The sequence below is a fragment of the Rhizobium sp. L1K21 genome, from assembly GCF_024055895.1.
Lineage (GTDB): Bacteria > Pseudomonadota > Alphaproteobacteria > Rhizobiales > Rhizobiaceae > Ensifer_A.
This window is the reverse complement of record NZ_JAMXLE010000001.1, coordinates 1-57671: the sequence shown is the minus strand read 5'-3', so window position 1 is coordinate 57671 and position 57671 is coordinate 1. Positions and strand designations below refer to the sequence as shown.

At 55.9% G+C, this 57671-nt stretch carries 53 protein-coding genes, 1 tRNA gene and 1 pseudogene (1 of these 55 running past the window's edge); 27 read left to right on the top strand and 28 right to left on the bottom strand.

Going from position 1 to position 57671, the window contains the following annotated elements; translation table 11 throughout:
- The 13 genes from NHF56_RS00270 to NHF56_RS00210 form a co-directional block, all read left to right on the top strand.
- Window positions 1-347 carry the 3' portion of an alpha-D-ribose 1-methylphosphonate 5-phosphate C-P-lyase PhnJ gene (locus NHF56_RS00270; RefSeq protein WP_252800506.1) on the top strand. It extends 544 nt beyond the left edge of the window, so 347 of the gene's 891 nt are visible here — the last part of the coding sequence; its start codon lies off the left edge, out of view; it ends in the stop codon at window positions 345-347.
- A complete protein-coding gene (gene phnK / locus NHF56_RS00265; RefSeq protein WP_252800505.1) occupies window positions 344-1120 on the top strand; it encodes a phosphonate C-P lyase system protein PhnK in 777 nt (258 codons plus the stop codon). Before NHF56_RS00270 ends, phnK begins: the two co-directional genes overlap by 4 nt.
- A gap of 9 nt (window positions 1121-1129) precedes the next feature.
- Window positions 1130-1837: a phosphonate C-P lyase system protein PhnL gene (phnL, locus tag NHF56_RS00260; RefSeq protein ID WP_252800504.1), complete on the top strand. Its 708-nt coding sequence runs from the start codon at window positions 1130-1132 to the stop codon at window positions 1835-1837.
- Window positions 1834-2448, top strand: coding sequence for a DapH/DapD/GlmU-related protein (locus NHF56_RS00255; protein WP_252800503.1), 615 nt, complete (start codon window positions 1834-1836; stop codon window positions 2446-2448). Before phnL ends, NHF56_RS00255 begins: the two co-directional genes overlap by 4 nt.
- Window positions 2449-2576: 128 nt before the next feature.
- On the top strand, window positions 2577-3410 hold the full coding sequence (gene phnC, locus NHF56_RS00250) for a phosphonate ABC transporter ATP-binding protein (RefSeq protein WP_252800502.1): 834 nt from the start codon (window positions 2577-2579) through the stop codon (window positions 3408-3410).
- A gap of 84 nt (window positions 3411-3494) precedes the next feature.
- Entirely contained in the window at window positions 3495-4400 is a 906-nt protein-coding gene (gene phnD / locus NHF56_RS00245; protein ID WP_252800501.1) for a phosphonate ABC transporter substrate-binding protein, read from the top strand.
- A 70-nt stretch (window positions 4401-4470) separates the two neighbouring features.
- Entirely contained in the window at window positions 4471-5433 is a 963-nt protein-coding gene (phnE, locus tag NHF56_RS00240) for a phosphonate ABC transporter, permease protein PhnE (protein ID WP_252800499.1), read from the top strand.
- Between the two features lie 10 nt (window positions 5434-5443).
- A complete protein-coding gene (gene phnE, locus NHF56_RS00235) occupies window positions 5444-6952 on the top strand; it encodes a phosphonate ABC transporter, permease protein PhnE (protein ID WP_252800497.1) in 1509 nt (502 codons plus the stop codon).
- A 99-nt stretch (window positions 6953-7051) separates the two neighbouring features.
- On the top strand, window positions 7052-7720 hold the full coding sequence (locus NHF56_RS00230) for a DUF1045 domain-containing protein (protein ID WP_252800495.1): 669 nt from the start codon (window positions 7052-7054) through the stop codon (window positions 7718-7720).
- A 17-nt stretch (window positions 7721-7737) separates the two neighbouring features.
- Window positions 7738-8874, top strand: coding sequence for an alpha-D-ribose 1-methylphosphonate 5-triphosphate diphosphatase (locus NHF56_RS00225; protein WP_252800493.1), 1137 nt, complete (start codon window positions 7738-7740; stop codon window positions 8872-8874).
- 2 nt (window positions 8875-8876) lie between these two features.
- On the top strand, window positions 8877-9440 hold the full coding sequence (gene phnN / locus NHF56_RS00220; RefSeq protein ID WP_252804769.1) for a phosphonate metabolism protein/1,5-bisphosphokinase (PRPP-forming) PhnN: 564 nt from the start codon (window positions 8877-8879) through the stop codon (window positions 9438-9440).
- A 121-nt stretch (window positions 9441-9561) separates the two neighbouring features.
- Window positions 9562-10143 carry a cytochrome b gene (locus NHF56_RS00215; RefSeq protein ID WP_252800491.1) on the top strand — a complete coding sequence of 194 codons (582 nt, stop codon included), beginning with the start codon at window positions 9562-9564 and terminating at the stop codon, window positions 10141-10143.
- An 8-nt stretch (window positions 10144-10151) separates the two neighbouring features.
- Complete coding sequence (locus NHF56_RS00210; protein WP_252800489.1) at window positions 10152-10958, top strand: RibD family protein; 807 nt, start codon at window positions 10152-10154, stop codon at window positions 10956-10958.
- Here NHF56_RS00210 and NHF56_RS00205 read toward each other — a convergent pair.
- Genes NHF56_RS00205 through NHF56_RS00190 form a run of 4 tightly spaced genes read right to left on the bottom strand, consistent with a single transcriptional unit; the run spans window position 10914 to window position 14158 of the window.
- The gene (locus NHF56_RS00205; protein WP_252800487.1) at window positions 10914-11708 is read right to left on the bottom strand and encodes a class I SAM-dependent methyltransferase; all 795 of its coding nucleotides are present in this window, start codon (window positions 11706-11708) and stop codon (window positions 10914-10916) included. The two genes, NHF56_RS00210 and NHF56_RS00205, sit on opposite strands and share 45 nt — an antisense overlap.
- A complete protein-coding gene (locus NHF56_RS00200; protein ID WP_252800485.1) occupies window positions 11705-12748 on the bottom strand; it encodes a glycosyltransferase in 1044 nt (347 codons plus the stop codon). Before NHF56_RS00200 ends, NHF56_RS00205 begins: the two co-directional genes overlap by 4 nt.
- Window positions 12745-13143: a 6-carboxytetrahydropterin synthase gene (locus tag NHF56_RS00195; protein WP_252800483.1), complete on the bottom strand. Its 399-nt coding sequence runs from the start codon at window positions 13141-13143 to the stop codon at window positions 12745-12747. The genes NHF56_RS00200 and NHF56_RS00195 overlap by 4 nt, the downstream gene beginning before the upstream one ends.
- Window positions 13144-13156: 13 nt before the next feature.
- Window positions 13157-14158, bottom strand: coding sequence for a zinc-binding alcohol dehydrogenase (locus tag NHF56_RS00190; RefSeq protein ID WP_252800481.1), 1002 nt, complete (start codon window positions 14156-14158; stop codon window positions 13157-13159).
- A 207-nt stretch (window positions 14159-14365) separates the two neighbouring features.
- On the opposite strand from NHF56_RS00190, the gene NHF56_RS00185 reads away from it, so the two are divergent.
- On the top strand, window positions 14366-15352 hold the full coding sequence (locus tag NHF56_RS00185) for an alpha/beta fold hydrolase (protein ID WP_252800479.1): 987 nt from the start codon (window positions 14366-14368) through the stop codon (window positions 15350-15352).
- A 6-nt stretch (window positions 15353-15358) separates the two neighbouring features.
- Here the strand turns inward: NHF56_RS00185 and NHF56_RS00180 are convergent, their stop codons facing one another.
- From NHF56_RS00180 to NHF56_RS00075, 22 genes are all read right to left on the bottom strand, one after another.
- The gene (locus tag NHF56_RS00180) at window positions 15359-16678 is read right to left on the bottom strand and encodes an ATP-binding protein (protein ID WP_252800477.1); all 1320 of its coding nucleotides are present in this window, start codon (window positions 16676-16678) and stop codon (window positions 15359-15361) included.
- 25 nt (window positions 16679-16703) lie between these two features.
- Window positions 16704-18161 (bottom strand): sigma-54 dependent transcriptional regulator, encoded by a 1458-nt coding sequence (locus NHF56_RS00175; RefSeq protein ID WP_252800475.1) that lies wholly within the window; start codon window positions 18159-18161, stop codon window positions 16704-16706.
- Window positions 18162-18163: 2 nt separating this feature from the next.
- The gene (locus NHF56_RS00170) at window positions 18164-19900 is read right to left on the bottom strand and encodes an enoyl-CoA hydratase-related protein (protein ID WP_306431133.1); all 1737 of its coding nucleotides are present in this window, start codon (window positions 19898-19900) and stop codon (window positions 18164-18166) included.
- Window positions 19864-20919 (bottom strand): hydrogenase expression/formation protein HypE, encoded by a 1056-nt coding sequence (gene hypE, locus NHF56_RS00165; protein ID WP_252800473.1) that lies wholly within the window; start codon window positions 20917-20919, stop codon window positions 19864-19866. Before hypE ends, NHF56_RS00170 begins: the two co-directional genes overlap by 37 nt.
- Window positions 20916-22079 (bottom strand): hydrogenase formation protein HypD, encoded by a 1164-nt coding sequence (gene hypD / locus NHF56_RS00160; protein ID WP_252800472.1) that lies wholly within the window; start codon window positions 22077-22079, stop codon window positions 20916-20918. The genes hypE and hypD overlap by 4 nt, the downstream gene beginning before the upstream one ends.
- Window positions 22076-22309, bottom strand: coding sequence for a HypC/HybG/HupF family hydrogenase formation chaperone (locus tag NHF56_RS00155; protein WP_252800470.1), 234 nt, complete (start codon window positions 22307-22309; stop codon window positions 22076-22078). Before NHF56_RS00155 ends, hypD begins: the two co-directional genes overlap by 4 nt.
- Entirely contained in the window at window positions 22300-24558 is a 2259-nt protein-coding gene (hypF, locus tag NHF56_RS00150; RefSeq protein ID WP_252800468.1) for a carbamoyltransferase HypF, read from the bottom strand. The genes NHF56_RS00155 and hypF overlap by 10 nt, the downstream gene beginning before the upstream one ends.
- 3 nt (window positions 24559-24561) lie before the next feature.
- The gene (gene hypB / locus NHF56_RS00145) at window positions 24562-25440 is read right to left on the bottom strand and encodes a hydrogenase nickel incorporation protein HypB (RefSeq protein ID WP_252800466.1); all 879 of its coding nucleotides are present in this window, start codon (window positions 25438-25440) and stop codon (window positions 24562-24564) included.
- The gene (gene hypA, locus NHF56_RS00140) at window positions 25440-25781 is read right to left on the bottom strand and encodes a hydrogenase maturation nickel metallochaperone HypA (protein ID WP_252800463.1); all 342 of its coding nucleotides are present in this window, start codon (window positions 25779-25781) and stop codon (window positions 25440-25442) included. The genes hypB and hypA overlap by 1 nt, the downstream gene beginning before the upstream one ends.
- Complete coding sequence (locus tag NHF56_RS00135; protein WP_252800460.1) at window positions 25774-26886, bottom strand: nickel-dependent hydrogenase large subunit; 1113 nt, start codon at window positions 26884-26886, stop codon at window positions 25774-25776. Before NHF56_RS00135 ends, hypA begins: the two co-directional genes overlap by 8 nt.
- Window positions 26883-27422 (bottom strand): [NiFe]-hydrogenase assembly chaperone HybE, encoded by a 540-nt coding sequence (hybE, locus tag NHF56_RS00130; RefSeq protein ID WP_252800458.1) that lies wholly within the window; start codon window positions 27420-27422, stop codon window positions 26883-26885. The genes NHF56_RS00135 and hybE overlap by 4 nt, the downstream gene beginning before the upstream one ends.
- Window positions 27412-27645: a rubredoxin gene (locus tag NHF56_RS00125; protein WP_252800456.1), complete on the bottom strand. Its 234-nt coding sequence runs from the start codon at window positions 27643-27645 to the stop codon at window positions 27412-27414. Before NHF56_RS00125 ends, hybE begins: the two co-directional genes overlap by 11 nt.
- Window positions 27642-28490 (bottom strand): hydrogenase expression/formation protein, encoded by an 849-nt coding sequence (locus NHF56_RS00120; RefSeq protein WP_252800454.1) that lies wholly within the window; start codon window positions 28488-28490, stop codon window positions 27642-27644. The genes NHF56_RS00125 and NHF56_RS00120 overlap by 4 nt, the downstream gene beginning before the upstream one ends.
- On the bottom strand, window positions 28487-28936 hold the full coding sequence (locus NHF56_RS00115) for a hydrogenase accessory protein (RefSeq protein WP_252800452.1): 450 nt from the start codon (window positions 28934-28936) through the stop codon (window positions 28487-28489). The genes NHF56_RS00120 and NHF56_RS00115 overlap by 4 nt, the downstream gene beginning before the upstream one ends.
- A gap of 171 nt (window positions 28937-29107) precedes the next feature.
- Window positions 29108-29404, bottom strand: coding sequence for a HypC/HybG/HupF family hydrogenase formation chaperone (locus tag NHF56_RS00110; RefSeq protein ID WP_252800450.1), 297 nt, complete (start codon window positions 29402-29404; stop codon window positions 29108-29110).
- Window positions 29405-29476: 72 nt separating this feature from the next.
- Window positions 29477-30058: a HupE/UreJ family protein gene (locus tag NHF56_RS00105; RefSeq protein WP_252800448.1), complete on the bottom strand. Its 582-nt coding sequence runs from the start codon at window positions 30056-30058 to the stop codon at window positions 29477-29479.
- A gap of 10 nt (window positions 30059-30068) precedes the next feature.
- Window positions 30069-30656 carry a HyaD/HybD family hydrogenase maturation endopeptidase gene (locus tag NHF56_RS00100; protein ID WP_252800446.1) on the bottom strand — a complete coding sequence of 196 codons (588 nt, stop codon included), beginning with the start codon at window positions 30654-30656 and terminating at the stop codon, window positions 30069-30071.
- A gap of 1 nt (window position 30657) precedes the next feature.
- Complete coding sequence (gene cybH, locus NHF56_RS00095) at window positions 30658-31377, bottom strand: Ni/Fe-hydrogenase, b-type cytochrome subunit (RefSeq protein WP_252800439.1); 720 nt, start codon at window positions 31375-31377, stop codon at window positions 30658-30660.
- Between the two features lie 14 nt (window positions 31378-31391).
- Window positions 31392-33182: a nickel-dependent hydrogenase large subunit gene (locus NHF56_RS00090; RefSeq protein WP_252800437.1), complete on the bottom strand. Its 1791-nt coding sequence runs from the start codon at window positions 33180-33182 to the stop codon at window positions 31392-31394.
- A gap of 21 nt (window positions 33183-33203) precedes the next feature.
- Window positions 33204-34286: a hydrogenase small subunit gene (locus tag NHF56_RS00085; RefSeq protein ID WP_252800435.1), complete on the bottom strand. Its 1083-nt coding sequence runs from the start codon at window positions 34284-34286 to the stop codon at window positions 33204-33206.
- Window positions 34287-34582: 296 nt separating this feature from the next.
- Window positions 34583-36022, bottom strand: coding sequence for a nickel-dependent hydrogenase large subunit (locus NHF56_RS00080; protein ID WP_252800433.1), 1440 nt, complete (start codon window positions 36020-36022; stop codon window positions 34583-34585).
- Complete coding sequence (locus NHF56_RS00075; protein ID WP_373456277.1) at window positions 36019-37014, bottom strand: HupU protein; 996 nt, start codon at window positions 37012-37014, stop codon at window positions 36019-36021. Before NHF56_RS00075 ends, NHF56_RS00080 begins: the two co-directional genes overlap by 4 nt.
- Before the next feature lie 868 nt (window positions 37015-37882).
- On the opposite strand from NHF56_RS00075, the gene NHF56_RS00070 reads away from it, so the two are divergent.
- From NHF56_RS00070 to NHF56_RS20970, 13 genes and pseudogenes are all read left to right on the top strand, one after another.
- Window positions 37883-39457 carry a recombinase family protein gene (locus NHF56_RS00070; RefSeq protein WP_252804767.1) on the top strand — a complete coding sequence of 525 codons (1575 nt, stop codon included), beginning with the start codon at window positions 37883-37885 and terminating at the stop codon, window positions 39455-39457.
- Window positions 39457-40350, top strand: a complete 894-nt coding sequence (locus NHF56_RS00065) for a plasmid partitioning protein RepB C-terminal domain-containing protein (RefSeq protein ID WP_252800430.1) — start codon at window positions 39457-39459, stop codon at window positions 40348-40350. Before NHF56_RS00070 ends, NHF56_RS00065 begins: the two co-directional genes overlap by 1 nt.
- A complete protein-coding gene (locus NHF56_RS00060; RefSeq protein WP_252800428.1) occupies window positions 40347-41237 on the top strand; it encodes a plasmid partitioning protein RepB C-terminal domain-containing protein in 891 nt (296 codons plus the stop codon). Before NHF56_RS00065 ends, NHF56_RS00060 begins: the two co-directional genes overlap by 4 nt.
- Before the next feature lie 538 nt (window positions 41238-41775).
- A complete protein-coding gene (locus NHF56_RS00055; protein ID WP_252800425.1) occupies window positions 41776-42345 on the top strand; it encodes a hypothetical protein in 570 nt (189 codons plus the stop codon).
- Between the two features lie 67 nt (window positions 42346-42412).
- Window positions 42413-43273, top strand: coding sequence for a bifunctional 2-polyprenyl-6-hydroxyphenol methylase/3-demethylubiquinol 3-O-methyltransferase UbiG (locus NHF56_RS00050; RefSeq protein ID WP_252800424.1), 861 nt, complete (start codon window positions 42413-42415; stop codon window positions 43271-43273).
- A 233-nt stretch (window positions 43274-43506) separates the two neighbouring features.
- The gene (locus NHF56_RS00045) at window positions 43507-46590 is read left to right on the top strand and encodes a helicase-related protein (RefSeq protein ID WP_252800422.1); all 3084 of its coding nucleotides are present in this window, start codon (window positions 43507-43509) and stop codon (window positions 46588-46590) included.
- A gap of 14 nt (window positions 46591-46604) precedes the next feature.
- A complete protein-coding gene (locus NHF56_RS00040) occupies window positions 46605-50111 on the top strand; it encodes a type ISP restriction/modification enzyme (protein ID WP_252800419.1) in 3507 nt (1168 codons plus the stop codon).
- Window positions 50108-50311: a hypothetical protein gene (locus tag NHF56_RS00035; protein WP_252800418.1), complete on the top strand. Its 204-nt coding sequence runs from the start codon at window positions 50108-50110 to the stop codon at window positions 50309-50311. Before NHF56_RS00040 ends, NHF56_RS00035 begins: the two co-directional genes overlap by 4 nt.
- 289 nt (window positions 50312-50600) lie before the next feature.
- Window positions 50601-51488 (top strand): hypothetical protein, encoded by an 888-nt coding sequence (locus NHF56_RS00030; protein WP_252800416.1) that lies wholly within the window; start codon window positions 50601-50603, stop codon window positions 51486-51488.
- A 347-nt stretch (window positions 51489-51835) separates the two neighbouring features.
- A complete protein-coding gene (locus NHF56_RS00025; RefSeq protein WP_252800414.1) occupies window positions 51836-53110 on the top strand; it encodes a hypothetical protein in 1275 nt (424 codons plus the stop codon).
- Window positions 53111-54092: 982 nt separating this feature from the next.
- Window positions 54093-55001, top strand: a complete 909-nt coding sequence (locus tag NHF56_RS00020) for a hypothetical protein (RefSeq protein ID WP_252800412.1) — start codon at window positions 54093-54095, stop codon at window positions 54999-55001.
- Window positions 55002-55159: 158 nt separating this feature from the next.
- On the top strand, window positions 55160-56110 hold the full coding sequence (locus NHF56_RS00015) for an AAA family ATPase (RefSeq protein WP_252800411.1): 951 nt from the start codon (window positions 55160-55162) through the stop codon (window positions 56108-56110).
- An 82-nt stretch (window positions 56111-56192) separates the two neighbouring features.
- Window positions 56193-56423 (top strand): annotated as a pseudogene (locus NHF56_RS20970) (recombinase family protein); the annotation flags it as partial.
- Between the two features lie 129 nt (window positions 56424-56552).
- Here the strand turns inward: NHF56_RS20970 and NHF56_RS00010 are convergent.
- Window positions 56553-56759 carry a hypothetical protein gene (locus NHF56_RS00010; RefSeq protein WP_252800410.1) on the bottom strand — a complete coding sequence of 69 codons (207 nt, stop codon included), beginning with the start codon at window positions 56757-56759 and terminating at the stop codon, window positions 56553-56555.
- 376 nt (window positions 56760-57135) lie between these two features.
- Window positions 57136-57212, bottom strand: a tRNA-Met gene (locus NHF56_RS00005).
- Window positions 57213-57671: the final 459 nt, after the last annotated feature.

Sequence of the window (57671 nt, the reverse complement as noted above, 5' to 3'; positions counted from 1 at the left end):
AGCGCTATGTGATGGACCCCTCGCCCATCCCCAAATTCGACAATCCGAAAATGCATCGATCGCAGGCATTGCAGCTCTTCGGCGCCGGCCGCGAGAAGCGTATCTACGCCATACCGCCGCATACCGAAGTGGTCAGCCTGGATTTCGAAGACTACCCGTTCGAGATCCAGAAATTCGAAAAACCCTGTGCGCTTTGCGGTGCCGAGAATGTCTACCTCGATGAAGTGGTGCTGGATGACAAGGGCGGTCGCATGTTCGTCTGCTCCGATACCGATCACTGCGAAGATCGCCGCAATGCAGGCCATGTCGGCGAATTGGGTGTGGCCCAGACGGAGGCAGCAGAATGAACAGTCAACCGCTTTTGAAGGTCAGCGACCTCTCCAAATTCTATGGTGGCCGCATTGGCTGCACCAAGGTCAGTTTCGACCTATGGCCGGGTGAAGTCTTGGCCATTGTCGGCGAATCCGGCTCCGGCAAGACGACGCTTCTCAATTGCGTTTCAACGCGCCTCACGGCCGATGTCGGCTCGGTGGAATACCGTATGCGGGATGGTCAGTTTCGCAATCTTGCCACCATGGCAGAGGCCGAGCGCCGGTTTCTGATGCGCACCGATTGGGGCTTTGTACACCAGAATCCGGCTGACGGCCTGCGCATGACCGTCTCGGCCGGTGCCAATGTCGGCGAACGGCTGATGGCCATTGGTGACCGACACTACGGCCAGATCCGCGAAACGGCAGGTGATTGGCTCTCTCGTGTGGAAATCGGTCTCGATCGTATTGATGATCAGCCGCGCGCCTTTTCAGGCGGCATGCGCCAACGCCTGCAGATTGCCCGCAATTTGGTCACCGCACCGCGGCTGGTTTTCATGGACGAGCCGACTGGCGGCCTGGATGTATCCGTTCAGGCCCGCCTGCTCGATCTCATTCGCGGCCTTGTGCAGGATTTGGGGCTTGCTGCCATCGTCGTCACCCATGACCTGGCAGTCGCGCGTCTCCTGTCCCACCGCATGATGGTGATGAAGGACGGACAGGTCATCGAACACGGCCTGACAGACCGCGTGCTTGATGATCCGCGCGAACCCTACACCCAGCTCCTCGTGTCCTCCATCCTGCAAGTGTGAGAAAAGAACATGCCGACTCCTCTCGTCGTTTCTGAAGTCGCCAAGACATTCACCATGCATTTGCGCGGCGGCACGCGTCTGCCGGTGATCGCCAATGTCAATTTCGCCGCAACCGCGGGCCAATGCTCCGTGCTCGGCGGACCTTCCGGTGCGGGCAAGAGCTCGATTTTGAAAATGGTCTTCGGCAACTATTCCGTCGATACCGGTCAAATTCTGGTGAAGCACCGCGACCAGGTGATTGATCTTGCTCGGGCCGAGCCCCGGCAAATTCTCGAGGTTCGCCGCGAAACCATCGGTTATGTCAGCCAGTTCCTGCGCGTCGTGCCGCGCATCTCCGCGCTCGACATTGTTGCCGAACCGCTGGCTCAGGAGGGCGTGGAGATGGAAGACGCGCGCGCGCGCGCCGCAGACCTTCTTTCCCGGCTCAACCTTCCAGAAGAGCTTTGGGCCTTGCCTCCAGCCACATTTTCCGGTGGCGAACAACAGCGTGTGAACATTGCGCGCGGTTTCATCACTTCCCATTCAATCCTGCTTCTGGATGAGCCGACGGCGTCGCTGGATGCACAAAACCGCGATGTCGTTATCGAGATGATCGAGGAAAAGAAGCGCGCCGGGACCGCACTTCTCGGCATTTTCCATGACGAGGATGTCCGCACCCGCATTGCCGATCATGTGATTGACGTGTCCAAATTCTCGGCCCGGGAGCTCGCCGCATGAGCACGAAACTTTCAGAACAACCGCTGATCAGCGAAAGCGCACGTGTGGTCGATTGCACCCTTGGCCGCTACACGGAAATCGGCGAGTTCTGCCGGGTCAGCGAAACCGAGCTTGGCGACTATTCCTATATCGAGCGCGGCAGCATGGTCTGGTGCGCAACCATCGGCAAGTTTGCCAACATTGCCGCCGACGTGCGCATCAATGCAACCAAGCATCCCATGTGGCGCGCCACCCTGCATCATTTCACCTACCGCGCCGGTGACTATTGGGACGACGCCGAAAACGAGGCCGACTTCTTCAACTGGCGGCGCGACCACCGGGTCTCGATCGGCCACGACGTGTGGATCGGCCACGGCGCCATCCTGCTTCCGGGTGTCAGCGTCGGCAATGGCGCAGTCATCGGGGCCGGAGCCGTGGTCTCAAAAGACGTCGCACCCTATGCCATTGTCGGGGGTGTTCCAGCTGTCACAATCCGCGAACGATTTCCCGCTGAAATAGCCGGTCGGCTGGAGCAACTTTCGTGGTGGAACTGGAGCCACCAAGCATTGCGCAACGCCCTTGAAGACTTTCGCGCAATGCCTGTGGAATCGTTCCTTTCCAAGTATGGCTGAACCGTTTTTCCACAGCACAAAGAAGTCCTCTGTGGATTTAACAAAACTGCAACAAATCTGACATTCGACCTTCAAAAAACGCCTGTAGCGCTTTGGTAGTCTTTATTTTGTTTCTGGAGTCCCTAGCCATGTTTGAACTGCGCGACGTCACACGCAAATTTGGTTCAAAGACCGCAGTGGAATCGGTGAGCTTCTCCATTCCCACAGGCCAGATGGTTGGCGTGATTGGCCGTTCCGGCGCGGGCAAGTCGACTCTCCTGCGCATGATCAACCGTCTCACGGATCTCTCTTCGGGGTCCGTTTTTTTTGACGGTAACGAAGTGTCGAAATTGAAAGGTGAAGCGCTGCGCCGCTGGCATCGCGACTGCGCCATGATTTTCCAGCAGTTCAATCTGGTGCCGCGTCTGGATGTGCTGACCAACGTCATGCTTGGCCGTCTCAATCACCGTTCCACCGCGCTCAGCATCCTCAACATCTTTTCACGCGAAGAGCGCATCATGGCGATTGCCGCCCTTGAACGTCTCGGCATTGAGCAAACCGCGCTTCAGCCCGCTGGCACTCTGTCCGGCGGCCAGCAGCAGCGCGTTGCGATTGCCCGTGCACTGATGCAGCAGCCGAAGGTTCTGCTGGCCGACGAGCCGATTGCCTCGCTTGACCCGCTGAATGCCAAGATCGTGATGGATGCGCTGCGCGATATCAACGAGCGCGAGGGCATCACCGTCATTACCAACCTGCATACGCTGGATACTGCGCGAACCTATTGCGAACGCATCATCGGCATGGCCAACGGACGGGTCGTTTTCGACGGCACCCCGGCGGAGCTGACCAGCGAAGCTGTCAATCGCATTTACGGCGCTGACGGCGCGATTGAGGAAAGCATGACCTCAACCAGCATCGATATTCCCAGCAAGGCGGCCAGAGCGGTTTCGGCGCCCGCTCCAATCATCCTTGCAGGGCCTTGATCACTGAGATCGCCCGCCCGCGTTAAAGGCAACTCTACCTAACAAATCTGTCTGGCAATGCCGGATATCAGAGGAGAAAGTCACATGTTGAAGAAAGCCCTTTTTGCCGCAACGGCTCTGCTTGCCATGGCAGTGTCCGCCGGCGCCGAAGACCTCAAGGAATTCCGCATCGGTATCCTGGGTGGCGAAAACGAAGCCGACCGCCTGCGCAACTTCCAGTGCATGGTCGACAAGCTGCCATCTGTTCTCGGTGTTGAAAAAGTTTCGCTTTTCCCGGCTGCCGATTATGACGGCGTGATCCAGGGCCTGCTCGGCGGCACGCTCGACTATGCCGAGCTCGGTGCATCCGGCTATGCCAAGATCTACCTTGAAAACCCGGAAGCTGTTGAACCGATCCTCACGACAGTGCAGACCGACGGCTCCATGGGCTATCACTCTGTCATGGTTGCCCGCAAGGATAGCGGCATGACCAAGCTTGAAGACATGAAGGGCAAGAAACTCGGCTTTGCCGACCCTGACTCCACCTCCGGCTTCCTCGTCCCGAATGTCACGCTTCCTGAAGCAATCGGCGAGCCTGTTGACCAGTTCTTCGGTTCCACCGGCTTCGGCGGCGGCCATGAAAACCTGGTTCTCGAAGTTCTCAAGGGCACCTTCGACGCTGGCACAACCTGGGCCTCCGGCGTTGGCGAGTTCAAGGACGGCTACACCTCCGGTAACCTGCGCAAGATGGTCGACAAGGGCATCCTGAACATGGACGAACTCGTTCAGCTTTGGGAATCTCCGCTGATCCCGAACGGCCCGATCGTTGTTCGCACCTCCATGGACACCGACATGAAGGCCAAGTTCAAGGACTTCATGACCAAGCTTCCTGAGAGCGACCCGGAATGCTTCTCTGCCATCCAGGGCGGCGACTACACCGGCTTTGCTGAAGTCAATGTCGACTTCTACAAGCCGATCATCGCTGCACGTAAAGCCCTCATCGGCGGCTAATTCTCTCTCCTAAAAGATCCGCCGGGCAGCCATGTCCGGCGGTTTGCCTTGATTAAGGGACTGTTTGGGCATGAAAAACGATCAACCGGAAACACGTCTGCAGGAAGGCGGTCGTGCAATCGACCAACAATGGCGCGAACTCGCTGCCAAGCGCAGAACCTATACTGCTCTGACCATCATCGTTTTTGCCGCGGTCCTGTTCAGTTCACTGTGGTTTGCCAACGACACCAACGCCGGCAAATTCTTTGACAGACTACCCCATTTCTTCGACTTTTTCGGCGATCTGATCCCGAAAGACGGCATGGAAATCTGGCGGGCGCTGTTCGATTTGCCCTCGCCCTATGACGACGGCAGCTTCCGGTATAACTACCCGGAAGGCCGCCACTATCTCTTCGGCGATTTCTATCTGCCCGAATACTTCTTCAAGATGATTGAAACGCTGAACATTGCGCTTTTCTCGACCATCATCGGTGCCATCTTGGGATTTGTCCTGTGCTTTTTCGCAGCGCGCAATCTGATGCCGAACCCTTGGGTTCGCGCTGTCGCGCGCCGTATCATGGAAATCTTGCGCGCTTTCCCGGAAGTTGTTCTGGCAGGCTTCTTCCTCGCCATCCTTTCGCTTGGCCCGATCCCTGCCATTATCGCCGTCTCCATTCACACGATCGGCGCTCTGGGCAAGCTTTTCTACGAGGTGGTCGAAAACGCCGACATGAAACCGGATGAAGGCCTGCGTGCTGCTGGCGGCAATTGGATTGAGCGCGTTCGCTTCGGCATGCTGCCGCAGGTCATGCCGAATTTCATCAGCTATTGCCTGCTTCGCCTGGAAATCAATGTACGCGCCTCAACCATCATCGGCGCAGTTGGGGGCGGCGGAATTGGTGAACTCTTGCGGCTATCGATAAGCCGCGGCCACGAGGCCAAGACAATTGCGATTATCCTTCTGCTCTTTTGCACGATTGTCGCCGTTGACCAGTTTTCCGCCTGGCTGCGCCGCCGTCTGACCGGTGAGCAGTTCTTCCTGGCCGCAGCGTGAGGTATCTGAGATGACCGCAACCATGAACACAATGGATGTACGCGACATCGAAGCGCGCTATCCCGAACTCCTGACCCGCTCGTTCTGGCAGCGCTACAGAACCGCTTTCGCGGCAGCAGCCGTCATTGCCTATTTCATCTTCTGCTGGTGGTTCTTTGCGATCGGCCATGTCATAAGCTCGGCCAATTCGGACATTGCCGGCAACTATCTCGCCGATTGGATCAGCTGGGAAGCCAGACCCGATATCGACATCCACGCCGATGGCACGATGAAAATCGTCTTCGGCAAATACTCACCTTTGGGTGCAGACCCGCATCCAGACTGGATTGAAGCCAAAACCGAAACGGTCACGCGCACGATCGAGGCAAGCCCGAGCGAAGCGCCGGCACAGCCAAAACAGAGCACCTCATCCTTCTCCTTCGTGCAGCCGGAATTTCGTGGTGATGGCGAAACCTCCAAAACCGCCGGCACGGAACCGACAACGGTGACGGAAGAGGTGGTGACCGAGGCGCACATCATGATGAACTCCTCGTCATGGATCGACCTTTCAAAGGACAAGGTCGAGCTGACCCGCGGCGGTGAAACGCTGACACTGACGACTGGCGGCAAAACGATGACCTATGACGGCGCACTGCCTGAATGGGCTTATCAGCGTGCACCGGGAGAAAAGATTATCGCCTATTTCGGATTTGCAGGCCGCGTCGAGGTCGAACCCGACCGCGTCAAGGTCCGCAAGCGCTTCCTGGGATGGGAGAATTTTTTCTTCGACACGAACTCGCCTTTCTTCGGAAAATCGGCTGGCGATGTCATCTCACTGATGTTTTCCGACAACCGCGTTGACCCCAACCAAAGCAATCTGTCACGAGCCATCGACGATATCCTCTATAATCCGTCCTGGCAGCATCTGGATGTCTGGACAAAGCTTCTCCAGACCATCGTGATGGCTTTCGTGGGCACGCTTTTTGCCATGGTCATCGCCTTTCCACTGTCTTTTCTGGCCGCCCGCAACATCACACGAAACAAGCCGCTCAACCAGCTTGTCAAACGTTTCTTCGACTTTCAGCGTTCCGTGGACATGCTGATCTGGGCGCTGTTTTTCACCCGCGCCTTCGGGCCCGGGCCGCTGGCCGGTATTGCCGCCATCTTCTTCACCGACACCGGAACACTCGGCAAACTTTATTCCGAGGCATTGGAAAATATCGACGACAAACCGCGCGAAGGCATCCGCTCGGTCGGTGCATCGCCGGTCGCGATCCAGCGTTTTGGCGTGGTTCCACAGGTTCTGCCCGTTTTCGTCAGTCAGGCGCTCTATTTCTGGGAATCCAACACGCGCTCGGCAACGATTATCGGCGCCGTCGGTGCCGGCGGCATCGGTCTGAAACTCTGGGAAGCGATGCGCACGAACCAGGATTGGGAAAATGTCGCCTATATGGTTTTGCTCATACTCATTGTAGTCTACGTTTTCGACAATATTTCCAATCGTCTGCGCTCCATGCTGATCGGCAACGGGCGGAAGTGAGACGGCGCGTCATCATACCTGTGTCACAGAAGCGGCCTAACCACGCATCTCTCTCGACCACGGTTTAGATTCGATTCTGCAATAACTAGGAACAACCCCGTGCGGTACGCCATCTATTTCACACCTCCTAAGGAAGACCCGTTGGTCAAGGCCGCTGCGGCATGGCTCGGACGCTGCGCTTTTGGCGGCACGGTTGAGGATCTTGGCGTTGAAAATGCGCTGGTCCGCGAGCCGGCACGCTATGGTTTTCACGGCACGTTGAAAGCCCCCTTCAGCCTGGCTGAAGGCGCGACCGAGGAAGCGCTGATAGACGCGTTCGATACGCTCGCAGCATCAACGCGCCCGTTTGACATTGCTCAGATCAAGCTTGCCCTCATCGGACCATTCTTTGCTCTCGTTCCCGCTGAGGGCGAAGAGCACCAGATTTCTGTACTGGCTGAAGACGCTGTTCGCAAATTCGAGCCCTTCCGCGCACCACTCGGCCATGCCGATATTGAACGGCGCAATCCGGCATCGCTGAGCGAACGCCAGCGGCGTTATCTCATGGATTGGGGTTACCCCTATGTCTTTGAGGATTTCCGCTTTCACATGACGCTCACCGGCAAGGTGCCTGAGGAAAAACGCGACGAAATGCGCGACCGCCTCGAAAAACAATTCGGTGCCTTTGTAGGCAACCCTCTGAGAATTTCACACCTGGCTCTGTTCTGCGAGCCCACGCGCGGAGCATCCTTTGATGTTTTGCGACTGCGCGAATTGCCAGACAGATAATTGCGAAAGGCCAAGCAATGAACAATGAAACCGCTATCCGCAATGCACGCATTGTCCTCGAAAACGAAATTATCGACGGTGCCATCCTCATCCGCGACGGAAAGATCGCCGATATTTCCAGCGGCTCGGACGCCGGCATCGATTTTGAAGGCGACTATCTCATTCCCGGTCTGATCGAGCTTCATACAGACCACCTGGAAGCCCACTATTCCCCACGTCCCGGGGTGCGCTGGAACATGATGGGTGCCATCCAGGCCCATGATGCGCAGGTCAGCGCTTCGGGCATTACCACGGTTTTCGACTGCCTGCGTATGGGCTCTGATGAAGACGACGGCTTTGATGATGGCGAGATGCGCAAAATGGCGGACGCTCTCAAACAGGCGGCGGACGAAAAGCGCCTGCGCTCTGAACACTTCATCCACCTGCGCTGCGAGGTTTCCGCCGAGAATGTAATGCAGCATTTCGAGGCCTTCGAGGATGTCGATTTCGTGCGCCTTGCATCGCTGATGGACCATGCACCCGGTCAACGGCAGTTCCAGACAATGGAACAGTACACGCTCTATTACAAAACCAAGCGCGGCCTCTCCGACGAAGCGTTTGCCCACTTCGTGAAGCGCCGTCAGGAATCCTCCGCGAAATACTCGAACAAGAACCGGATTGCGATATCGCAGGCCTGCCATGAGCGCGGCATTTCAATCGCTTCGCACGATGATGCAACCATCGACCACGTCGAAGAGGCGAAATCATTTGGTGTGAGGTTGGCGGAGTTTCCAACCAGCATGGACGCTGCCAGGGCCTCGCATGATGCCGGCATGAGCGTCCTCATGGGCGCACCCAACATCGTGCGCGGCAAATCCCACTCGGGCAATATCGCAGCCGGTGACTTGGCTCAACACGGTGTTTTGGACGTCCTTTCATCCGACTATGTGCCCTTGAGCCTTGTCCACGCCCCCTTTGTCATTGCCGACACCTACGAAGAGATAAGCCTGCCGCAGGCACTTGCGATGGTGACCGCAACGCCCGCCAAGACAGTCGCGCTCGACGACCGCGGGCGCATTGCCCCCGGATTGCGCGCCGACCTCGTGCGCGTGCGACGCGATGAAGGCGTCCCGGTCGTGCGCGGTGTATGGCGCGAAGGTGAACGCGTGGCGTGACCATGAGCAAAGGTGCCATCATCGCCATTGTCGGCCCAAGCGGAGCAGGCAAGGATACGTTGATCGACTTCGCACGCGAAAAGCTCGCGGGCGACAGCCGTTTCGTCTTCGTGCGCCGTGCCATCACACGCGCCGCAGACGCCGGTGGAGAGCGCCATCAGGAGCTCAGCGTTGCCGACTTTAAGCAGCTGGCTGATAACAGCGGCTTTGCGCTCTGGTGGGAAGCCCACGGTCTTTACTATGGGATACCGAAGACCACGCTGAATGATATTGCAGCCGGCCGTATTCTCCTGATCAACGGATCACGCGCCGCACTGCCCGCCTTCCGGAACGTGTATGGTGAAGCACTGAAAACCGTCCTGGTGACAGCACCCCAACCTGTCTTGACTGAGCGGCTGGCCGCCCGTGGACGCGAGAGCGCCAGCGATATACTTGCCCGTCTGCAACGGCAGCCATCAGCCGATGACGACGCCACGGCAGACTTGACGATCGTGAATGACCGTCAGCCAAGCGATGCCGGCCGGGTGCTCGTGGACTATATGACCCAATTGCTGGAAACAGCCTGAGACGACCGATCCGCTCCATTTCACATGTATGTGAATGCAAGCCGCGATAAAATTCCCTGAATTCCTTTTCATAAACGTCTACTCTCAGATGCGTCTGCACGTTATGGAGAGGATGGGGCTTTTGTCGGAATTGGTTGAACAGATTGAAGTCGTGCCGCAAGGTGTAACTTCGCCTTCTTATGCACAAATCACCGTGGAGCGTTACCCCGGCACATCCCGTATCCTGCATTGGATCATTGCCGTTCTTGTGCTGGCGACATGGCCGCTGGGTTTCACGATACACCTCGTGAAGAACGACGTTTCAATGACCTTTTACATGCTGCATGAGGGCATAGGCTTTCTCGTCTTCTGGTTCATGCTCATCCGTGTGGGCAACAAGCTTATTGCGCGCGCGCCCTCGCCCAAAGACCCACCCATGGAACGAATGGCAGCCAAAAGCGTTCATGGACTGTTTTATATCTTTCTGATCGTTATGCCGGTCAGCGGATTTCTGGCCACCAACGCACACGGGTTTCCTCTGCAATGGTTTGGTCTGTTTGAAGTCTGGAGCCCGATTGACAAGACGCCGGAGATCGCATGGACGCTGAGCGGTGTTCACTACTGGAGTTCGTGGGTCGTGCTTGCCCTTTTCCTCCTGCACATGGGAGCGGTTGTCATGCACCACGTCATCAAGCGGGACACAACGCTCTACAGAATACTCTGAGGGGCTAAATGCAGGAAATGGACATCAGCGACGACCTCTGGCGGGAGCTTCTGGCTCTTCGCGATGGCGCGCATGAGGCTTCCCGCACACGAGGCCCCGCCTATTCCCTCTATTCGCCCGTTGCAAACGCCCGCGGACCTTTTGTTCTGGCCCAGGTTGGCCAATCGCTTGATGGACGTGTTGCGACCCCGGCAGGCGATGCCCGCGACATTTCTGGCCCCGACGGGCTTGCCCACCTGCATCGCTGCCGCGCACTCGTAGATGCCGTGATCGTCGGTGTCACAACGGTGAAAATGGATGATCCAAGCCTTTCGGTGCGGATTGTCGAAGGACCAAGCCCGGTTCGCGTGGTGATCGATTGCCATGCGCAGCTCGATGGCTCCGAAGGTCTTTTCCGGGATGAAGGCGCGCCGGTCATCGTGCTTCGCAGTGCGGATCTTGAGGATCGTCCGCTGCCGAATGCAGAAGTGATAAAACTGCGATGCGGCCCCGAAGGCATCGCTCCGGCCGATATTCTCGAGGCGCTGTCCAGGCGCGCGCTTCACAGGATACTCGTGGAGGGCGGTGCCCGAACCATTGCGCGCTTTATCGAAGCTGGCGCTCTCGACCGCCTTCACGTCGCTGTTACCCCGCTTATCATCGGCTCAGGGCCAACCGGCATTGCCTTGCCACCGATTGAAAAACTGTCGGCTGCCCACCGACCCGTGACAACGGTCTACGCTCTCGGAAGCGATATCCTGTTTGACTGCGATCTGCGGGCAAACCGCTCATCAGGCGGGCAGAGCCAGCAAATCGAGATGCCCGACCTTGCATAGGCTCTCAGGCGCAGGGATCGCCTCCAGCCTATAAGAAAGCCATCCTTGAATTTCTTCCGGCTCTAGCTTCGAGGCGTCCAAGAGCGGCTGTCGAAAACCGTTCAAGAAAGCAGTCTGCAAGGCGGCCATTGAGCTGTCCATGCGCCAGGGGCTCGGCCTGATGTCCACCCGGTATCCACGCGCCCGGAGCAAGCGTTCCAGACAGGCGGTCGCATCCGGACCCAGCGCCATTCCAAGCCCCTTATCGGTCCGTTGATGACGGTTGAAAGCAGAAACAACGTCGACATCAAGGAGATGGGCCTGCGACCATTCAATCGCCCCGTCATAGTTCAAAGCCGCATAGAGCCCGCACCCAGCGTCAGCAATGCGCGCGACCAGAGCCGCGCAGAAAGCCTCCGAGCAGAGATCAAAAAGCGCCGAGGCGGTTACAACCGAAACATCGTCCAGCGGCAACGTCGCGATATCGTTCAGGTCGTATTCGCCAACATTGACATGCATGACAGCTGCACTGCGCTTCATGGCTTCTTCAAGCAAGATCGGATCGTGATCAAGCAGCAGCCACTTTGTATCGGCAGGCAGAGCGGGTTGAAGACTTCGCAATGTTGATCCGGTTCCACATCCAAGATCGACAAGGTACGGCGCCGGCTGACTTTCCAGATACCCGGCCAGCGCGGCAATGAGGCCCTGGTCTCGCGCAGCAACATCCACCGGCTCGCGCAGGCCCAGCCAATCCATGTCAAACCCGCTCAAAGCTGAGCCTCCAGGGCATCACTGACAAGGTGCGCTGTGACGCTCCAATCCGGAAGCATCGCACCGGCACGCCTTGCCGCAGCTGCTCTACTCTTTAACAGCGCCCGATCCGAAAGCAGCGCACGCAGCGCATCGGCAAAGGCCTCCGCATCATCGACCGGCACCAGAAAGCCGGCGTCTTCCGGCACCACATCGGGAATGGCCCCGGCATGACAGGCAACGATAGGCACCCCTTGCGAGAGTGCTTCGGCAAACACCATGCCATAGCCCTCATAGCGGCTGGCGAGCGCAAAAATATCGGCCTTTGCAAGAAGCGCGCGCGTGTCATTCTGCTCGCCAGCAAGCATGACGCGCTCGCGCAGACCGAGCCGCGCGATCTGTTCACTAAGATCGTTGGCTGTCTGCGGATGGAGTGTCTTGCTCCCGACAATGGTCACCGACCAGGCCAGATCCGAGACCCGGTGGAGTGCTTCAATCAGAATATCGTGACCCTTGCGGGGTATGAGCGTGCCGATGGAGAGAATTTGCGGTGGGTCACCGGAACATGTCGAGATCGCCGCAGGCTCCGTTCCTGGAACCGCAACCGTAATATGCTCGGCTTGCACGCCGTAATGTGCTGCGAGCTCGCGCGCTGTGCCGGGCGATGTTACGATCAGATGCTTGGCATGTGAAAGCGCTCTCGTTTCGCTTTCTTTGAACCGGCTCTGTTCTTGAGCTGAAAGCCCCGTCTCCAGCGCCAGCGGATGGTGAACAAGCCCGACGATCTTCAAACGCTCGCCCTCTTTCGACGCCCAAGCGTCCAGAACACCAAATGCCAGTCCGTCGATCAGCAACAGCGTCCCGTCTTCAAGCGCCGACAATACCTCTTCCGCCCGCCGCTTCTCTTTCTCACCGGGCGAGGGAAAACCATCACCAAGAGCGCGCAACTCAACGCCCCATCCCAGGGCCTTGAGTCCGTGGATCAACCTGCGATCATAACCATAACCGCCGGTCTTCAGGTTGAGATCGCCCGGATAGGCAAAGACCAGTTTCCGCTTCACAGGTCTGCCTCATACCACCCACGTGCTGCATGCGATTCATGCAGCGTCACCCTGATCTTGCAAATGCGATGGCTCCCCGCTCCAAGCTTGCCGTCAGCTACGGCCTGCGCAAGCCGGTCAAATATGTGCTTGGCGATGACCTCTGTGGTCGAGATCTTGCCTTTGAAGGCTGCCACTTCATCCAGATTGCTATAGTTCAACGGCTTCAGCACATCAGCGAGAACGGTGGTTGCAGCACCAATATCCACCGCAAGCCCATCCTCATCGACATCACGTGTGAAAAAGGCCGCATCGACCACAAAGGTCGCGCCATGCATGCCCTGTGCCGGTCCAAAGACCGGGCGAGGCAGACTGTGTGCGATCATGATGTGATCGCGAACTTCAATTGCAAACATCAAACTACTCTCTTCAATAACGGATACGATGACACAGCGTCTGCGGATCGCCGATGATACCGGGATAGGCCTCGGCTATCTCTTCGAATGGCGTTTCCCCTGAAATCAGGGCGTCAAGATGATCATCACCTAAGAGTTGCAGTGCCTTTGTCAGCCGACGTGCAAAATCCCACCTCGGCCTTTGCGCGGCCGAGACGGCGCCGACCTGCGAACTGACAATGGAAAGCCGGCGCGCATGGAACGCGCCGCCGAGGTTGAGCTGAACCGGATTTTCGCCATACCAGCTTGCCTCGACAATACGGGCCTCGAAGCCGGCAAGCGAAATCGCCTGATCCAGCGCTTCCGCCGACGCGGATGCGTTGATCAACACGTCGAACTCTCCAACGAGGTCCGCACCTGAAGAAAAAGGTACACCAAGCGCCTCCGCCAGCGACTGCCGACCGGAATTGCGATCAACCAACGTCACCTCTGCACCGGGAATTCGCGAAGCGATGAAGGCGACAAGCGAACCAACAACACCGGCACCAAAAACAGCAACGCGATCTCCCGGCATCACGCCGGCATCCCAGCAGATGTTGAGAGCCGTTTCCATATTGGCAGCCAGAACAGCCCGCTCCGGCGGCAACGCGTCCGGCAAAAGGTGCACCATATCGGCGTGGGTGACAAAAGTGCTTTGATGCGGATGCAGGCAAAAAACCAACCGGCCCTTCAGCGCCGCCGGGCCGTCGTCAACGACCCCGACAGCCGAATAACCGTATTTCACCGGAAACGGAAACCGGCCGCCCATATGGGGCCCGCGCATACGCTCAAATTCGCTTTCAGGCACTTTGCCATCAAAGACAAGCTTTTCCGTTCCCCGGCTGATCCCGCTGAAAAGCGTGCGGACAAGAACCTCGTTCTCGCCCATTGCAGGCAGTGCTTCTGCACGCAGTTCACACGCGCCAGCGCCAGAAAACCAAAGCGAAAGAGGCTCACGATCTCCGGTGGCCTTGTATGACGGGGACGCTGCACCCAATATCGATCTCTCCCGAACGCTGAAAATCAATTTGCCGACATCAGAAACAAATCCCTCCGGCTGCCGCGCAAGTCTATACAGTTTCGCTCCTCCCTTGCCAGAGCAAAGACCACTTCTGGTCACGGACCTAGTGCAACCGTCTCGACAAAGACGTGTCCATGCTGGCAAGTTTGTCCCGGCGATTTCTTGCGGACCCGGGAGATATGAATGCTTCAAAATTCGCGCCCCGTGAAAGGTGCGCCACTGCAGCTTCAAACCAGCGACGGTGTTTCACTCGGCGGATTCATTTGGCGAGGCATTGAGGCGGGTGCAAAACGGCCCGTTATTGTCATCAGCGCAGCGACCTCCGTCCGGTGCCGTTATTATGCACGCTTTGCCGACTATCTCTTTGCAAATGGCTTTGATGTCCTGACATTCGATTATCGAGGAATCGGTGAATCAAGACCGACATCGCTGCGCGGCTTCCATGCCGATTGGGTGGACTGGGGAGAACATGATCTCGAAGCCGCGCTTCAATTTGTCCACGGAGCGTTTCCCGGCCAGGATATCCGCGTCGTTGGTCACTCGATTGGCGGGTTTGCCATCGGCCTTGCACCGTCCAACCACCGCATCCAACGGATCCTGACCGTGGGGTCGCAATTTGCCCACTGGCGTGACTATGGGGCTGATCAGCGCCGTAGAATGTATATCAAATGGCACATCGTGATGCCGCTCTTTACCAGGGTTTTCGGCTATTTTCCGGCCAAGCGACTAGGCTGGATGGAAGATACACCGGCCGGCGTGGTCCGCGACTGGAGCCGCATGAAACCGCGCTTCGAACACACCGTCAGACAAGGCCGAATGGTGGGTGGCGAGCGCGAGGCCGATCTACTGCATCGGCGTTTCGGGCAAGTCACGGCCCCCATTCTGGCCATCGGACTGGAAGATGATCCCCATGGCACGACTGCGGCCCTTGCCCGATTGCTCGCCTATTTCACATCAAGCCACCGCCGCCACTGGCGCATTGCGCCATCCGATATCGGCGTTGATGCCATCGGCCATTTTGCGTTCTTCCACGACAGGTTCAAGGAAACCCTCTGGCCCCTTGCCCTCGAATGGCTCCGCTACGGCGAAATTCCGGAAGGCGCTCCCGGCGGGCTTGTGGCGGAAAACTATCCACCGCACAGGCAAGTGGCAGATCATGTCGATCCGTGACAACAATCAGCCGGCATCGAGAATAACGCTAAACTCTGCACCACCATCCGGTCGGTTCGAAACCTCGATCCGGCCTCCATGATCCTCTATGATGGTAAAACTGATCCAGAGTCCCAACCCGGTTCCCTCACCGATCGTCTTCGTGGTGAAAAAGGGTTCAAAAATCTTGCTCAGATTTTCCTTGGCTATGCCAGGCCCGTTATCCCGGATATCGATCCGCACGAGACCCTTCTCCCGCTTCATGACGATCTCGACAAGCGGTGTAGGGACATCAGCCACAGCGTCAAAAGCATTATCGATGAGATTGACGAAAACCTGATGAAGCTGTCCTTCGTCGGCGTTCGACATCACAGTTGGAACACTGTCGAAAACAATCTTTGCAGAGGTGTTTTTCGATTTAGCAGCCAGTTGCACAGAATTGCGCAGCAGCCTGTCGAGATCGACCGTCTGGCGCTCGCCGGCCCGCGAGAAGGATAGGCGGCGCAGGTTTTTGACGATATCACTGACCCGGCTTGCGCCCTCGATCGTGCCATCCAGCAGCGGGTCAAAGTCGGCAAGTATGGAATCGATCTTCAATTCCCGTCGCAGTGCCGCAGTTTCCTCTTCTTCAGCACCCCTGTGAATAGCCTCCAGATATTGGACCAGTTTCTTGCGATAACGGTCGAGCGTGTAAATATTGGCATAAACGAAGCTGATCGGATTGTTGAGCTCATGCGCCACACCGGCGACCAACCGTCCGAGACTTGCCATCTTCTCCTGTTCGATGAGGCGGTGCTGGGCCGTTTGCAGCTCCTTATGCGCCTCGTGCAACGCTTGATAGGCTCGTCTGAGCTCGCTGATCGGGCGGCCGGTGAGAACGGCACCAAACTGTCGCGAATGGCTGTCCGCAAGTTTGGCGCATCGCATTGCAAGGCATTCTTCATTTCCATCGGCCCGCAGGAAAAGAATGTCGGCTTCAACAAGCTGACCCTCCTGCCCCGCACCGATCACGCGCCTTGCATTGTCCTGATCGCCCTCGGCAATATAGTTGAAGACGCTGGACCCGACTACCTCCGGCTCGAGCCTTCCAACCATCGACAGAAAGGCCGGATTGACCTTCTTGATCACACCGCTGCTGGAGCACACGATCAGAATATCGGAGACTGACGCAACAACACTGGAAATAAAGGACTGGGCCTCCTCAAGGTCGGCGTTCTTGCGCTCGAGGTCCGCCTCGTTTTTCAAAAGCTCCGCATAGACCTCATCCATGCGATGGATAACATCCAGCCAGAGAGACTCGCCTGCATCGTCCAGGGATGGAATGGACGGCATTCCAACCTTGTTCATCAGCCTCTTTTTGCCCGTTTCTGGTTCAGTCGTGCTCGTCATCGCTGTCGCGTCGCAGTTGGTAGCGGTCCATCTTGCTTCTAAGACCAACGCGCGACAACCCCAGTTCGTCAGCCGTGTGGCTGATATTGCCACCGTTGCGCTCAAGACTTTTCTCAATCGCTGCCTTTTCCATAGCGGCAACAACATCCTTGAGCGCCCGCCCTTGCGGCGCAAATCGGCTTTCGGGCTCGGCAGCCGTGCGCACCCCATTGCGAATGGCCAGCGACAGGAGATCGTCGCCCAACGGACCGTTGTCCTGCGACAGGACCACCATACGCTGGATTTCATTGTGCAATTCGCGAACATTACCGGGCCAGTCATAGGCCGTCATAAGCTCGAGCGTACGCGGATGAAAGCCGCAAACCTGCCTGCCGAAAGCCTGATTGATCTGGGTCAGCGTCCGGCTGGCAATTGCCGAAATATCACCAGTGCGATCCTTCAAGGCAGGCATGTGGATGGGGAAGGCGGCAACCCGATAATAAAGATCACGGCGAAAGCGGCCTGCAGCCACCTCTGCCAGCAAGTCACGGTTGGTCGCTGCAATGACCCGTACATTGACCTTGCGCGTGCGCTGCGCGCCCAAAGGCCGGATCTCTCCCTCCTGCAAAACACGCAACAGCTTGACCTGAAAAGCAGGCGACGTCTCGCCGATTTCATCCAGGAAGATTGTTCCGCTGTCGGCAAGTTCAAAGAGGCCGATACGGTCCTGATAAGCACCGGTAAAGGCGCCTTTCTTGCAACCGAAAAGCTCGCTTTCCAGAAGATCGTCCGGCAAAGCACCGCAATTCTCGACCACGAAAGGCCTGTCTGCGCGCGAAGATTCATGGTGTATGGCGCGCGCCAGCAGTTCCTTGCCGGTGCCGGAGGCACCCGTAATCAGCACCGAGACATCGTAGTCGGCAGCACGTTTCGCAAGCTCAATCGCGTCAGCAACCGGACTACCGTCCACATGGATGATCCGGTCGAAACCGAATTTGCTGCGCTCAACCCTCCGCTTGTCGGAAACGGCCTTCTGCAGCAGGTCTCGCACCGGTTTGACTTCGACATTGACCTCCCCTGCCTCATGTTGGAGCCGCCACAGACTGGCACACTCACGCATGCATGCAATCAGCTCATCCGGATTCCAGGGCTTGGTAATGTAACGGTAGATGCCTGCATTGTTCACACTATCGATAATGTCATCGCTGTCGGTGTAACCCGAGATGATCAGGCGAATGGTATCGGGCCAGCGTTCACGCGCACGCTTGAGAAAGGTCACGCCCGATTCACCCGGCATGCGTTGGTCGCAGAGCAGAATTTGCACCAGCTCACCCTCGAGAACGGCCTCAGCCTCAGCGGCATTATTGGCGCAGATAATCTCGAATTCGTCTGTCAGTACCCGTTTGATCGCCTCCAGCGAACGCGGCTCATCATCCACCACGAGAACTGTCATGCTGCTCATGCTCACCTTGTTCGTCCCCCTGTCGAACGGTTGTCTGCCCCCATGGCCCTATGGATCGCCAATGTCACCGGCGTGCGCGATTTGGGAACCTTTCGAATGAAATTATGGCGCGCCACATGATAGCTGGGATCAAAACCGTAGAAGTTCTTTTTCATGCGAACAAGCTCCTCCTCCCGGTAGGCGGCAAGCGGTTTGGCTGCCTCGTCACGATTTCGGCGCTCGGCTTTTTCGCTGATAATATCGTCAATCGCGGGGTTCTGCGCCAGCGCAAAGGCATAGTCCAGAAGTGCAGCATCTGCCGCGGCAGGGTTCCTCGGCAGACGCGCAGAGGCAAGGCCCAGACGCAACGCTTCTTCGATCCCCATCGGCAGACGTGCCTGAGTTACGGTCCGGGCCCGCGCCTCACCCACCCGCATTGGCAGAAGGTAGGTCCAATATTCCGATCCATAGAGATTACCCATGTCCTTATAATGCGGATTGAGGATTACACCCTCCCGCATCAGAACACGATCTGCCGCCAGCGAAAGAAAAACGCCACCAGCGCCCGCATTGCCCGTGAGCCCTGCCAAAACAATCCTGTCTTGCGCAAGAATGATTTCGCGAACAAGGTCGTTCATCGCATTGATGTTGGACCAGGACTCATCGGCAGGGCTGTTGGCGCTTTCGATAACGGAGAGATGGATACCGTTGGACCAACAGTCTGCACTGCCGATCAGAACCAGAACCTTCAGCGGTCGCTGACGCACCGCCGCGACAATTTGGCGAAGCGCATTGCAATCCGCCACCGACATCGCACCATTATAGAAGTTGAAGCGAATGATGCCGACACCACGCGCCTCGGTGTAGGTCATGTTTTGCGGCGCATCAAGTTTTGGCAGCAAGGCACAGTCGGCAAAAACATTCGCCGCCGGCAGCTTGAGCCGGTTCTTGCCGCTTTCCCGCGCATGGCCGATCCAAAGCGCCCCTTCACAAAAAGCAACGGCAACACACCTTCCGTCGGAACCAAGAAGCCGACCCGGCGCGCCAGAGAGATCTTCCGCAAGACAGGCATTGAACACACGATATGTTTTATCTCCAACTGTCAGGCCTGCTCCCGGGTCCCCATCGCTGGCCCGAATAATTGTGAGCGCTTCTTCGGCGCTCATCTTCTGAGGGTCAAGCATACGACACGCTGCTGGAACGGCACCTCTCACAACACCCGAACCATCGTTGCGCGCAGCCAAAGGTTCGGCATTGCCCGCTGCCATACGCTCCAGCGCCTCCAAAACACAGGCAACGGCTGCTTCCGTGACTTCTTGGCGATAGAGGCTCGATTTCGTTGCAGGCCGCATGGCAAATTCGCGCCACGCCCAGACAGGACCCGCATCCATCTCCGCGCGCGCCTCAATCAGTGTGACACCCCAGCGGCTTTCATTGTCGAGAATGGCCCAATCCAGCGCATTCGGCCCTTTGTCGCCTCGAATGCCAGGATGCACGATCAATGTCAGCACCTGCTGCCAGACATCGGCAGGAATGGCCCGCTTCAGAAATGGTGCGATAATCAGATCGGGCTGGAAAAGCGCCACGGCCTCACGCGTCAGATCGTCATGAATATCAAGCTCCACGCTCACCATATGGCCAAGCTCTCTCAAGTCGACGTGGAGACGCTGAGAAAGCGAGTTGAAGCTGTGACATAAAAGCAGGATGCGCATGGAGGTCTGCTTCAACAGATACGCGGCAGCTGCTCGCCCGAGAGCCAATCAACAATTCGCCCGCCACCAAAGGACGTTTCCATCTGAACAAAACAGTGCGTATCCTCAACCACCTGGCCGATGATGGCTGCATCCTGTCCAAGCGGATGCTCGCGCATTGCCACCAAAACTGTATCAGCCATTTCCGGCGCGACGACGGCAACGAGCTTACCCTCATTGGCCACATTAAGTGGATCGAGGCCCAAAAATTCGCATGCGCCCTCGACGCCGGGTTTTAAGGGAATGCTGTCCTCACGGATACGGAAGCCGACGGCCGATTGATGGGCAATTTCATTGAGCGTCGCAGCAATGCCGCCGCGGGTCGGATCGCGCATCAACCGGATAGCCGAACCGCCGACATTCACCATCGCCGCCACCAGCGTGTGAAGAGAGGCCGTGTCTGACAGGATATCCGTTTCGAACTCAAGATTTTCGCGTTTCGACATGACGGCCACCCCGTGGTCACCGATTGTACCGGACAAGATGGCGATATCGCCCGGTTGCGCCGCATTCGAACGCATATCGATGTTCTCCGGCAAAATTCCAACACCTGCCGTCGAGATGAAAACGCCGTCGGCCTTGCCGCGCTCCACCACCTTTGTATCGCCAGTGATGATCGGCACGCCTGCCTCGCGGGAAGCATCCCCCATGGTTTTCGCAATCCTGTCGAGGTCGGAAAGCGGAAAACCTTCCTCGATGATGAAACTGGCCGAAAGATAGAGCGGTCTTGCGCCCGACATGGCAATGTCGTTGATCGTTCCATGAACGGCAAGCGAACCGATATTGCCACCGGGAAAGAAGAGTGGAGAAACCACATAACCGTCGGTGGTCATCACCATTCGGCCCGCTGGAACCGCAAAGGCCGACTGGTCGTTTCCGGCCCTGAGCCAGTCATTATCGAAGGCCTTGTGAAAAATGTCTTCGATGAGCTGCCCCATCGTGCGCCCGCCCGCGCCATGGGACATATCAACCCGCCCGTTTTTGATGTCGAGCTTGCGTTTCACCGGTGTCGTCAGCGCCACATTCATGCTACAGCCCCCTCGATTTTCCTGTTCCGCGATTTCGCATGTTCGCGAAAGCGGCCATAGGTCCAATGGGCTGCGCAGGCTCCTTCAGACGAGACCATGCACGAACCCATCGGATTGTCAGGGGTACAGACCGTTCCAAAGAGTTTGCAATCGGCGGGGTGTTTGACACCGCGCAAAATGGCACCGCATTCACAGGCAGGATTGTCATGCGCCTTTGGCGTTTCCATGGAAAAGCGCTTTTCGGCATCGAAATGGCTGTATTGCGGGCGAAGTCTGAGCGCGCCATAGGGAACCTCGCCAAGACCACGCCACTCGAAACTGTCCCTGAGTTCGAAGAATTCGGCGACCTCGGCCTGAGCCTTCAGGTTGCCCTGCGCAGTGACCGCACGGATATATTGATTTTCCACTTCGTGACGACCCTCGTTGATCTGTCGCACGAGCATCAGGATCGCCTGGATCACGTCCAATGGCTCAAAGCCGGCCACCACGACCGGCTTCTGGAACTCTTCGGCAAAAAAATCGTACGGCTCCGTTCCAATCACAGTGGAAACATGCGCGGGACCAATGAAACCGTCGATCTTCACTGTCCCCAGCTTGCGCACATCCGGGCTTTCCAGAATGTTCTGAATTGCGGCCGGCGTCAGCACATGGTTGCAGAAGATTGAAAAGTTCTTGAGATCCTTTTTCACCGCGGCACGCAAAGCAAGCGCCGTCGGCGGCGTCGTTGTCTCAAATCCGATTGCGAAGAAAACCACCTCGCGATCCGGCTCGGCCTCGGCAATCCGCAAGGCATCCAGAGTTGAATACACCATGCGGATGTCTGCTCCCCCGGCTTTGGCCTTCAAGAGGCTGGCCCCCCTGGAGCCCGGCACACGCATGAGATCTCCATAGGTGCAAAGGGTAATTCCCGGGCGCATGGCCAAAGCAATTGCCGCGTCAATCCTGCCAATCGGCAGCACGCAGACGGGACAGCCGGGGCCATGGATCATGCGCACATTGTCCGGCAGGAGGTCTTCCAGACCGTAACGCGAAATCGCATGGGTATGTCCGCCGCAAAACTCCATGAAGTGATAGCTGATCTCGGGCCGCGCTTCGTGGGCAATCTGCCGGGCGATATTCTTGGCAAGCTTTCCGTCCCGGTACTCGTCGATATATTTCATGCCACCTCTCCCATGTTTGCCGCCGCCTCACGGATTAGTTCGAGCGTCCGCTCTGCCTCTTCCGGATCGATCTTGGCAAGCGCATAGCCGACATGGAGGACGAGATAATCACCGACCTGGACGTCATCGACCAGCGCTGTGGAAACGACCATTGATGCACCGTCAATCGTCACCTTCGCCATGTCATCCGGCAAAACCTCTTTCACCTGAACGGGAATTGCTAGGCACATGTCTCCGCCTCCTCCATCTGCAATTTCTTGTGGTCAATCTGCTGCCGGGCAAAGGCCACCTGCCCCAGTGCAATGCCGCCGTCATTGGCCGGCGCAACGCTTGGCAGCAATACTCGATAACCAAGCGCACGCAGTTGCTTCGAAAGCCCTTCGGCCAGTACCCGGTTCATCACGCACCCACCGCCTAGGGCGACAGGAAGATCGCGGGAAGAGCCGGAAACCCACGCCGTCAGACCCGCAATCAACGTCCCGTGGAAGAGGTTCGCAGCTTCACGTCCGCGCAATCCATTTTCTGCCAGCTGCAGGATCACCGGCATGAAGTCGAGCACACCATCTGTGATGCGATACCCGTCTTCCATAGCAACCGGTGCATCGACCAACGCCTCAAGCCGCATGGCAGCCTGCCCTTCGTAGGATTGAGTGAGTGAAACACCAGCAAGCGCTGCAGCCGTATCGAAAAGGCGCCCCATGCTGGATGACAGCGGGGTACGCATGCCGCGCTCCAGCATGGCAACAAGCCTTTGCACCTGTGAATGGTCATCAAAGAGTTGGACAGTCAGATCGCTGCGACCTGCGGAATGCAAAGCGCCCACAGCCATGCGCCACGGTTCACGCGCCGCCTTGTCGCCGCCGGCAAGCGGCAATGGACGAAGCCAGCCCGTGCGGTGCCACGAGCCGCCATCGAGCACAATCCGCTCGCCGCCCCACGCGCCACCATCCGCACCATGGCCATGACCGTCAAGCGCCAGACCGAAAACGGCTCCTTCGATATGATATTCTGCTGCGACGGCGGCTATATGGGCCACATGATGCTGCACCCGCACGAGCGGCAGACCAAGCCCCTCGGCGAGCCTGACGGAGCGAAAATCCGGATGAAGATCACACGCCGCCATCTCCGGATTGACATCAAGAATGGAACAGAGATGACGAGCTGTTTCCGCCTGAAAACGGATCGTTTCGGCATTATCCAGGCCGCCAATGTGCTGGGAAAGAAACGCCTCGCGTCCGCGCGTCACGCAAACGGTGTTCTTCAAGTCGCTGCCAAGCCCTATGACCGACGGACCGTCTGAGCCGAGATCAACAGGTTCCGGCACAAAGCCACGCGCGCGTCGCAGAAATGCCGGTGCTCCATTGACAATCTGCATCACACTGTCGTCAGCCCGAACCACGATATCGCGGTCATGGGTAACAATCAGGTCGGCTATGGAACCAAGGCGTACTTGTGCGTCTTCATTGCTAGCAACCAGAGGCTCCCCGCCGGGATTGGCGCTTGTGGCGACCAGCACCGGTACAACACCGTCCTCTTCCAAAATGTCTAGCAGCAAATGGTGCAATGGGGCATAGGCAAGCAGAATGCCGATGCGATCGAGCCCCGGCGCCAGCGCCTCGGGCAGCACACCTCGGCTTTGCGCGATCACCACCGGATGCGCCGGGCTCTGCAGCAATGCGCCTTCGCTGTTGCCTAAAACAGCAAACCGGCGTGCGGCGTCAACGTCACGCACCATCACGGCAAAGGGCTTTTCATCGCGCGCCTTGCGCAGCCGCAGCGTCTTGATTGCATGTTCGTTGCGGGCGTCACAAACCAAATGAAACCCGCCAATCCCCTTCAGCGCAACGATTCGACCTGCCTGCACCGCCTCCGCAATCTCCGTGATCGAATGACTGAGCTTTGGCCCGCACGCGGGACAGGCGACCGGTTCGGCATGAAACCGGCGGTTCAGCGGATTTTCATAATCCTTTCGACAGTCCTCACACATGACAAAGCTCGCCATGGAGGTCTGTACTCGGTCATAAGGCAGCGCCTTGGTGATGGTGAAACGCGGCCCGCAATGGGTGCAGTTGACGAACGGATATTGAAAGAACCGGCTTGCCGGATCGAAGAGCTCGTCAAGGCAGGCATTGCATGTCGCAGCATCCGCCCCGATCCGTGTCACTGTCTTGCCCGCCACACTCTCGCGGATGCCAAATTCCAACGCACCCGTCGGCTCGACATCCTCGACCGCGACAGAATCGACCCTTGCGAGCGGCGGTGACCGCAAACGCAGCGCTTCCGCGAAACATTCCGCCCCTTGTCCCTCGACCTCTATCAGCACGCCGGCATTGTCGTTCAAGACAAAGCCCGAAAGACCCATTTCATGGGCAAGCGCATAGGCAAACGGCCGAAAGCCAACGCCCTGGACCACGCCTTTGACGCGCAGCCGGAGACGCCGGATCGCCTGTTCCTGCCGATGTGCTACCCGTCCTGTCATGGCTCAAGCAACGCGTGCATGGGCCAGTCGGGCGGCAGACGTTTCGAGCCAGGCATAAAGAGCCTCCATGCCTTCACCCGTGCGCGCCGAAACCACAAAGGTTTGAAGTCGCGGGTTGACCCTCAGAGCGTTACCGATGCAAAGCGCCGTGTTGAAGTCGAGATGCGGCAGGAGATCGGCCTTGTTCAGCACCATAATATCGGCGGCAGCGAACATATCGGGATATTTCAGCGGCTTGTCTTCACCTTCGGTGACCGAAAGAACCGCAACCTTGTGCGCTTCGCCGAGATCGAACGCGGCGGGACAGACAAGATTGCCAACATTTTCGATAAACAGCACCGAACCTTCCGCCGGTTCCAGGTCCTCAATCGCATGACCCACCATATGCGCGTCGAGATGGCAGCCTTTGCCGGTGTTAATCTGCACGGCCCGCGCGCCTGCCTCACGAATGCGCATCGCATCGTGTGAGGTCTGTTGATCACCCTCGATCACGGTGATTTCTATCCGCTCTTTCAGGTCGGAAATCATACGGGTCAACAGCGTTGTCTTGCCCGAACCGGGACTGGAAACAAAGTTCAGCGCAAAAATGCCGCGCGCATGCAATGCCGCCCGGTTGGCTGCAGCCAGGCGGTCGTTCTTGGAAAGAATATCGCGCTCGACCTGGATAATTTTCTCCTGGCTCATGCCAGGAACATGAACGCCGGCAATGCCGTTGCCGTAATGAACCGAACCATCCTCGCCATGAACATGATCATGCGCATGGTCATGGTCATGGTCATGGTCATGAGCGTGGTGGTGGTGATGGTGTTCGTGAATATGCCCTTTCGTCCCATCTGCCTTTTCAATGGCGGGGTCTTCTCCGCAGCCGCAAACCGTACACATCAGATTACCTCCAAATCCCTGATTTTTAACTCGTCACCTGCCGTCATCTGGACGTGATATTGTCCGCATTCCGGGCATGCGCCAAACCGTTCCTCGAGCGGCACTGCTTTGGCGCAGTCAAGACACCAGCCTTCGCCCGCAACGCGGTTGATCTCCAGCTCAGCCCCCTCCGCCAGACTGCCCCGGCGCACCGCATCGTAGCAGAACAGCAACGCATCCGGGTCCACATGGCTAAGCTTGCCGACATCAAGCCTGATGGTGCGGATGCCGCGCGCGCCATGGCTGATCGCCGTTTCACAAGCAATCTCGACAACGCTTTCCATCAGAGACATTTCATGCATGGGCCATCTCTTTCATCTCTATGTCGAAAGCGACACAGGGGTCGAACAAGGCAGCCAGTTTTGCCACCCTCAGACGCGCGGTTTCGCCTGAGCCTATTCTGGCCGTTAGAAGCGTTTCGACGAAGGGACCAGCTGGATGAAAATTCCATTCCGTGGGCGCCAGAATACGATAATGCAAAAGCCGGCCTTCGTCATCAATCTGTGCAGAATGGTAAAGCCTGCCGCGTGCACATTCCACGGTGCCAAAGCCGCAATCTTCGCTATGCCCATCGTTCATCAAGTCTCCAAGCGCGATATCCTGTCCCGCGATCAAAGCCTCCAGCTCGGCCAATGCATCGGCAAGATCATGAAATCGGGCAATAAGTCGCTGCGAAAGCACATTTGCCCGCGTTTGGCTTATGGCCCCGCGATAGCGCGCATACGCGCCGGTTTCCATGATACGTCCCGGAAGAGAGGGGCGGGCAGCATAGCTTTCAACCGCCGAAAGCATGCTCGCAACTTCATCGTCATCCTCCAGCGCCAGGTTTTCTGCTGGACGCGACATGAAGACGTCGTCGCACGCTACATCGCACAAAATCGCATCGAGAAGACTGTTGGCGGCCGGGCCCTCGCCCTTGCCTCTAAGGCCCGCACCGTGACAGGCCTCCTTGAGAAGCGCGGCAGGTGCAGACATTTCCTTTGTTTTCATGGACGCCATCCCGGCATAGGCGACGATCGCGCGCGAAGCCTTGAGCGCGTCGCGAAGATGTTGTCCCACTACAGCCTGAATGGTGGGGGCCAGTTTTCCAGGCCACTGCATGGCAAGCGAACGTATTGTCTCGAAAACCCGTTCTGCAAGAAGACCGGCACCTGCTTGTCTTCGCGCGTCTTCCGAAAGAGGGTGACCGGCAGCGCGGGCAACGGCAAGACGCGCAGCTGTCGATTGCGAAAACCCGCAAAGCGAAAACATCTGACCTGCCAGTCTTGGAGCCTCTTCAGCTGCGCGTCCGATAAAGAGTCGCGAAAGCAACTGTGGACGTTGGCTTTCCACTTCAACGGCACACACCACGCCGCGCGCCAGATGTACACGAATGTCAATCGCACCTGCAGAGAGGGGAGCATTCACGGCTCAACCTCCTCAGGCTGCGTTTTTAACCGGCCCCGCAACAGATCGCGCCGGCTCGGTCGTGCAGGCGGCGGCGGTGGCGGCTCAAGCGCTTGAGGATCGAAAAACGTATGCAGGATTTCACCGGCAACAGCACAGGCTTCATCCATCGTCGCAAACTCAAAGACCGGCGAAAACAACGAACAAGAATCGACGCGCCCCACACCTTCAAGCGCACCAACGATGAACTCAACTTCACCAGCCGGCAGACAAAGCCGCACAGTTTGGCCCGGTACAACACGATCCAGTTCTTGACCCGGAAGGGCAATAGCAACGAGGTTCATGAACCATGGTGTCGTCACCACACCGACGGCACGACCGCAATAGGCCCGAAACCCCGTCGCAGCAACGTCAAGGGCCGGATTGCAGATCGGCACATCAGCCATCGACGTCTCGGCAATCACCCGGTAGCGTGCAGCAAGCCGCACGGCGATGTCGTTTGCCGCAGCATCAAGCGCATCAATCCCTTGCGCGTCGATTTCGATTTCAACCGGCATCGCCCAGTGTCTCCGCTCCGAGCGCCATGAACTTTTCTTGCGGGGCATCGCAGTTTGGACAACGCCAGTCGTCCGGCAAGTCGGCAAAGGAGGTGCCGGGCTCTATCTGCCACACGGGGTCACCCTCGGCAGGATCATAGATAAGCCAGCAGATGCCGCACTCCATTTTTCCGCCAACCCCGGCTTCAGCCCGTTTGCCGAAATTTTCAAAGCCGCCACTCATTTGAAATAGGCCTCCTCGATTTCACGAATGCGGGATGCGCTGTCACGAAAATCATCCTCCGCAGCAACCGCAACACTGGGGATCGAGCAAATTTCCAATGTATCGAGAATGATCGCGTCCATGGAGTTATAGAACTGAACAGACCACACATTGCGCGCACCTGTCGCAAGTATTCGACATGTGCCATAGCCGCGCGACGTCAGCTGCACCGGGCCGCTGCCGAGCGTATCCTGCAGCAATTCCATGTCCTGCGGGCTCATGGGCAGAAGCGAAAATGTGATGGTGTGAGCCTTGTCGCCCGCTCTGTGGGTCGCCATCTTGCCCGAAATTTCATGCAGAACCGGCATGACATTCATGGTGCCTGCCGGCGGCTCGCCATATTGAATGGCATTCGGCAAAGCGGCGCACGCCTCGGAAACGACAGCGGGAATGGCGGCAATCTCGACATAATCGGCAACGATACGGTCGGCAGCATCGGTGAAACGGATGCGCCAGACCCCGGCCATCAGCGCTTCCTGAATTTGCGCCGTCACGCCATTTGCCAAAACCGCGACCCCGCTGACCTCTCCCTCACCCAGCGTTTCGGTGATCAAAGCCCTATCTTCGTCGGAAAAATCGGTGATGTCGAAAAGCTTGCCCGCCTCGCCGTCACGCTGCGCCTCCAACGCATCGGCGATCTTCGGCAGCAGAACGGCCGTATCACGACAGCGCCGGATCATTTCCTCGGCCGTTGCGGTGGCGAGAAAGTTCAGCTTGCGTGCAGCGACCGGCACTTCCGTATCGATCGGCATAATGGTCATGGCAGCATCGTCACCCTCGGGCGCAACCCAGAAACCCGCTTTCATCCGTTTATCCTCTCTCCTGCATAGTTGATTTCCACCTTCTGCGGGGTGGGCGGCGTCATCGGCGCGGCATCCGGCGCAAGCCAGGCGCTGATACTCGTCATATACTCGGACCAATCGCGGATCTTGGGCAGAATACCCATGATCTCGCTGCCCCGCATCACTACAAGGCTGGGCATGATGACAACATGGAACCGGCTCTTCAATTTGTCTTCTGTGCCACGCCGCACCACAGCGCCGCGCAACTTCCCTTGAAAAGTCCGCAGGATTTCCGGCAGGACCACCGCAACATCGTTGGCCTCGCTCCGTTGGGCGGGGTCTCCGGTGAAAAAGATGATCGTGTGGTCTGCTTCGCCAGCCCCGCAGGCCAGGAAGGCATCGACGCTGGTCTCGTCAATGATCGGCAAATTCATGCGCTCGGTGAGCGCACGCACCAGTGCTGATGGCATGGGTTTCCTCCGCTGTCTGCCAGAATTCTCTCCTCGCATTTGGCTTTGCAAACAGCGTGCCAGATGGCCGGAAAGCCAAATTACATTGAAATGTAAGGGAGATTTCTAGTGAGACTCACCGAAGGCGTGCCGAAGAATGTAAACATACCTTCCAGCATGGAAAGTTCATTATCAGTTATCGCGCAAATGCGGCGGCAATTGCGGTTCGCGATCGATAAGATCGGCGAATAGCGCATCGAATTCACCGCCCTCGGCGGCCTGAGAAAGCCCGGTCAAGGCATCGTCGATCATGCGCGCCTCCTCAGCATCGAGAACCCTGATGGCAGAACCAAGATGCGTCAGAAGCCACGCACCCGCTTCTTGTTCACCAATCAGCATAACCGACACACTGTGTTGCACGCCATGGCGCTCGCAAACAGCCTCGAACGGCGTCGAGCTGATGACACGCATGGGAATACCGATACACATGGGCTTGCATCCTCAATCTTATGAAAAAGGCCCGGCGCATGTCTGTGCCGGGCCGGATTGCGGCGGAAACGATCAACCCGCGAGCAGGGCAAAACCTGCCAGCGCCGTGATGGCACCAGCCATACGGCCGAACATCCTACCCGCATTCGACATGCGCAACCTGCCAAGCGCAAGGCCCACAATGTGCAGCAAAATTGTTGCGGCCACGAAGCCGCCGACATAGGAAAGCGCGCGGCTGTTTTCGGGCAGCTCAGCACCATGCGCAAAACCATGGAAGAAAGCTGCTGCTGCAACAACGGCCGAGGCAACCGCAAGAGGCACTTTCACGTCAAAGGCAACAAGCAGGCCGAGCACCACCACGCTCGCGGCAATGGTCGGCTCCACCATCGGGATTGATGCTCCGAAGATGCCGAAGACCGCACCGGAGAGCATGACGGAAACGAATGCTGCAGGCACGAGAAGACGAGCGCGCCCGCCGAGCATGGCCGCCCAGAAACCAACCGCAATCATTGCCAGAAGATGATCCGCACCTGACAAAGGATGCATGAAACCGGCGCCAAACCCCGCCCCCGGATGGCCCGGGTGGGCGAAAGCGGCAGTCGGCACCACGACCGCCAGAGCGGCAAAAGCCGAGTGGATTGAGAATCTCTTCATGATGTCCTCCTCAGGAAACCAGTGCGGCAGTCTCGCGGCGCCGCTCATAACGTTCAAAATCAATATCGTTTTCCAAGAGCGGCGGCACCGCCTCTCCAGCCGGACGGCGCGAAACATCCGCACCCCAGTTGCGAAGCAGATCGACGGCCATGTCGATGGCCTGCGGGATGACCGCTCTGACAGGCGCGGTCACCGGCCCGCCCCAATCTTCAAGGTCCACCGGCTGACAGCCGATCAACGCAAGCTTTTCGGGATATCCCCCCATCAAGTCGGCGGCGCTGAGCACCTCCTGAAAGCCCGTCTGATGCAGGCTCATCTTCTTTGCACCGGTAAATTTCGGCACTTCCTCGTCTGAAACAAGCTTCAACGTACCGGGCACAAGCCCGTAATCGATGGCATCGAAAACCAGGAGATAATCGGCGTCACGCACATATTGCACCAGATAAAGGCCCTGCGTTCCCCCATCCAGGATCGTGACATTGTCGCCCACCTTATAGGCGCGGTGGAAAGCCTCCACCGCACGCACGCCAAACCCTTCATCGGCCCAGAGAATATTGCCGATTCCGAGAACAAGAATGTTCGGTTTGCCTGCCTTCATCTCAGTCGTCCTCGTCTTTGAACATGCGTTCGCCAGAAATCATGGATGAGATGATCGACTGCCGGCTCATGATATCCTCGCGCACAGCCACATAGATATGGACCATGACGAAGATGATGATCACCCACATGCCGAGATGGTGAAGGGTGTGGACATCCTGGCTGTTTGGAAACAACGTGAAAACCCAGCCAAAGAGCACATATTCCCAGCTGTCGCGACCGGCCCCTTCGCTGTAAAGCGCAAAGCCGGTAATCACCATGAAGATAAGCGGCAGGGTCAGCATGACAAACATGGCCGACTGCGCCAACGGATTGTGGCCGATGTACTTCTTCGGTTTGGCCGTCAGGAACGCATACCATTTCACCTCGTGCAGCCACTCACGCCAGAAGCTCCCGCGCCAGAACGGCACGTAAAAAATCTGCCGGGCATGCGAATTGCCCACGAAGGCCCAATAGATGCGCAGCAGCAGGAAAACCGCAAGAATCTGCCCTGCTGCAAAATGCGTGAACCGGATATAGCCCATCAGGAAGTTGGCGCTCGCCTCGCCCGGAACAGTGGGCAGAGGCGAACCGATGAAGTAGCCGGTTAACGCAAGCGCCAGAATGCAGAACGCATTGACCCAGTGCCAGATGCGAACCGGCGCTTCATAGACATAAACACTCTTGCGTTCGACTGCCTTTTCGCCGTGCGAATCTGCGGCTTTGGCTTCGGATAATGACATGACCCATCCTCCCCTCAGCGCACCTGCACCTTGGCCATTTCCTGTCCATCCGGGCTCATGACATGCGTGGAGCAGGCAAGGCACGGATCGAAAGAATGGATGGTGCGAAGAATTTCAAGCGGCTGCGACGGATCAGACATCGGCGTATCCATGAGCGAAGCCTCGAAAGCCCCGATATTGCCAGAAGGGTCACGCGGAGAGCCGTTCCAGGTGGTCGGCACAACACACTGATAATTGTCGATCTTGCCGTCCTTGATCTTGATCCAGTGGGCAAGTGCGCCGCGCGGCGCTTCTGTGAAGCCCACACCCTTCACTTCTTTCGGCCAGGTCTCCGGTTTCCACTTGTCGACAAAGGCCGTGGCGCTGTCGCCATTTTTGATATTGGCAATCAGCTTGTTCTGGAAATGACGCATCTGGTAACCGGCCCATTGCGATTCCAGTGCACGCGCCGCGGTACGACCAAGCGTGGAGAACAGCGCCGACGTCGGCAGGCCCAGATCGGTCAGAACCTTCTGAACCGGCTCCTTGAATTCCGGCTTGTTCTGGGCAAACCCGACGACCCAGCGTGCAAGCGGCCCCACTTCCATGGCATTGCCCCGCCAGCGCGGCGCCTTGATCCAGGAATATTTTCCGCCTTCATCAAGCTCTTCGATGTTGGTTTTGGTACCCTTCGCATTCGGACCAAGCTCATAATGCGGCTCCGTGACACCATCCCACGGGTGAAGGCCCTTGCTCTCATCGGGATATTTGTACCAGGAATGCGTCACATATTCCTGGATCTGCTCCGGATCAGCAAGATCGACGGGAAACACCTCATTAAGGTTGCCATTGATGATGGCCCCGCGCGGCAATTTCAGGCTGGCCTCGGAATAGTCATTGGCATGCTCTGGCACATCGCCATAGGCAAGCACATTCTTCCCCGAAAGCCCGCCACCATAAAGCCAGTCCTTGTAGAACGAGCCGATAGCCATGATATCGGGAACATAAACCTTGTCGTTAAACTCGATGAGCTGATCAATGATCGAGGTAACAAGGTTCAGCCGCTCCATGTTGATTGCGCCGACGGCACCCACGCCATCGACATTGATCGGACAGGGAACGCCACCGACCAACCAGTTCGGATGCGGGTTCTTGCCGCCAAAGATCGTGTGGATCTTCACGATCTCCTTCTGGAAATCGAGCGCTTCGAGATAATGCGCAACCGCCATCAGGTTGGCTTCAGGCGGCAGCTTGTAGGACGCATTGCCCCAATATCCGTTCTTGAACGGACCAAGCTGACCGGACTCCACGAATTTCTTGAGCCGGCCTTGAATGTCCTTGAAGTATCCGGGCGAAGACAGCGGCCAATCGGAAACCGACTGCGCCAGCGCCGAAGTGGCCTTTGGATCAGCCGAAATCGCCGAAACAACATCCACCCAGTCGAGAGCATGCAGATGGTAGAAGTGCACCACATGGTCATGAACCTGCAAAGCAAGCTGCATGAGATTGCGGATGGAGTTGGCATTTTCCGGGATGGTGATCCCGAGCGCATTTTCAACCGCCCGCACCGAGGTCAAGGCGTGTGTGCCGGTGCACACGCCACAGATCCGTTCGGTGAACGCCCAGGCATCGCGCGGATCGCGGTTCTTCAGGATCACCTCGATCCCGCGCCACATCGTGCCGGTGGAGACTGCGTTGCGGATCACATTGTTTTCGTCGACATTGACCTCAACACGCATATGCCCCTCAATGCGTGTGACCGGATCAACGACGATGCGTTTGCCCGAATTGTCGAGATTGAAGCCGTTTGGCGTCTGAATTGTCATGGATGCTACTCCCCCGGGTCCTTATGCGTCTGTCTTTTCGCGTTTTGTGGTTACACGCTTGACCGTTGTGATGGCTGCATGTGCGACGACACCCGCACCAACCACGCCGGCAACCCCCTTGCCGATCTGGTCTGCATTGGCCTCAATGCCAAACTGGTGAATGTTGGTCAGCCTGTCGTAGAAGGAGCCATTGTCCCAGAACTGGTCTTCCGAGCAGCCGATACAGCCGTGGCCGGACTGAATGGGGAAGGAGACGCCACCGTTCCAGCGCACTGTCGAGCAGGCGTTGTACGTGGTTGGCCCCTTGCACCCCATCTTGTAGAGACAGTAACCCTTGCGCGCACCTTCATCGTCCCATTCCTCGACAAACTGTCCTGCATCAAAATGCGGACGGCGATAACACTTGTCGTGAATGCGCTGCGAATAGAACATCTGGGGACGACCCTGACGGTCGAGTTCGGGAAGTCTGCCAAAGGTGGTGATGTAAGTCACCACGCCGGTCATGACCTCGGCGATCGGCGGACAGCCCGGCACCTTGATGATCGGCTTGTTCTTGATCACTTTGTCGATGGGGGTGGCCTGCGTCGGGTTCGGCTTGGCGGCCTGGACGCAGCCCCAGGAGGCGCACGCGCCCCAGGCGATGATCGCCATGGCATCCTCGGCCATCCATTTCAGCTTCTCGACAAACGGCTTGCCGCCGTCGATGCAGAACATGCCGTCTTCGTTGAGCGGCGGATTGCCTTCAACTGCCAGAATATATTTGCCCTTGTACTTCTCCTTGGTCTCTTCAAGGATTGCTTCGGCCTGATGACCGGCTGCAGCCATGATCGTGTCGTCATAGTCGAGCGAAATCATCGACAACACCACATCCTTGACCAACGGATGTGCCGAGCGGATGAAGCTTTCGGAGCAACAGGTGCATTCAAGGCCGTGCATCCAGATCACCGGAACACGCTCCTTCGTCTCCAGCGCGTCTTCCATCGCCCTGGCACCGGAAGGGCCTAGACCGAGGCTCGCCGCTGTCAGGCTGCAGAACTTGGTAAAGCTGCGCCTTGTAATGCCTTGCCGGCGTATGACGTCATAGAAGGTTTCGGTTGCGGCCATGCTCTCCTCCAGGGTTTCCGCTCAATCTGCCCTCGCCGCTCCATCGGCAGGCATAATGGGAACTGACAGCAAAAACCGGGCCAACGCCGGAAGCTCTGGAAGAGAAAATCTGTAACAAACTGAAAAATAAATATCTATTTCGCCTCCAACGCACATAGAGCGAGAAAGACGACGCCCCTCAAAAGCCGGTAACGCGCTTTCCAGTGGAAAGTGACCTTCCGGAGTGTGAAAGGCGTGTTGACAGTGAAATTCGGCGTCACCCTAACGCATGTGGTGTCGGACAAGACAGAAAGTCGTCAATGTGCGGTGCAGACCATACAGGGGTCGAAAGAGCGGATGACGTGCTGAAGCGCGGCAGATTTTGCACCCAATGCACCCGTTTCCACCCCTACGAGCGCCTGCTCGAGCGGTCCAGCGATCCCGCGCTCATCACGCGGCGAGAAATTCCAGGTGGTGGGTGCGATAATCTGGTAGCGCTGGATCTGCCCTTTGCGCAGCTGGACCCAGTGGCCGAGCGAACCACGTGCCGCCTCGACAAGTCCCGCGGCTGCAGCCTCATCCGGAATGGAAAAATGACTTGAGAAGGCTTCCTTCAAGCGCATTCTCCGCAGCCAGCCCTGCATGCTGTGAACCAGAATGGCCGTTTCGACCACCCGTGCAATGACCCGTGTTCGGACCGACGTTCCTCCATCCCGGGCGATGAGCGCCGTCACCAAAGGATGGCCGGCAACCGCCAGGCGGGCAGCAGCACCCGTCTCCATCGGCTCCAGATCGATACGCGGTGACTTGGCCCATGAATAGGCACCGTCCTTTTTCACGTCCGGGCTTGTTTCTGCCTCAAAGGGGTTTTTGCTCGTGTCCTCAAACCAGGAAGATGCCACATCTTCAGATATCGCATTCGCATCGAAGGCGCGAACACCTTCAAGCGTGGCGATGCCGGCGGGCAACAAGCTCTCTTCTGCTTCGTGATAGGCGCCGTAGGAAAGAAGCTGGCCCGGCCCTTTGCCAAGCGCGCGCAGAGCAAGATCGTCCGCTACGTCAAGAAAGAAGCGGAAATCACTATTCCCTTTGGCCCTCAGCGCCTCGAGATCATCTTCGCTCTCCAGTGAGAGAATGTCGTCCAGCGACGCGCCGAACAAGGTTTGCTCAAGAAACACCTGAAAATCCGCCAGGATGGCTGCCAGCCGAATTCGTTCCCCGATATCGATAGCCTTGGTAACCCCGCCGGGTTGGAACGCAAGCGAATGCGGCCACTTGCCGGCAATGATACCCATGATTTCCAGGAGACGCCGCCTTGCCGGCAGGTATTGGGCAGATGCCTCTCCACTGACGGCTTTGAAGCGCGCGGCTGCCCTCTCAAACCACTCATAATCCGCATATTCCGCGCGAGCAAAGTCGGGCATAAAGAAAAGATAGAAATGCGTGAGATGGTCCGCGATATTTTCAGCCGCATGGGCCAGATTGGCCGCAAGATAGCCATTCGGTGCCGCCCTGCCGCCTGCAAGCGCGCGCAGGGCGCTGGCCGCCGCAATGGACTGCGAGACCGAACAGATGCCACAGATCCGCGGCGCAATCACCAGCGCATCCATAGGAGGCCTTCCACCGAGGATTTTCTCAAACCCGCGAAACAGCGTCGTCGTCACCTCGGCGCGCAGAATAATTCCGTCTTCTATGTCGAGGCCGACTTCCAGGTCTCCTTCAACCCGGTTGAAAGGACCCGCGATGACTTTGGTCATTCACGAACACCTTTCCCGCGCTGCGGGTCGCTGAGAACGCGATCAGACACAGCATTTTCGCGCACGCGGTCTGGGGTGGCCGATTTGGATAGAGCAGCCAGAGCCACAAACCACGCCTTCGGCATGTCAAGCGGCAAGCCCACGGGGATGCCGGCCACCTTCGGGGTTTTGAGGAAACCGGTCGCGTCCTCGAAACCGGGCGACGTGCAGGCAATGCAGGAAAAGCCTCCATGTGTGCATGAACCACCACCATTCCACGCCCTTTGATTGCAGTCACCAACGGCCTGTGTAGCCTTGCAGCCAAGATGCTCCATCATGCATCCGAGATCTGAGAACTTTTCAGCACTCGCTTTGAACTCGTAATACTCGTTTCGGTCACATCCATGATGCGCAAGCGTTTTGGCGTAGAACCGCGGGCGGCCAAGTCTGTCGAGATCGGTCTCGCCAAATTCGTCAAAAGCAATCGCCCCGATGGTTTCCATGATCCAACCCGGATGCGGCGCGCAGCCCGAAACATTGATCACAGGCATGCCGGAAAGCGAGCGGAAATCCTTGCCCAAGGCGCCGCCCTCCAACGTCTCACCATATTGCAGTCCGCTGACCTCGTCCATGAATGGTGTTGCTGCAGGAATACCGCCATAGGCAGCACAGGTGCCGACCGCCAGACAATAGCGGGCGCGCGGCGCAAGCAATCGCACCCAATCAAGCGTCGTCTTGCCGGTGCCCGCCATTCGGCTATAGAGCCCGGTTCCATCCGGCCCCATCATGATCGACCCTTCCACGCAGAGAATATCGAGCGCCAGCCGCCCCTCTGCCACCGCCTGAAAAATGTCGATAGCCTCGCTGCCGCTTTCCTCGCTGATCGAGGGATGCCAGATAAGATCAATACCAAAAGTCTCCAGCTCACGCATGAAGCCTTTGGCGCCCACCTCCAACACAGACATCGTGCAGCCGCCGCAACTTCCAGCTTGCAGCCAGAGCATGCTTTTCATACCGGCTTTGATATTTCTCACTCCCATGTCCCTTTTTTCGCACCGCCAGACAGCCACGTCAATTGGTTGGCTGATGTGCCTGCCTTTCTTGGAGACGATGAGAACGAAAGGCTCTTGGTGTGTCTGCGTAGGCGGTTAACGGGCATGCAGCGGGCGATCTGTCATGTTTCGGTGAATGTGGCTTCTCACCATGAAAACAAAAAACGGGCCGCTATAGAGCGACCCGTTATTGCGTTTGGTTGCGGGGGCCTGATTGCACAGAGACTTGTCGATTCACAAGAATGGTAGGAAAGCGCCTCCATTGCGGCCATCGCCACCTTTTCCAAGGCTTCCTTAAAGCCGTCGTTTGGCCAAGTCCTCGTTCACGCCAATATACTGCGGCGTCGCCAACAGCGTTCGGTTATCCATGTCCGGCCATGAAAAACCTTCAATCCGCTATCGGCCCAAATGGCGAATTATTTTGCAAGGCCCGCACAATTGCAACCGCTCGGGTTAGAGAGGCTTCCGCTGCGGCTAGCTCGACGGAGACCTCGTAGGTGTCACGACCGCACAAATGCAGGAATTCCTGAAGTACGGCGTCTGAGTTTCGAGCGAGCAGAATGAGCTGTGCACCACTTGGTGCCCGAGAACCTGCCAACCAGTATTTGACCGCTCGTTCGCTTGCCCCGGTCCATCTCATGACTGTCTTGGCCGCTCTAGCGCTCTGCCCGACTTCAGACTTCAAGGCACGAGATATCGCATTCGCATATTCCTGGCGACTCAAGCTGCCGTTCGCCGGAACAATTGTGCCCGTTTTACGAACCATGTTGCCCTTCCTTTGGGAGTATATTTGCCCATCAAAAACAACGGTGAAAAATGTAGATGCGTGATGGTGATCGATTGGAACCAGAAAGGCGGGGAGCAAACATCGCCTGACCGTCCCTCAATTCCGGCAGCAACTTATGTTCGGATGTCCACCGAGCACCAGAAATACTCGACCGACAACCAGACCGCCGCGATCCGTCGCTATGCCGAGAAAAATGGCTTCGAGATCGTTCGCTACTATGCAGATGAAGGGAAAAGTGGTCTGCGACTGGTCGGCAGGGATGCCTTGCAAAGACTGCTGACCGATGTCGAACAGGGTGACGCCAATTACAAAGCGATCCTTGTTTACGATGTCAGCCGGTGGGGTCGTTTCCAGGACCCCGACGAAGCCGCTGAGGTCGAGTTGCGCTGCAAACGGCAAGGAATTCAGGTCCATTATTGCGCCGAGCAATTTGAGAACGACGGCAGCATGGGCTCCTCCATCATAAAGACCGTCAAGCGTGCTATGGCTGGCGAGTATAGCCGCGAGCTTTCCGTCAAGGTCTTCAACGGCCAGGCCAACCTCATCCGTCTCGGATACAGACAAGGTGGCGCTCCAGGATTTGGCCTGCGGCGGCAGCTCATAGACCAGCATGGTAATTTCAAAACAGAGCTTACCAGGGGCGAGCACAAGAGCATTGCGACCGACCGTGTCATTCTGGTTCCGGGACCGGAAAAGGAAATCCGCATCGTCAAAAGGATTTACGAGCTTTTCGTCAATCAAAAGGTCCAGGAGGCCGAGATTGCGAAAATCCTGAATGGCGAGGGCATTTCCACCGATTGGGACCGCCCATGGACACGTGGAACAATCCATCAGATTTTGATCAACGAAAAATACGTCGGCAACAACGTGTGGGGCCGAACGTCGTTCAAATTGAAGAAAGACCATGTCGCCAATCCAGAAGAAGATTGGATAAGGGCAAATGGTGCCTTCACCGGCATCGTTGATCTCGATGTCTTCAACCTTGCCCAGTCGATAATTGCCGCGAGAGATCAGCGCCTTTCGGACGAAGCAATGTTGCAGAAGCTGGCGGCGATCCTGGAAAAGCGGGGATACCTTTCAGGCCTTGTCATCGATGAGGCTGACGACTGCCCTTCAAGCAGCTCCTATTCCCATCGTTTTGGCAGCCTTCTGCGTGCATACGCCCTCGTCGGATTTGTGCCGGATCACGACTATCGTTACCTCGAAATCAATCGGGCTCTGCGCCGGATGTACCCCGATCTTCTTTCGGAAATTATGGGCGGCATCAAAGCTGCTGGCGGTGCGGCCAAACAATCCGCCGAAAATGACCTGCTGACAATCAACGACGAGTTCACGGCTTCAATCGTCATCGTCCGGTGTATCCAGACGACAAGCGGCTCGCTGCGATGGAAGGTGCGCCTGGATACAGCATTGCGGCCAGACATCACGGTTGTTGTGAGAATGGCCCCAGGCAATTCGGAAGCCTACGACTACTATCTGCTGCCCCTGCTGGACATGCAGGAGGCGGTTCTTCGGCTCTGCGAATTCAATGGACTGTCTCTGGACGCCTACAGGTTCGATGACCTTTCCAGATTTTATCAGATGGCGTCCCGAAGATCGATTTTGGAGGTGGCGTAATGGTTGCAGTTCCGGCTCAGAAAGTGGAAATGATTCCGATTGCTCGCATAACAGTGGTCAATCCTCGTCTCCGCAACAAAAAGCATTTCAAGGAAATCGTATCGAATATCGGTCAGATCGGTTTGAAGCGGCCGATCACCGTAACGCGCCGAATGGAAGCTGGCGGACCATTCTATGATCTCGTATGTGGGCAAGGTCGCCTCGAAGCCTTCCAGGCCCTTGGTCAGGAGGAAGTCCCGGCTTTGGTGGTGAATGCGAACACAGAAGACTGCCTCGTTGCCAGCCTGGTTGAAAATTGCGCCAGGCGGCAGCACCGGGCCGTCGATCTCCTTTACGATATCGGCGAAATGAAGAAGCGCGGCCATAGCATCTCCAAGATTGCCCGGATGACCGGTCTCTCTCCCGAATATGTGCATGCAGTCATACGGCTTCTGGAAAAGGGAGAGGAGCGCCTTCTACGGACCGTCGAAACGGGACAAATTCCGTTCAGTGTCGCTTTGGAAATCGCGGAAACGCCTGATCACGATATCCAGTTCGCGCTTCAATCCGCTTATGAAAAGAGACTGTTGCGCGGAAAGAAGCTGATGGCCGCAAAGCGCCTTGTCGAACAACGGCGTCAGCAGGGAAAAACGATCAGGTTGAATGGAAAATCCCGGCAGCATGCAATGTCGTCGGAGAGTTTGCTCAAGGCATTTCAGAAAGATGTTGACCGCAAGCGCATTCTTATTCGCCGGGCGGAGGCGGCAAAAGCGAGACTGACATTCATTACACAGGCCGTCCGTAAGCTTATGCAAGATCATCAGTTTTCGAGCATCCTGGCGGAGGAATGCCTTTCATCGGTACCGGAGGGCCTGGCGGCACGAATAACGGGACAGGAGGGGTCGCCCAGATGAGCCCGAGCGGATCGTCGCCCCTTGTCCCGCTGTCTTTCGAGAGCACGAGTCTGCGCATCCCGATTACAGAAATCATGCCGCTGAAAGAGCTGTCGGCCTCCGCACTGAAGTCCGTGAAATATGCGCAAATCGCGGCATCGATTGGCGAGGTTGGCATCATCGAGCCGCCTGTTGTCATTCGTGATCATCAAGAGCCGGACAAATTCCATCTTCTGGACGGACACATTCGGCTGGACGTGCTTGCCAAGACGGGCGTCAAGGAGGTCGTTTGCCTCGTTGCGACGGAAGATGAGGCCTATACCTACAATCGTCGGATCAGCCGCCTGGCCACAATTCAGGAGCACAAGATGATCTTGAAGGCCATCGAGAAAGGCGTTCCGGAAGAGCGTCTGGCCCGGGCCCTCAACGTCAATATTTCCAGCATTCGACACAAAAAGAGTCTGCTTGAAGGAATTTGCCCGGAAGCAGTCGAGCTATTGAAAGAAAAGCACGTTCCGCTCAACACTATGGGCGAACTGAAGAAGATGAAGCCGATGCGGCAGATCGAAGCCTCCCAGCTCATGGTGGCGATGAACAAATATACGATCACTTATGCGAAGTCGTTGGTGGCTGCGACGCCCGATTCCATGTTGGTCAGGCCGAAGAAACGGATTGGTAACCTGAGTGAAGAGCAAATAAGCCTGATGGAGCAGGAGGCCGCCTCACTCGACCGGGATTTCAGGGCCATCGAAAATGACTACGGGGCCGATCATCTCGATCTAGTCCTGTCCGTGGGCTATCTGACACGTTTGCTTGGCAATGCGCGTATTGTGCGACACCTGGCGCAATTCCATCCTGACATCTTGGCCGAATTTCAGAAAATAACAGAGTTGCGACGGGCAGCGTAACTTTAGGCAAGCAACGTGTGACAAGGCCATTCAAGTGTTCGCTGGGCTTCGGAGTCCAACTTTGGAAATGCTTTCAGTCTTATCACCTATCAATACCTGATGAAGCGTGCCGTCGAAGCGGCTTTCTATACAATCGCGATGCTAGTGGAAATCTCAACTCTATCGTGAGCCCGCCAATAAAATCTTGCAGGGCGGCTCGTAGGCTGACTACCTTCGCAATAAGGCTGAAGAGGCGTTGTCCACTTACAAGCGCGAGAGCAATTGTGCCAGCTTTTCACGTGACCCCGTAGCGAAGAGCCGCCATTGCCCTTCCGGCCCCAAAGCGGAAGTTACTTCCGACTTGAACTGTGCCCCCAGCCCAATAGTCTTCTGCACCGTTCGTCTTAAATCCGCAAGTTCAGCGAGCCGTCCAAATACTTGACCCGAATCGACCGCTCTTACAAACATTGGTGAGCCGTGGCTGTCAACGGAATCAGGCGACCTTGCAAAGAAATCAGAAAGATAGGAATACGAGCAAAGCTGAAACCATGGAAATTTGATGAAAAACCACAATGATGTTCCGGTCTTCCTGATACTGCTGCTTCTGCTGCTGCTGATCGCTTGGTACTTTTGGCGAGAATGGAGCAAACGCGAGGATCCACAAGCGCGTGCTCAACGGCTAGCCGATGAAGCCAGAAAAAAGCAGGAGGTTGAAGCCCAGCGAAATGAGATTTTGGGAAAAGCAATCCCGCCCGACATTCAACGGACAATGCGGGAATATCTCAGCGCAGGAAATTTCCTTGGCGAAGAACATTCGCCGCTCGCATACGTCGGCTATCGCGTCGGCAAGACGAACGGACTTGCATCCTGGGACCGGCAACGCCGTCTGAGAGTATGCCTGCAAATCGAAATACCGAGCGAGTTTGAAGGCAAGTATCGAAATTGGGGTAACCCTGCGACACGAAAGCGTTTTGTCGCGATAAGCCAACATTTAAGAATGCTTGCGGACATGCGCAGGTATAGGCGCAACTACGAACGCGCTGTTGCTGACTGGGAAGAGGATGAAGCGTGGTTTCGTCTAACTTTTGATGAAGTTACCAACCGTTTTGCTAGTTTCGGCTATCGATGACAGCATCACCGCTGACAAAGAATTGTTGTGCATGTGCCCGCCAAAGAGAAAAGGAGAGCAGAGTAAAATGACGACGTTTCTACCGCGTGGGTTCTTGAAAAAGATCGGTTTCGATTTCGAAAAAAGCCCGGCGGCCTTGGACAAGGCGTTTCTGAAAAGCTTTGAGGCGTCGGGACGTCAAGAAGTGGAGGCAACTTGGTCCCTGTTGCGAACTGGTGCAACCACAGAGCGCTCGCTCTATGCGTTGCCGAAATCTGAAAAGCAAGCCAGTTTGCTCTTCTCGCATGACAGAGAAAGGGTCGCGACTTCGCTTGAATGGTTTGCGAATGTTGTGGAGACGCACAACCCAAAATCGATAGTGGAGATGGGCTGCGGTGCAGGCTTCTTGCTCAGATATTTGCGAGCGCTTGACGCTGAAGTGGTATTATGTGGTGTCGACCAACAATCAAACTTGATGAAAACAATTCCGGAAGGCGACCGAATAGAAACGCTAGTTGGCGACTATCGGTCTTTGTCATCGGATAGGTCTTTCGACCTCATCATCTGCGACTTTGGCTGGGATAACGCCGATATTCCTGCATCAAAAACACCCCATAGTGTGAGCGAATTAGAAGGTCAGAAGTATTGCCCTGGCTGTAGCGACGATGCATCGCTATTCTTTCAAGATCTTTTGCGAGCATGCGAAAGGTGGGGTCATGAGAAATCTCGAATCGCCTTGACTGGCCGGCTCACAAACATGGGCATGATCAGAGCCGTCTTTCTGGCTGCAGAAAGGTTGGGCCGGCATGTCGGAGAAGGTTGTTTCTCGGTTCGAAAATCAAGAATAGACAAGCGGAACGTCGAACGTTTTCCATCATTCGTTTTTTCTCGTGAAATGGGTGGTGCAATGAGCTTACATGATATCGCAGAGGCTTATGGCGATCCATGATGTAATGGCGAAGCGAAAATCTACGCTGATTTCATCACTACGCCATTCTAATTGGCTGAAGAATCGTTGCGCTGCGATTTGGCTACAGTGGTAAATTTGCAAGCCATGGCTTCTCGAAAATCTATGATTGTAGATCTCTACACGTTCTCCTAACGTGTGGCCAAGATTCGCAACTGATAGGAATTGAGGGGGGAACTGTGCCTAAGCGTTCAAGTCGCAAAGTCGGAAGCGAGTTGTTTATCGTCGACAACAGCGATGAGGATTTCAAGGCATCCAGGTATCTGCGCGACTGGTGTGAGTTCTCAAAGCAATTCGATATCGCTTCGGGCTTCTTCGAAATAGGCGCATTGCTGGAGCTGGATGGGGAATGGGAGAAGCTTGATAAGATTCGTGTTCTCATGGGTGACGAGGTATCCAAGCGCACAAAACGCGCCTTTGAGAAAGCCTTGGCGAATGTTTCGGACCGCTTGAACAAAAGTATTGAGCATACGAAGACAAAGAACCATTTTCTCGATGGAGTAGAGGCTATCGTCAAAGCCTTGCGGACGGGGAAAATCGAATGCCGCGTCTATCGCAAGGACAAATTTCACGCGAAAACCTACATCACGCATGCCCGAAAAGAAGTGATTGGATCGTTCGCATTGGTGGGCTCCTCCAACTTCACGTTGCCGGGTCTAACTCAAAACGTAGAGTTGAATGTCCAGGTTGCCGGAACGCCGGTTGCCGTCCTGCAGGAGTGGTACGACGAGCATTGGGCTGAGGCTGAAGACATAACTCCAGAAATTCTTCAGGTCGCAGAACGTCATACGCGACCCTATAAGCCGTTTGAAACCTATGCTCGCTCACTTCAGCAGTATTTCCTGGGACATGAAGAAACTGCCGGAGAGTGGGAAAAGCGCAGTTCTCGAATATTCCCCGTATTGGCCAAATACCAGACCGACGGGTATGGAGGGCTCCTCAAGCGCGCCGAAAAATACGGCGGCGCTTTCTTGTGCGATGGAGTAGGTCTCGGCAAAACCTTTATCGGTCTCATGCTAATCGAGCGCTTTGCAGTTCATGACAAGAAGAACGTTGCGCTATTCGTTCCAAAAGCAGCCAAGGAGCCAGTCTGGGAAAGGGAATTGCGCAATCGCCTCCCCGATGTCTTCAAAGGCTATAGTCGGTTGAAGATCTTTAGCCATACCGATCTCATGCGGGAAAAGATGCAAGACGAACTTGATCGCGTCGCCGAAGAGGCTGACGTCATCATCGTCGACGAAGCGCACCATTTCCGAAATACGGGCATTCGTGGCGAAGAGGGCGAGGCCCGAAAGTCACGCTATTGGCGTCTGTATGATCTGGCCGAGGGCAAGCAAGTATTCCTGCTTACGGCAACCCCGATCAACAACCGGCTGACCGACTTTCAACATATGGTGGAGTTTTTTTCCCGTCACCAGGCAGACCATTTTGCCGGAGGCACGCTCGGTATTCACTCACTGCCCGGATATATCCGCCAGCTTGAGAAGCAAATCGAAAATGAGATCTATGGCCGCACAGACGATCCGGAGCTGGAACTGACCACAGCGGACGTTTCATCGCGACTTCAATCCGACCCGTTGTTCGATGCCTTGGTCGTTCAACGTAGCCGCAACTATGTGAAAGAGAGCATGAAACGCGAAGGCGATGGGGAGGTCATGTTTCCACAGCCCCGCAAGCCAACAGTAGCGGAATATTCTGTTCGCCAAACCTATGGCAAACTGCTCGACATCGTGGCAACGGCCTTCCACAAGAAGGATCCACTTTTCGTTCTCGGAATCTATAACCCATACGCCTATTACAAAGGTGATACCGAGTATGTGGCGACCGCACTTGAGCGTGGCCGACTGAAGCAGGTTGTGGCATTGATCCGGACCAGTTTCCTAAAACGCTTCGAGAGTTCGGCTGAGGCTTTCCGGCAATCCTGCTGGCGGTTGCTTCTGAAGCTTCTGGCTTGGCTCGAAATCCACTGCGAATCCGATCACGAAAAGGCCCAGCTTGAGCGTTGGAAACGGAAGCACGCCAAGCTGCTCGGATATCAGCCTCAGAAGGATTTGCTGGACCCGGAAGCAGACGAAGACCTTGTTTCACCCGAACTTATGGAGGCCGTTGAAAAGCTGGATCGTGACGACTTCAAGGTCGACGAGATCATCACGGACTCACTGGCTGACCTCGAACAGATTGCCGATTTCCTCTACGAATTGGAAAAATTCAAGCCGAGCCAGGATCTAAAGCTAAAGAAGCTTGTCCAGCTCCTGACCAAAGATCCAGTTCTGGCAAAGCACAAAGTCCTGATTTTCACGGAATTCGGCGACACGGCTCGATATCTGGCCGATCAACTTAGAAAGTCCGGAATAGACGGCGTCGAGCAGATCGACAGCGGCACCAAGGGCGACCGCGCGAAAATCATTCAACGTTTTGCACCATACTACAATGAAAGTTCCAGCAAGGAACAGGGTGACAAGGAAATACGAGTCCTGATCTCAACGGACGTCCTCTCGGAAGGCTTGAACCTTCAGGACGCAACCCGGCTCATAAACTACGATCTGCACTGGAACCCTGTCCGCCTCATGCAGCGAATAGGTCGTGTCGACCGGCGTATGAACGCGGTGATCGAGGCGAAGATAGTCAAAGATCATCCGGACCAAAAGGATCTGCGCGGTACGGTAGCCTATTGGAACTTCCTTCCGCCGGATGACCTAGATGACCTGTTGCGCCTCTACGGCAAGGTCGCACACAAGACGCTCCGCATTTCAAAAACGCTTGGCATCGAGCATGGCAAGCTGCTGCGCGAGGATGACGACTATGAAGATCTCAAAAACTTCGAGGCGCAGTATGAGGGGCAGAAAAGTCCAGACGAACAAATGCATCTTGAATGGCAGGATCTTCTCAAAGAGTACCCCGACCTCGGAGAAACGCTGAACGGTTTCCCAAACGGCATTTTCTCTGGCAAGGAGAACATAAAGCCGGGAACTCGGGCCGTGTTCTTTTGCTATGCGCGGCCCGCATATGACAAGGCGGTGAGCGATCAATCAGGCGAAGACATCTGGACCACGGAAGCAGGTGACGTGCAGTGGTATCTCTATGACATTGTCAGCAAGGAGATCATCGAGGATGCGCCACGCATCATCGATGCCGTCCGTTCCACACCGGAAACACCGCGTAAAGTTGAAATGGAACAACTTCAATTGTCGGATGTCCGCGCAGTCGTTGAGAAGCACATCGCCAGAACTTTCCTTCGCAAAGTGCAGGCACCAGTCGGCGTCGGCCCGGTGCTGAAGGCCTGGATGGAATTGAACTAAGGAAGACGGGGCACATGGGCGACATTACAGCGGCGGAACTCGCACGAGTGAACAGCTTTCCGAAGCTGATCGAAATCCTGGAGAACAAACTCGACTGGCCGATAAACGGCTACGATCTGGAAGACCTCACTTTCGAGTACGAGGCACGTGAACTTGGATTGAAGCCGGAGGAAACCGCGAAAATCCGCGAGATCAATCAGCTGCGTCCCTTGGCGACAAACCAGCCGTGGGGCATTTTTTTTATCTCCTTCGAGGACAAGGCAATCTCGGTCACAGTGCTGCGCCGAATCCTGCGCAGCCTTGTTGTCAAGAAACGCGCTGGGATGCAGGCCGCCGAGCGACAAGCATGGGACAAGCACGACCTCATCTTTGCGACCAGTTTCGGAAAATCAGGCGAGCGAGAACTTGCCTTCATCCACTTTTCCGACGGCGAGGCGACAAACGACCTACCGGTTATGAAGGTGCTTGGCTGGAACGCCAAGGATACCAAGCTGCACAACGAGCATGTTGGAAAGACGCTGAGCGAGAAGTTCCGCTGGCCTGATGATCCTGCAGATCAGAAAGCCTGGCGCACAAATTGGTCCTCCGCCTTCGAGCTGCGTCCCAACGAGACGATCAGGACCTCACAGGATCTGGCAATTCGGCTCGCCGCACTCGCTACGGAGATTCGAGCGCGCGCCAAGGAACTTCTGGGTGCCGAAAGTGACAAGGGCCAAATGCGCACCATGCTGGAGGCATTTCGAAAGAACCTGATTCATGATCTCGACCAGGATGGCTTCGCCGACATGTTCGCCCAGACGATCTGCTACGGAATGTTGGCTGCGCGCATATCCCGCCCTGGAGCCGATCTCGTCGCCGACAACATGGCGGACATGGTGCCAAAGACAAATCCTTTCCTGAAAGAACTGTTTGAGAGCTTCCTGAAACTGGGCGGTCGCGATAAACGGCGAGGAATGGATTTCGACGAACTCGGCGTACGCGACGTTGTCGACATGCTGAACAAGGCGAATATGGAAGCTGTTCTGCGCGATTTCGGTGACCGAAATCCAAAGGAAGACCCGGTCATTCACTTCTACGAGCTGTTTCTGAAGGAATACGACCCACAAAAACGTATGCAGCGAGGTGTTTTTTATACACCTCGTCCGGTGGTTAATTTCATTGTGCGCGCCGTGGACGAGATACTGCGGGAAGAATTCGGTCTCCCGCTGGGTCTCGCCGACACTACGACTTGGGGCGAATTGGCGGCAGCAAACAAAAAAATAATCGTCCCCGCGAATTTGGATCCAAACCAACCTTTCGTGCAGATACTTGACCCCGCAACGGGTACAGGCACCTTTCTGGTAGAGGTCATCGATCTCATCAACAAGCGTATGTTGGAGCACTGGAAAAGCGAAGGCAAAAGCAGTGCCGAAATTGCCTTGGCCTGGAACGCGTATGTGCCAAAGCATTTGCTGCCACGCCTCACAGCCTTTGAATTGATGATGGCACCCTATTCCATCGCGCATATGAAGGTGGGGCTGAAACTTTCAGAGACTGGCTACAAGTTCGAGTCTAATGAGCGCGCTCGTATCTTCCTCACAAATGCTCTGGAACCGGCCCGCGATCTCGACATGGAATTTATCTTCATGGCCGAGGCGTTGGCTCATGAGGCACAGGCTGCTAACAATGCCAAGGCCGGAACAAAAGTAACTATTATTGTTGGAAACCCTCCATATTCAATCCAGTCACAGAACCTGTCCTCATCCGCGCGGTCATGGGTTGATAAATACAAATACTGCGACGGAAAAAAGATTGTAGAAAGAAATTCTCTTCAGTTGGAAAAGAATCTACAGGATGATTACATAAAATTTTTGAGTCTTTCTCAAGAAAAAATATCAACGAGCGGCTTTGGTATAATTGGTTTGATCACAAACCACGGATTCTTGGACGGCGCAACCTTCAGAGGGGTTCGGCAAAATATCTTAAAGCAGTTTAGTAGCATTGAAATATTTGACCTACACGGAAACTCCACCAAGCGAGAGGCATCCCCAGACGGCAGGAGTGACGAAAATGTCTTCGATATCGCTCAGGGGGTTTGCGTATCTATCGCGGTCCAATATGCGAAAGCAACAAACAATACCATAAAGCGCTACGATATTTGGGGGCCAAGAACGGATGGGGATGACTCGAAATACTCCTGTCTTCTGGGAGGAAGAAGTAGAATTGGCAAATACCAGACTGTCCAGCCAATATCACCACTGTACCTCTTTGCTCCGTCATCGACGAACTCCGCTTATGAAAGCTGGCCTTTAGCATCAGATCTGTTCGGACTTTACTCAATGGGCATCAAAACCAGCAGGGACAGCCTAGTTGTTGGCTTTGAATTGGAAGAGATTCAGCCACTGATTACTGGATTCGTAAGCCCTGATTTGAGCGACCTTGAGGCGTGTGAGGCTTTTCAAGTATCGGCGAAAAAAGGCTGGAACCTCAGAAAAGCAAGGAGTGACGTAGCTGCGGTGAAGGAATTAGGTCCATTCTTCCAACCATTCTTGTATAGACCTTTCGACCTGAGAACAATTTTCTACCATAGCGCGTTGGTTTTTTCTGCCGCCACTCCGGTGATGAAGCAGCTTTTGCCGGGAAACAACCTGGGACTTGTTCTAACAAGACAAACAAAAGATCAATGGGATATACAGGCTACGCAATGGCTTACTGGCCACAAGTCACTTGGTGCCTACGATGCGAATAGTGTCTTTCCCTTAATGTTGGTGGAAGACACCGTTGAGAGCTTTCGCCGTCCAAATATTGATAGAAATTGGGCGCTTAGGGTTGCGACCAGTGTAGAGCTAATTTACCAGGACGGAATTCTGCGAGAAAAGAGGGAACAACCACCGCTCGACCCGGCAGCAGGGTACGCGCGTGGAGATCTTACCAAAACCTTTGGCCCGCGCGACCTGTTCGACTGGATCTACGCCGTACTTCACGCGCCCTCCTACCGCACGCGCTATGTTGAATTCTTGAAATCAGATTTCCCGCGAATCCCTACGCCCGGCAGTGGAAAGCTGTTCAAAGCCTTGGTTGCGCTCGGTGCAGAACTGGTTGCGTTGCATCTTCTCAAACCCGACGATTTGACTGAGCGCGAAAAAAAGAAGCGGCTCGAAGATCCGGAAAAGTTCGATCCGTCGATCACCTTCAACGGCACAGGCGTGCCTCGCGTCGAAACGGGGTATCCAAAGTACGAGAAGGGCAAGGTGATGATCAATTCATCGCGCTGGTTCGAGGATGTGCCGAAGGCAACCTGGGAACTCCATGTCGGCGGCTATCAGGTGTGTGAAAAATGGCTAAAGGACCGCGCCGCTAGAGGCGGAAAGAAACCCTCACCGGGCCGCGTTCTAACCGACGAGGATATTATCCATTACTGCCGAATTGTCGTCGCGCTCACCGAAACCCGTCGCATAATGGCCGAAATCGATAAGGTTATCGAGGACCATGGAGGCTGGCCCGACGCTTTTCAATCATCTCAAACAGGAGAGAGCAAATGAAAGTTTCAATTGTAGAATTCGGACTTGATTTGGCTGTCAAGAATTCCGGGATGGCGCTGTCTGTCTACTCACCGGACGGAAAGACCTATCTTGGTCGATGCAAAGTCACGAAGACGGGATTGGAATGGTACAAAGGCAAGAAGCAGACTGGTGCGAAAATGAAATGGGAAAAGTTCATCGAGATTATGGAGGCGGATTGATTGACCAAGCCCCAAAATACTGACGGGTTTCACGCCTTCGTAGCGCGGGGCGCTGGCAAAGGTAAATTGTTGTACCCGCATGTGCATGAAGATGGCATGTACGTTGTTTCGCCGACACGATTCGAGCAAGACTATCAGCGTATTAAGACGGAAGCCGATCTGGAGGCCTGGATGCTGAAGGGGTATCGCCTTCGCATGTCAAACATCGCGGAAGGGATCACTGCACCGAGCTTGATTGCACCCTCAAGCATTTTCAGACCTGTGATCCGATAGTTCCGGGAGACATCATTTGCCCAGGCGGGAGACTGCGAACGCTGCGACACAGTTGAATGGTAACAAGCTCTATCATGCTCGGGCTCGGGCCGCGCTTCCCATTCTTGTTCGGCAAGCAAAAGCGGGCGAGCCGATATATTACGAGCGCCTCGCCAATGAACTAGGCATGACTAACCCGCGCAATCTGAATTATCCGCTAGGAAGCATCGGCCGGTCGATCAAGGCACTGAGCAAGGAATGGAAACAAGACGTTCCGATGATTCAGTCCCTCGTCATCAATCAGCAGCAAGGGCTGCCGGGCGACGGCATCGGCGGTTTCATCAAGAACTCAAAGGCAAACTATCACAAGCTTACGAAGCAGCAGCGGCGCGAGCTTTTCAAGGCGATTCAGTTCGAGGTTTATGCATACCGGGATTGGGACAAGGTACTGTCCGCTCTTGGCTTGAAGCCCGTTGAGGACAATTTCGAACCACTGGTATGCGCTGCACAGAGTTTTGGCGGAGGTGGAGAGAGTGAGGATCATTTTCGTCTCAAGATGTATGTTAAAAAAAATCCCGACCTTCTTTCCATAAGATCCCCTGGCAAGGCCGATACGGAAGTTTCTTTGGCATCAGGGGATTGCCTGGACGTTTCCTTTTCGGGGAAACGGACTTGGACAGCGGTTGAGGTGAAATCCGCAATATCGTCGGAAGCGGACCTCGTGCGCGGCTTGTTCCAAGTTGTGAAGTATCAAGCAGTCATGAGTGCTGAAATTTCAGCAAGGGGTTTCCAGAAAGACATCGACGTTTTTCTGGTCATTGAAGGTAATTTCTCAGAGAGATTCTACTCACTGGCAAACACATTGGGTGTGAGAGTGGTCAGAGTTCAGAAAAATGGTGACGAATACGTCGTCATCCGAAGCTGAGAGAAAAAAGTTCTAGCATCACTTGACAAATCGTGGAGTTGTTCACATCTTATAGTTGCTTCTGGAAGGAAGCGGCTGCCGGATGGCAGTCTTAACGCCCGGACGGGCACGTGGAAACGGAACCGGATTTGTCATTTCGCCGGATGGCGCGCGTTGGATCAAGCTGGAAGCTGTTGTATCTGATCAAACCCTCCAATCCTGTTATGACAGGACCGGTTCTCCAGATCGAATAGGAGAACCAAATGATCACTACTAATCCATACAAAACAATTATTCGTTTTGACCAGGCGGCTGAGCAGGCTGACGGGCCAATCAAGCGTATCATCGGCTTCGTGCAGGCCCGCAACATGCTGAGCTTGTTCGACGATGCAACGCTGGATGCTAACCCACGTTCGGCAAAGGCCAACCAGGTTACCAAAGACATCATCGAAAGCGTCACTGAAGCGCCAAAGCTCTTTCAGTTCAAGACGAAAGGCATCTTGCTGGGAAGCTCGGATTATATTGAACTCCAGCGCAACCGCTTTGAGTTGAACTTTAACAACCCGGCGTATGAGGGTCTGCTTGACGGCGGGCACAACATGCTGGCCCTGGGGACCTTCCTCCTGAGTCATGTCATGCCCGACAAGGATCTCAAAAAGATCAAGCTCTGGGAGGATCTCAAGAAAGCATGGGACGAACATGGGGCGGCGGTAAAGGCTCGCAAGGATGAATTTCAATTCAAGGTTCCTGTGGAGCTGCTAGTGCCTTCCGACATGGATGATGACGAAGCCGTCCAGGAGTTTACCATGGCGCTCATGGACATCTGCGCGGCACGAAACAATAATGCTCAGTTGACGACTGAGGCCAAGGCAAATCAGCGCGGCTTCTACGAGGAGATCCGAAAGCGCCTGCCTCGGGATCTTGCCGAACGTATCGAGTGGAAGAGCAATGAATGGGAAAGCGACGACGCCCGACCGATCAAGGTCCGCGATTTGATCGCGCTGGCATGGATCCCGCTTACGGTACTCAACGAGGCGGGTCTGTTGCCTAAGAAGTCTGACGCGGGCACCGAACTCAATTTCACGGTCCTGCCGCAGAATATTTATCGAAACAAGGGCGAACTTTCGAAGCTGTTCGATAAACTTATGGAGCATTCGGACGTATCGAAGCCGACGAATGGGCCGCTTTATGAAATGCACAACACGGCCATCGGAAGCGCATTCGATATTCTGGCAGTTCTGCCGAAGCTTTATGACAAGGTCTTCCTTGAACTGGGTGATGCCTACAATAAGGAAACGAACGGCAAATTCGGTAGGATCAAGGCCATCAAATACCGTGAAGGCAAAACCTTTGCATCACCTTTCTATTCAAACGAAGGCGAATATGGCGTTCCCGATGGCTTCGTCTTGCCGGTTCTTTATGGCTTGAAAGCTCTAATGAAGGTCGAAGACGGCAAAGTTACATGGACGACCGATCCAGAAGCCTTCCTTGATCGTTACCTTCGTCCTTTGGCGGGTGCATTCAAGATGCCGGTCGAGATGGCAAGTTTCGATCCACAGAAGGTCGCAAAGAACGAGACATCGTATTCGTTCATGGTTGGTGAGTGCGAAAAGGCACTCATCAAAGAAAAAGCGGCTGCGTAAGGGGGGGGCTTGAATATGACTGGTAGAGCACCTTCAAGCGGGATAACGCTTACGGAAAAAGACGCGGCTATTGTCAAGGGAATGCTCGTCCGAGGAGATCGTCAACATGACATCGCAGCCTGGTTTGGGGTTAACGGTGGACGAATTGGCGAGATTGCCAGTGGGCAAAAATTCTCCTCAGTCACTGCAGCACCTTTGAGCGCTCTCCCGCCGCCTGGCCCATACCTGGCCGCAAGAGACGTCGCCGTAGCTTTGAACGCTTTGGCTGAAGCACGAAAAGCCTTGGATCAGGCCGAAGCGCTTCTCCACTGAGACCTTTTCGCCGGGCCAGTCTGAAAAGTCTGGCCCGGTTTCGATTCAATGGATTGAGGTTCTTAGTGTCAAGCTAAGTCGGACTCACGTCAGTCAAAGGTACGCCAATCTAATTCCGTGCAATAAAGGAAGTGAACTGCTTTGACGAGTGTACGATGCACAATATCAGGAGGCAGAAGTGTGTGTCATTGATGTCAGGTCCAGCAACCTCGCGGCAAGCATTGCTAAGGTGTTCAAATGATATTTTTTGTTGTTAGACCAGCCACGAATAAATATGCCATCAATGTCCGCAGCATAGAGGGGAGAATTCGTAAAAATTAACCACGTTTTTCTTTTCGAAAATAAAGGCATTGAAGAACAGCATTGCATGTCCTTACCTATGACTTGTGCCAAGTGCACAATAAGCGGCCCCCGCCAGTGCGGCTAACACTGACGAGGACCTGACCCTCAACCTTGGTAAGAAGGAATCGGGCTACCATGACCCATAATGCCTTTTTCTTGCGCGGAGCAATCCCCGCAATCCCTACCTTGTTTCATCCATCAGCACGAACTGAACGATACCACCGTTCGGAACCGGCCGGTTTCCGGATCAGCTCGTTCGTTTCGCTCGCGACGACCGCGTGCGTTGCCGCCGTCCCTTTCTGCTGATTTTCTGAACAAGGACTTTTCCATGACAAGACTTTTGAAGAGCGGCCGGTTGGCCGAACAATTCCGCGCGTCTGCCTCCACACCGATCCCGGGCGACATTCACCTGCTCGTGCAAGAGGCTATCGAACGGACGATGCACCAGGAAGCCACTCGTCTCGCTGTCAGTGGCGATTCTGAAGGGCTCGCCTCCCTCGGCCGCAGCATTGCAGTCGATGAAGGCCACCTGCTGGAAGCCGTTGTGATCGCCCTGGCGCGTCGCAATCCCAATATGGCGGTTTTGAGTGGAATCAAGCTTCCAATCCTGGATAGTGCGCTGGCAATCATCGAGGCCAACAAGACGGCGCAGGTTGGTGCCTTGACACTTGATCCTGAAGGCCGAGCTAAACGCTCATATTATCCCGACCTTGTCCTCGCGAACAGATCGTCACAGCAGGCCGTCGTTATCGACGTAAAAAGGTCAATCACGAGTTACCTGGGCGGCTCCAAGCTCACCGAGCTTCAGGGCCGGATGCAGGCAGCAGGCCTCGCGCTCCCCGACATCCTTTGGCGTGACCATAGCCGTCTCGCCGTCCGACATGTTTCCATCGCCATCATCGATGGATCAAAGACCGACAACGACACCTCAGACGGAATCTGGCCGCTGCAAATGCTGGATCATCTGACCGGTGTACCAGGAGCCGGGATCATGGCGCAATCGGCGATGTCGGCGTACCGACGTGGCATCTCGAATGTCTGGATGGAGGCAATTCGCAGCATTTCGGAAGGGGGGACCAGTGAAGCATGCAAACCGGTCGACACTGCGACGCCATGCGAAGCCCCAACCCTTCAGGACAAGCGCTTAAGATTGCAGCGCAATGTGGTGATTGAGAAGCCACGTGTCCGCACGGTGACGGTCGGACTTTTCCGGCCCGATGCTCCACCCGTACACTGAGGTTTTCAGCGGCAATTCTCACCTGTGTCCGGCGCTTGTAGCCCCGACACAGGTGGTACCCACGTCACCAAAGTTTTCCCAAGTTATCGCAACCCGGCCAAACCGGGTGGCCTTTCTGACCAATTCTTCGCGGCCATTGCCGCAGACAGGAAACTATCATGTGGAACGACAACCATGTTCAGAAGCCCCGCCATCTCCAATCAGTGCAAAACTTTGTCTTTCATTGCTGCCTTAAAAGATCATTGCGGCAGCAAACTTCATTCCTTCAAGCCCCAAATGGCTTCGTTGTCATCATTCTCCCAACCGGGCATGATCCGGAAGACTACAAGCGCTCGGTCACCGACATCCTCCACTCGAAGCCGCTCACGTGGGACACGAAGGAGGCCAACTATTTCTATATTCATCAGCGGACCCGCCAGGAGAAGCTCGACGGGGATTTTGCTTCCGAACACCAGAGGACGAAGAAGCTGTTGGCACTTGCCGAAGACCGCGATGCCATCACCCCGATGATCAAGCTTGCGGCTGATGTGATCATCGACCTGTGCCCAATTTCGGCGCGGGACTTGCGAGCAGCCTGTCGCGTTGTGCTAAACCTGAACCTCACCGAGGCACAGGCCCAGGATATTCTGGCCTATCCACTTGAGCTTGTATGGTCAGTATTACGACCTGGCCGGTCTGTCGACAACATCCTGCGACGGCTCTTGGCCGTCACTGAATCTCAAGTATCAAGAAAGCCCGAAACGGCGGCCCTGCCGCTAAGCGCTATGCATGGATATGGTTCGGCACAGCTTTGGGGCCTTGAACTCGCCGAGGACCTGCGAGACTGGGCAGCTGGCAGCATTTCTTGGAGTGACGTGGATAAAGGAATTGTCCTTTCCGGCCCCCCTGGCGTAGGCAAAACCGTCTATGCCCGCGCGCTCGCTCAAGAGTGCGGTGTCGAGTTGGTCGCCACATCCTTCAGTCGATGGCAAGCGACTGGGCATCTCGGTGATCTCCTCAGAGCCATGAGATCAGATTTCGCAAGAGCAAAAAGCAACGCGCCGTCCGTCCTTTTTATTGACGAGCTGGACTCAGTTGGTGATCGCGCAAGATTCAGCGAGGGCCAATGAGGCTTCAGAGTGGGTTTCAGCGGAAGTTCCGCAGCTGAGAATCGTGTCGGATGAACTTTGGACGCGCGTAAAGCAGCGCCAGATGACTGTTACAGAGAACTTCAGCCACACGAAGAGCAACAGCCTTAACACAACGCATAGACCGTCCTATTTGCTGAGTGGCATCCTTGAATGTGCGGAATGCGGAGGACCCTACGCAATGAGCGGCAAGGACCGCTATGGCTGCTCCAATCACTGTAAGCGCTTACCCATCGATGAACTTGACGGAGCCTGCTGCTCGAATGCGAAGACCATCAAGCGGAAGGATGTCGAGGATCGCGTCCTGACTTGCTTGCCGCCTGCATTTTTGGGCTTGGGCCTGTTCGACCGAATTTCCGACGAAGTAAAAGCAAAGCTTCGCGCCCATGTCTTGGCAACACCGGATGTGCGTGAGGACCTATCCTCAAAGCTGCGAGGCCTTGAAGATCAGCAAAAGCAGATCATCAGCCAGATCAGCGCACGCGCAGCAGAAGGCCGCCCACGCCTGCATACTCTTGATGATATGCTCGACGAGCTTGAGACGCGCCGATCCGAGATGGAACAGCAACTGGCAGCCATCGAAGTTCCGTCCGACATGGAAGATTTCGAGGGCAGGATCAAAAAGCTGCAAAGCGAAGTATCACCTGAGGTCATCGAACTCGTGACCAACAGCGTCTTCTATTTCCTTCGCGAACATGCAGACAACGAGACAAAGCAGCCTTACGTGTCGATGGTACGCGAACTGATCCAGAAGGTAGTCATTGGCCCAGCGCCGGGCCGCAAACCGGCAACACTTGAGGTCCATGGCCGCATCGCCTCGATCCTCGCCGCCATGGAGGCGACGACGATCTTGGAGAAGCAGTTCTTGGCGCAGAAGCACTACGATTTCATGGCGAGGCAGAATGACGGAAGACGCCTGTCCAACGCAGAAAAACGAAAGCTCCTCGACGCTTACGCGGAGGAGCTTTCTCAGAAACGACTTGCGTGGGTTGATTTGCAAGTCTCGTTGGTTGCGGGGGCAGGATTTGAACCTGCGGCCTTCAGGTTATGAGCCTGACGAGCTACCGGGCTGCTCCACCCCGCGTTATATGTGAGCATTTGTGGTTTATTGCCACGCGCACCGTTTGTTTCTGCCCGGTGCTTTTGTTTGGCGGTCCTCGAAGCCTTTGGCTTCTGTGGGTCGCCGGGGGCTGCTCCACCCCGCGTTATATGTGAGCATTTGTGGTTTATTGCCACGCGCACCGTTTGTTTCCGCCCGGTGTTTTTTGTTTGGCGGTCCTCGAAGCCTTTGGCTTCTGCGGTTCGCCGGGGGCTGCTCCACCCCGCGTTATTGTTTTTCCTCGGTGTTACGAGGGCTTGATTTTGCTTCCCATTATATAGTGATCGGGTTTCAAAATCAAAAGAGGCGTATTGAGCCTTTAAATGACGAACGCCGCGAATGCGTCGTTTTTCGTGATCCCTCTTGAGAGGGGGATTGTGAATGAGAAGATATCTTTTCCAGTTTTTGACATGTAGCTTATCCAAAAAGTCTTCAACTTTTTGG

Coding starts and splice junctions, on each gene's coding strand:
- phnK (WP_252800505.1), top strand. CDS start 344: ATGAACAGTCAACCGCTTTTGAAGGTCAGCGACCTCTCCAAATTCTAT.
- phnL (WP_252800504.1), top strand. CDS start 1,130: ATGCCGACTCCTCTCGTCGTTTCTGAAGTCGCCAAGACATTCACCATG.
- NHF56_RS00255 (WP_252800503.1), top strand. CDS start 1,834: ATGAGCACGAAACTTTCAGAACAACCGCTGATCAGCGAAAGCGCACGT.
- phnC (WP_252800502.1), top strand. CDS start 2,577: ATGTTTGAACTGCGCGACGTCACACGCAAATTTGGTTCAAAGACCGCA.
- phnD (WP_252800501.1), top strand. CDS start 3,495: ATGTTGAAGAAAGCCCTTTTTGCCGCAACGGCTCTGCTTGCCATGGCA.
- phnE (WP_252800499.1), top strand. CDS start 4,471: ATGAAAAACGATCAACCGGAAACACGTCTGCAGGAAGGCGGTCGTGCA.
- phnE (WP_252800497.1), top strand. CDS start 5,444: ATGACCGCAACCATGAACACAATGGATGTACGCGACATCGAAGCGCGC.
- NHF56_RS00225 (WP_252800493.1), top strand. CDS start 7,738: ATGAACAATGAAACCGCTATCCGCAATGCACGCATTGTCCTCGAAAAC.
- phnN (WP_252804769.1), top strand. CDS start 8,877: ATGAGCAAAGGTGCCATCATCGCCATTGTCGGCCCAAGCGGAGCAGGC.
- NHF56_RS00210 (WP_252800489.1), top strand. CDS start 10,152: ATGCAGGAAATGGACATCAGCGACGACCTCTGGCGGGAGCTTCTGGCT.
- NHF56_RS00195 (WP_252800483.1), bottom strand. CDS start 13,143: ATGTTTGCAATTGAAGTTCGCGATCACATCATGATCGCACACAGTCTG.
- NHF56_RS00185 (WP_252800479.1), top strand. CDS start 14,366: ATGCTTCAAAATTCGCGCCCCGTGAAAGGTGCGCCACTGCAGCTTCAA.
- NHF56_RS00180 (WP_252800477.1), bottom strand. CDS start 16,678: ATGAACAAGGTTGGAATGCCGTCCATTCCATCCCTGGACGATGCAGGC.
- NHF56_RS00175 (WP_252800475.1), bottom strand. CDS start 18,161: ATGAGCAGCATGACAGTTCTCGTGGTGGATGATGAGCCGCGTTCGCTG.
- hypE (WP_252800473.1), bottom strand. CDS start 20,919: ATGAATGTGGCGCTGACGACACCGGTGAAACGCAAGCTCGACATCAAA.
- hypD (WP_252800472.1), bottom strand. CDS start 22,079: ATGAAATATATCGACGAGTACCGGGACGGAAAGCTTGCCAAGAATATC.
- NHF56_RS00155 (WP_252800470.1), bottom strand. CDS start 22,309: ATGTGCCTAGCAATTCCCGTTCAGGTGAAAGAGGTTTTGCCGGATGAC.
- hypF (WP_252800468.1), bottom strand. CDS start 24,558: ATGACAGGACGGGTAGCACATCGGCAGGAACAGGCGATCCGGCGTCTC.
- hypB (WP_252800466.1), bottom strand. CDS start 25,440: ATGTGTACGGTTTGCGGCTGCGGAGAAGACCCCGCCATTGAAAAGGCA.
- hypA (WP_252800463.1), bottom strand. CDS start 25,781: ATGCATGAAATGTCTCTGATGGAAAGCGTTGTCGAGATTGCTTGTGAA.
- hybE (WP_252800458.1), bottom strand. CDS start 27,422: ATGCCGGTTGAAATCGAAATCGACGCGCAAGGGATTGATGCGCTTGAT.
- NHF56_RS00125 (WP_252800456.1), bottom strand. CDS start 27,645: ATGAGTGGCGGCTTTGAAAATTTCGGCAAACGGGCTGAAGCCGGGGTT.
- NHF56_RS00120 (WP_252800454.1), bottom strand. CDS start 28,490: ATGAAAGCGGGTTTCTGGGTTGCGCCCGAGGGTGACGATGCTGCCATG.
- NHF56_RS00115 (WP_252800452.1), bottom strand. CDS start 28,936: ATGCCATCAGCACTGGTGCGTGCGCTCACCGAGCGCATGAATTTGCCG.
- NHF56_RS00110 (WP_252800450.1), bottom strand. CDS start 29,404: ATGTGTATCGGTATTCCCATGCGTGTCATCAGCTCGACGCCGTTCGAG.
- NHF56_RS00105 (WP_252800448.1), bottom strand. CDS start 30,058: ATGAAGAGATTCTCAATCCACTCGGCTTTTGCCGCTCTGGCGGTCGTG.
- NHF56_RS00100 (WP_252800446.1), bottom strand. CDS start 30,656: ATGAAGGCAGGCAAACCGAACATTCTTGTTCTCGGAATCGGCAATATT.
- cybH (WP_252800439.1), bottom strand. CDS start 31,377: ATGTCATTATCCGAAGCCAAAGCCGCAGATTCGCACGGCGAAAAGGCA.
- NHF56_RS00090 (WP_252800437.1), bottom strand. CDS start 33,182: ATGACAATTCAGACGCCAAACGGCTTCAATCTCGACAATTCGGGCAAA.
- NHF56_RS00085 (WP_252800435.1), bottom strand. CDS start 34,286: ATGGCCGCAACCGAAACCTTCTATGACGTCATACGCCGGCAAGGCATT.
- NHF56_RS00080 (WP_252800433.1), bottom strand. CDS start 36,022: ATGACCAAAGTCATCGCGGGTCCTTTCAACCGGGTTGAAGGAGACCTG.
- NHF56_RS00075 (WP_373456277.1), bottom strand. CDS start 37,014: ATGAAAAGCATGCTCTGGCTGCAAGCTGGAAGTTGCGGCGGCTGCACG.
- NHF56_RS00070 (WP_252804767.1), top strand. CDS start 37,883: ATGGTGATCGATTGGAACCAGAAAGGCGGGGAGCAAACATCGCCTGAC.
- NHF56_RS00065 (WP_252800430.1), top strand. CDS start 39,457: ATGGTTGCAGTTCCGGCTCAGAAAGTGGAAATGATTCCGATTGCTCGC.
- NHF56_RS00060 (WP_252800428.1), top strand. CDS start 40,347: ATGAGCCCGAGCGGATCGTCGCCCCTTGTCCCGCTGTCTTTCGAGAGC.
- NHF56_RS00055 (WP_252800425.1), top strand. CDS start 41,776: ATGAAAAACCACAATGATGTTCCGGTCTTCCTGATACTGCTGCTTCTG.
- NHF56_RS00050 (WP_252800424.1), top strand. CDS start 42,413: ATGACGACGTTTCTACCGCGTGGGTTCTTGAAAAAGATCGGTTTCGAT.
- NHF56_RS00040 (WP_252800419.1), top strand. CDS start 46,605: ATGGGCGACATTACAGCGGCGGAACTCGCACGAGTGAACAGCTTTCCG.
- NHF56_RS00035 (WP_252800418.1), top strand. CDS start 50,108: ATGAAAGTTTCAATTGTAGAATTCGGACTTGATTTGGCTGTCAAGAAT.
- NHF56_RS00025 (WP_252800414.1), top strand. CDS start 51,836: ATGCTGAGCTTGTTCGACGATGCAACGCTGGATGCTAACCCACGTTCG.
- NHF56_RS00020 (WP_252800412.1), top strand. CDS start 54,093: ATGACAAGACTTTTGAAGAGCGGCCGGTTGGCCGAACAATTCCGCGCG.
- NHF56_RS00015 (WP_252800411.1), top strand. CDS start 55,160: ATGTGGAACGACAACCATGTTCAGAAGCCCCGCCATCTCCAATCAGTG.